This is a genomic window from Serratia sp. TSO36, from assembly GCF_057808395.1.
In genome coordinates this window covers 112090-169760 of record NZ_JBJZOU010000005.1, presented here as the reverse complement: position 1 = coordinate 169760, position 57671 = coordinate 112090, and the positions used below count along the sequence as shown (strand labels likewise).

Sequence of the window (57671 nt, the reverse complement as noted above, 5' to 3'; positions counted from 1 at the left end):
GGCATAGGGGGTTAATCCGGAGGTCGCGGGGAGCAAACAACCATGCTGGGCCATAATCGCCAGTGGAAAGAGTTCAGGCTGAGATGACAGCGGGGATAATGCGGTATTCATGTTCGGTATCCCTCAGTCGATTAGATGCATAATGGCGCTGCACTCTGGATGGTTCAACGCGAAGTCTCGTAAGCGATAATAGTGCTCAGTCATCGCGTCACATTCGGTACGGCAGGCGTGATGGCTGTATGCCATCAGGCAGGCGACTATACCTGCCGCTTCTCCAGTAAGTTCCGCGCCATTGCCATTCATGCTGTTGAACAATGCCCATTTCTCATCGTGCTCTGACTCAGGAGCCATAAAAGCGCCGCCGTTACTGAGCGTCGAAAAGTTCCAGATGCCGCCGTGATAATCGGTACACAACCGGTCCATCCAGGCAAAGATTTGAGGCTCAAGCGTTATCCATTGCGGGATGGAGCCAAAGTGCTGTGGCCAGAAGCCTATGCGTAACTCGTCAGGGACCACTGAGGCAGTAATTGCGGTAAGCTCCGCGAACTGATGATTTTGTGTATTCATTAAACTATCTCCTTATGCCGGAACGGTTGTTTAACGCCCGAAAAAATCGAGCATGTTTTCTGCCATAACCCACAGGGCGCGATTGAGCTTCACATCGCCATCAATACCGGTAACAGCACGGGTGCGGCTGCTTTTCCCCTGAGCGGTTCGCCCTGACAATCCACCTTTCATCAGGTTCTCCTGCACGCGCTGGTATACGGTCCACAGGTCATCGCTGTAGTCCTCCCGGCGACGTGGGGTCAGCAACTGCGATACCGTGACCGGCTGGTGGTCTTCACCAAAGCGATACTTCAGCGCGGCATTCGCCAGGGCGTTACGGGCGGATTCTGGCAGTGCCAGTGACTGCATTACATCGCGCTTCTCCTCCACCCGGTCAAATACACCGAGCACTTCGTAAGCCCCTTCAATCACCTTCTCAACAACATTCCCTTTATGCGGTACCCGCACTTCGCCGAATGACTGGCCGCAGACCAGGCCGTTGGTACAGACGCCGCGAAATAGTCCCGGCAGCATCTGGTAGCTCGAGGAGCCGTCATGGCTGTTGAGCAGGATGATTTCCGGTACCTGATGCCCGGTAAGTTGCCCGGCTCGACGCAGACGCAGCATATGCTTGGTGTGCTCCCGCTTGCTCTGGTCCCGGACCTTCGTCTGGCAGGCAAAGAACGGCTCAAAGCCTTCACGCTGCAGGCTTTCGAGGATGGTGATGGTCGGGATGTAGGTATAACGGTCTGAACGAGATTCATGTTTGTCACTCCCGAACACGCTGGGAACATAACTCATCAGCTCTTCGTGGGTCAGAGGCCGGTCACGGCGTATCTGGTTTATACGGCCAAAGCGGCTGGCTAATCGCATAGGTAACTCCTTATGCAGTGGGTAAAAAGACAAAAGGCCACACTTCCCGAAGGAGGTGTGGCCTGACTTTGTTTATATCGGTGATGTGCTGGTGGTGGTTATGCAGGAAATTTGCGGATGCCATAACGAGTGATATACCGGTTCAGCCAGTAACCGGCATCCGGCTCAAAGTCCCAGGCTCGCCAGACCATGCAACGCTCATGACGGATAACCAGACGGAAATGCGTACCTTGGTCGTCCTCTATAGCTATGTTGGAATATTGAGCCGCAACCGCCTCTGCCTGCTGGCGCGAAAACGGTCCCTCAGGTAGTTCAGTGAGTTCAGGCATACAGGCTCCTTAAAACAAAAAGCCCCTGTGGCATAAGCGACAGGGGCTGAATCAAACGGGTAAAGAATTGGCTAAGACGCCTTACCTCCGACAACCGTGACTTGCAGCGGTTGGTAATACTGCGGGTCGAAAACAGACAGTGGCAGGTCAATCTGGTAACCATTGCGCTCTTCCGTTGCCTTCATGATTTCGACAGAGCTGACGTTTTCCACGCATTCGTTCTCCAGCGAGGCTTCCTGAGAGCGAGTCGCATCGCTCTCACCAAATGCAGCCACCGCCATATTCCCCATAACCAGCGTGTTTCCGCCTTTGTCTTTCAGACGCAGGGAGAGCGTCAGAGGCCCGAACCCCTCACCACTTCCTCCGTTATCCAGACGAAACTGCCAGACGCAGACATCGCCTGGCACCCAGACCATGTCTGTGTTGCGGATACTGATGTAACGCTGTTCTTCGGCCTGAGCCGGTGACAGCAGACACAGGCTCAGAGCGAAAACTGAGATAACGCCTTTCAGCTTCTTCATGGATTTTTCTCCTGATTCTCCGGCAGATAGAGTTTTCCCATTTCCTTGCCATCGTGCGAATACACCACCGATTTTTCACCCGTATAGCTGTCGGTTTCAATTCTGAAGCTCAGAGTGATATTGTCCGCAAGGCACAGGGCTGCAATCAGTGGCTGCACCGTTTTCTGCTGCATATCCGCAATGTAGTAATAATTGCCTGACTCACAGCCTTCCGGCGACTGGTTGGTTTTCATCACCGTATATTGCGGTGTGCCGAAAGCATCCTTCTTTACCCATTCCTGGGCAATATCGGATTTATGCGAGACAACCTTGCTGAACGGTGGCGGAGTCAGGTCCTTAAAACTGGCTATCGTTTTCACACCCGCATCTTCCTTGCGGTCGCAGCCAGAAACCCCCATGGCACCGATAACCAACAAAGCGGTGAGAACAGGTCGATACAATTTCTTCATGGTGCAGATTCCTTATTAATCGTCCGTTCCTTTGCTTTAGCAATTGCCGGTGCGTCGGCACAACTCTGCCAGACTCTGTTGGGCTACCCACTGCTGCAGTTTCTGCTCTGAGGCAGAACGCTTCGCCGCCAGGGCAGCCTGCTGCTGTTTGTTGACACAGTTTTCCGGGAATGCAGCAAGTACCTGGTTGCTGTGAGGTTCGTCAGCCAGCTCCAGCTGATACTGGGTGTCGATGATAGTGAAGTAACACCCTTTCCCCTGGTCTTCGCCCTGATAGACCGATGTCAGGTCGGAGTAATAACCGCTGGCAGGTTTCAAATTCAGCTTGCGCACAGTATGCGTTTTCTTATCGGCGAGAAAATAAGCACCACCACCCCGCTGACGCAGCAGGAATTGCCTGGTCCAGGGATAATTGCCAATCACACTGGCCTGATAGAGCGTATTGTTTAGCGTGTCGTTATCCATGCCATCGGCCGATTTCCAGCCATCCGCCTGCATGTACTGCCAGAATTTGACGGTACCCACGACAGTTTCGGCAGACGTCGGAAAGGTAGCGCCAGCGCAGAGACTGACGGCCAGTGCCGTTGTAATCAGTAATTTCTTCATCATGATTCCTTATGAGGTAAAAGACCGTCGCCGGTTCTGGCGAGCAGTGAGTGAAAAACGTGAAAATGGGGAAGGGCTCTGAGTAATTCCGGTTCGGCGAGAACGTTACGAATCTGAAGGTCGGGCACGAACAGTTCCGGGTGCAAGGTAACCGCATGGATATCGTTCAGCGGAAACACTGCCACGCGATGATGATGCTCGCCAGTCAGATACCAATGCCCGCCGCAGAGTACGAGGCGGTATGGTGCAAGCCCTGAGCAACGACAACCTTCAGCCAGCAGCGTCACGCGACGATGCTCTGATATAGCCCTGACAAGGCGTGTAAATATGCCTGGCCTGGGCGGCGACAATGACTCCGATTCTGCCCATATGAGGCACGGAGACTCACCGGGCCCACTCAGTAGTGAGCTGACCATGTGGTTATCCATGTCAGGAAACAAGGCCTCCACACCTGACTGACGAGCAAAAGTCAGCACCGCCAGTTCGCGCTGATGGCTACCTGAAAGCAGACGACAGGTGCCGTCGCGATATTCCAGGTCCAGGTACATCAGTCGCTCACGAAAATCCCGGCGGAGGGTACGGAGCGATACACCAAACTCTGCGGCAAGAAGGCCCATATCCAGTGTTTCGCCAGCAACAAGGCGGCTGATAATGAGGGACAGCCGAACCGCCAGCCGCTCATGGCGACGCTCAGTCTGGGACATTAGATTTTCTCCATCCCGTTAACAGGCTGAAAATTAAGTGATTAGTGTAACGAAGGGGTCGGACAGGGTATGGACATGGGAAGGCGTATTTTTTCAGTGCGAGGATTACAGCTGTAATGCGCCTTTGCGCGTTGAAGGTGCATTAATCGCTCATTAATTGAGCACGAAAAGGACAGGAAGTGTCCGCTATACGCGGTTTTTCAGAAGAAAATCCAGTCCCAGACGGCACGGGCAACGGTCACCACGGCTTCCCGCACGGTTCGAATCACAGCCCTTACAGGCGCTGGCAGAAAAGATGATGACTCCACATTGCCAATCATTTCATCAACTGCATGACCAAAGCGCTCACGTGCCTGCTTTTTTACCGGCTCGGTGCAGAGCCTTCCATGCAGTTGTGTTGTCAGTGGACTGGTGGCCCGGTCAGGCAGGCTATGCATCATAGTATCGACAAGGGTTTCCACGCCCCACCCTGTGCGGGCTGACACCACACAGACAGGATGGTGCGGCAGGAACAACTGCTGCATCGCGATTCTCTTAGTCTCAATTGTTAACTGCTGAGCAGGTGAAGGCGTGCTATCGGTGGTACACCATTCATGACAGGGTTCGGCCTTGTCGGCCTGATTAACCACGAACAAAACCCGGTACTGATACGTCAGCATCACCTTGCGATAGAAGTGTTCATCCACTGACAGTGCCCGATCATCAGCCTTGATGACCCATAACACTAAATCCAGTTCGGGTAGGATGCGGCGATACAGTGCAGTGTATTCTTCATCGCGTTGCTCGCTTTCACCCACACCTGGTAAATCAACAATCATCAGGCTGTGATTGCCATTGCGGAGCCTGAAGCGCAGCACATCGCGGGTGCAGGCCTCCACATCGCTGACCGACGTGACTTCTCCCTGGAACAGGGCATTGCAGAGAGACGATTTGCCTGCCCCACTTTTGCCCATAATCCCAATAACCGGCTCGTACTGTGTGAGACTACGAAGGCGTTTAAGAATTAGACTGCGAAGAGTATGGGGTAGTGAAGCCAGAGGCTTCTCAATGGCCAGAAGGCCGTCAGATTTTTGCATAAGGAGATCTCAGCGCGAAAAATAAAAAGACCCGCGATCCGGTAAAGGATGCGGGGGATTCACGAGGATAATATCTATCTGAAATTATTTGGAGTGAATGCTATTTATCTTCTGCATATCTGGCATGGTGCCAGGCATTCATAATGATAACTTCCAGCTCTTCGTTAATTTTTCGACCATTTTTCTTTGCCAGCATATCGAGCTTTTCTTTAATGTCCTTCTGGACATAAGTGTTAATCACTTTTTTGTCAGCAATGTTTTCCCGGAACAAATTCTGGTTGTATGTTTTTTTCATCCGTTGAATCATCAGACGCCGAGTGTCAGGGTGAGCAGGCCAGGAATACAATACTGCCGTGAGAAAAGTAATCACTTGTTGTTGTCTGATTTCAGTCATAAATGAAGGCATGTAATCGGGTTTGATATGCTCCATAACATATTTAAATGCCCATGCACATTGTTTATGGTTTTTAAGGTCAATCCATTTAAATGGTTCTGGTAACTCTCGATTTCGCTGAATCCAGATATTTTTTAATGATGAGAGTGTTTTGATCTTAAAGAATAAATCGACATCCCAGCTATCAAAACAGATGTAGAGTACTGAAAGGGCATCCTTATACGTTTCCGGAATAACAGGCAATAAGTTATGCTGAATGACCGGAGGCCGTTCACGGTAAAAATCAACCTCTAGTGGATTAATTTCCTTAGGGCCCATGGTTGAAAGTATATTCCATGAAAAATAAGCGGAGCTATAGTCCTTTATCCATTCAAAATTTGTCTCCGGGATGATACTGGAAAATAATCCATTTTTCATTTCCCGTACGAACTTATTGTACTCATGAGTGTTTTTAAATTCATTATTAAGGTCTCTCAGGATCATATCCATAATCTCCTGATTTTTATAATCAGTTATGAGGATTAGCGGAGTACGCTCCCGGTATCCTTCGATGTTTTTCTTCATGTATTCGATATAAAACCGGCACGCTCTTTCTGTTCTGTCCGTCAGCTGTTCTTTCATAATTACATTTTCATTGATTTAAAAGTGGGTATCACTACGTAGGTTAATGCGTGTGTAATGCGTAGTCAAATGCGTTGCTTTCTGCGTCAATATCTGCGTAATAAAAAGTGTAGTGAAAGTTATGTTTTATGTAATGTGTAGTGATGCGGGATTAGCTGGTTTTCAATGTAAAACAACAGGATAAGCTGCTCACTGACCTTCGGGAAAGTAAGAAGGGCTTTTCAAAGGACAGGTAGTCCGGTGACTATAAGCCCATGAAGACAAAAGAGGAAGGATGACGGTTACCTGAGCGATTGATGTCTGCAACAGATGAGGTAACAGAATAATGTAAGACAGTCATGCACATGAGCGCGTCGAAATACATCTCAGAACCGGTTGACTCCTAGAGGTCAACATAACCCGCTTTTTTTACGTATCTCCCCATGGGTATGCCCCGGAGCAGTGACCACAATTAAATACCACTCATCCGGGTTACCTTTCTTAACCGGAGATACCAAATCATGACCACGCATCCCTTACTTACCGAAGACCAGTTGATTGACATGGCATTTATTACCAGCCTGCTGCAGATGACAGACAAGTGGATTTACAAGCTTATTAAGGACGGTTCCTTCCCCAAACCTATCAAGCTAGGGCGAAGCTCCCGATGGCGGAAGAGCGAGGTGGAGTTCTGGCTTCAGGAACGTGTCGACCAGTCCCGTAAATAACCTCCGGCCAGACTAAACCCTCAGCAGAATAATAACTATCCGGTTGCTCCGGAGGTTTTCTGCTGTCTGTGATTTAAGCCTTAAGGAATATAAACCATGAAAGACTATAAACCTCGTTACGAAGAACTCTATAAATGCTACCAAACCTGGTTGACTGATTTTACGAAGCTGACGGTCAGATCGGGTATGTGTCACCAGAATATCTACCACCATCATACCCTGACGGTTGGCAGCCTTAAGTTTCCGGGAGAGGAAGAGGTTATTGCTATTGTCCCCCAGTGCCTGCACCGGATTATTTATGGTAGAGCAGCAGCCCCACTGACTGTTAATGAAGACCTGAGCGTCAGTTTATTTACCCAGGAGCATCTGCTGGCTCACCATCCCATGCTGGAGGGGATTTTGCTGTCTGAGTGCGTGCGTTTAAAACAACGCCCACTGGCAAATAAGCTCATCAGTTTGTTCCGCCAGTTCAGCGGTAGTGAGCTGCGTCTGAAGCTGGTCTGGCTGTGCTGGTACGATTTGATGCTGGGGAATTGCCTTGATGACTGGACCGACAACCTCAGGTTCAAAAAAGACAAAGAAATGGATATCTGGATCAATGACCGGCAGGCTGAAAACCCTGCGCTGACCAGTCTGATGGACGAGTATGTCTGCTTTGCATGGCGGACGACAGCTGAACCACTGAGTTAGGCTTCATCCATAGTCCTGCAAGGGATTTGAGGGTTATTGGGGAGTGAAAATTAATTTAGGTTAATTAATATAATTAATAGGCACTCCCTTTTTACAACCATCCCTCTAATCCATACAACTCCCTCAGCCATGACCCTTCCTGAAGGCCTGGTGTATTCCACTGGCTGGCCCTCGCCAGCACTAAAGAAACTCATCCTATGCAAAATAATCAACGATGGGAGCCAGACTGGTTTCTACAGTCACTCCTGAACAACCATATCGACAAAATGGTAGAGCGCTATTCCTGCCTGCGGGCATTCCGAACAGATCTGTTTTACCAGGATCATACCGCTAAGTATTTCCTGCGGGATCACCAGCAGCTCGAATGGGATATCCGAAAGCTGATGAACCGTATGATGCAACTCGAAGCGGTGGTCGGTTTCTTCTGGGTTATCGAATGGACAGAAGACCATCACTATCATGCCCACGTCGTGTTCTGGCTGGATGGTAGTAAAACTCAGAATACCTATCCCTGGGCGCAGCAAGCCGGTTTGTACTGGAGTGATATCACTAACAGGGAAGGCTGGTATCACCGATGTGAGTTTAAAGAGCATTACGAGGCCAATATCAACATTCCGGTACGTTACAGCGATCCGGTCAGTATCACCAACATCCGACAGGTACTGGCGTATATGACCAAAATTCAACAAAAAGAGGGGATACCGTTGTTTGGTTGCAACGAAGTTCCACCCCGCCCACCGACAGGTCGACCACGACGCAATCTCTGAGAGTTTTTTACGTCACAACGCCTTAGTGTGACAACCACCGGACAGTAACGACTGCTAACGCAGAGTTACTCCCCTTCTGATACTTCTTAACTGACCCGCCATTCACACCCTGACCACGATGCCCGGACCGGGACGACTGACGCCTGTGTGTTGTCTGGCGGTAAGGAACAATACTATGTACGCAAAATCCTTCATGGCTCTTGACGGTAATGGTCGTCTGACCGGTGCCCGTACTGCGCAGACCGCCCCTTACGATCGTTATACCTGCCACCTCTGCGATAGCGTGCTGCAATACCGTCCTGAATACGAAACTGAGCGTCCGTGGTTCGGGCACACTGACGGCGGCCTGACGGAGAATGGCAGGCAGCATTGCCCTTATGTGAATCCGGAAAGCAGTGAAACCCGGCTGATAAACCGGCTGCAACGGTTTGTGCCTGACGCCCGTCCAAAGGTCAGGAAAGCTGACTGGCACTGTTCGCAATGTTCTGGTGATTACCATGGGGAACGTTATTGCCTGAACTGCCAAACCGGAAAGTTCAGCATCGTGGCCACTTCCATAGCAAGTATGGGAGAGGTGATATTAGAATGCTGAAATGCCATCTCGCTATTACGCCCCTGGGCCATCACATCACCGCTGAGGATGCTGTCAACACCAGCCCCAGAGTCTGGAGCTGCATTCACTGCGGTTGTGGACTCATCCTTCATGCAGGCTCACAACAGGAGGCAGCCTGGTTTGAACATAACCAGCTCAATGTCGCCAACAAGTTGCTGATGGGATGCTCATATCTCGACCCAGAGGTGAAAGAAGACGCTCGACAAAGAAAGCCGAAGTTGATGCTGGCAGCCGTGGAGCCTGCACCAATGGTTTTGTCGTGGCACTGCGTTTTGTGCAAAAGAGATTATGATGGAGAAAGACACTGTCGAACCTTTGGCACTGGCATTTACAGCACAGAACTGAATCTAAAGACAGCCTCGCCACCCTAAGCATCAACATCAACATCAACATCAACATCAACATCAACATCAACATCAACATCAACATCAACATCATTTTCGCACTTCCCCTTTCAGATAGAATGACCCTATCCGAAATGAATGAACCACGGACGTACCCTTCTAGATACCGATAGAAACGTAAAAGGTCAGGCGGTAGCTGCTGATCCAGATCGCGGACGGCAAGCCCGTGAACAATACGATACCAGCATAGTTCTTTGCGTTATGGAGGCTCGGGACAGACTTACAATAACGTCAGGCTACTGACAACCCCGTGTCACCGAGATTACTTCGTGCGGTAGCAGAAAGCTCGGTGACACGGGTTTAGATTGCTGAGTATTTCCGAGGAAAGGGTTCCCTCAATTTGATAAATCAGCTATGCAAGTACTTCTTAAAATTCTCCGCCTGCTCCAGCACGCTCTTGTAGACCTCATCATTGGCTACCGGGGGGAAGCCATAGCGGTGCAGGAGAAGGATAAGGTCTACTTTCAGCTTGGCCTTAATGTCATCGCGGTTGCTCCAATCGGGGTACTGGGCACTGTCATCGACAATCACCTTCATCTCTTTGGCCAATTCCAACATCTTATCGTCGTCATAGGTGAAATCGTACTTCTCGCACATATGCGCTAGGATATCGAGAAAGGCTTTCTCTTCCATGTCGATGCCAATATCGGCGAACGACATCATCTCGGTCTTAATGTCGTAGATCATGTCGGCCATTTGCTTGGTGAATGTATCGAACTCTTCACCGTTGAGCACGTCGTTCTCCTTACGCTGGTTGTACTGTTCAACCAGAGCTTGGAAACGTTTGGAGAAGTTGATCCCCTGAAGTTGGTTCACCTTTTGAAAATCGCTGATGGCTTTTGCCAACATTTTTTGCAGTAGTTGCATCCGGGTGTTGGGCAACTTGATCTTGCCAATGCGAGCCATGTACTCATCATCAAATATGTCGATGGTCTCAGCTTTATCTTCGCCTAAAGTAAATATCTCCTCTACTCCCTCAGCCTTAAGTGCCTCGGCAATCATCTCACGCACTTTCTGGTTCATCTGCGCGGTGTCTGGCGCATCGCCCTTAGTCAGCTTGAAGACGATAGAACGCACGGCCAAATGGAAATGAATTCGCTCTCGCTCATCCTGAGTAATCTCTTCACTACCAACGCAAACGTCATAGGCGGCTTTCAGGCGTTTCACCAATCCCATAAAGCGAAGCTCAATCTTCTTAGTCTGCAGGGCAAACTCGGCGGCCCGGTTGAGGCATTCCAGTTGTAGGGTCGGTGCACCAGAGAAGTAATCGCGGCTGTCGAACGTATGGAAAACCTGAGCAAGCAGATGCAGGTGGTTACGCACTTCAATCAGTGACTGCTGGACATCTTCAAAGTTAGATTTATCAGCCTTTGAGTACATAGCCAATGCCATGTTCATCCGGCTTTTAATGCCGATGTAGTCGACTACCAACCCCTTTTCCTTACCCTCAAAGCGTCGGTTTACCCGCGAAATAGTTTGGATCAGATTGTGCTTTTGCAGCGGCTTATCGATGTAAATAGTATCAAGTTCGGGCACATCAAAACCAGTCAACCACATGTCCACCACAATGGCAATTTTGAAGTTGGACTTAGGGTTCTTGAACTGCTTGTCCAGCTCCCGGCGGTACTCCTTAGTACCAAGCAAATTATACATGGCCTCTTCATCATCCTGGCCTCGGGTCATTACCATGTTGACCAGAGGAAGGCTCATCAATTCTTTTTTCTCTTGCTCGGTAAGGGCGACACCATCGATAGCCTGTTTCGCCTCGAACCAATCGGGGCGCTGTAGCTTCAAACTCTTGTAGAAATCGTAGGCAATCTCGCGGCTGGCACAGACAAACATCGCTTTGCCTTTGATAGTCGAACCTTCCGTCACCCGTTTTTCGTAATGCTGGGCGAAATCCTTGGCCAATGCCTCGATGCGATCCGGATCGCCCAGGATGGAATTCATATTGGCCGCGGTTTTCTTGCTCTCTTCAATCTGGTGTTCACTGGCACCCAGTTTTTCACATTCTTGATAATACTGCTCAATCTCTTCCAGCTTACTGTTATCAAGCACCACTTTGGCAGCTCGCCCTTCGTAGACAATCCGCACCGTGATTTCATCGTTAACCGACTCGGTCATAGTGTAGCTATCGATGGTGGGGCCAAATACATCCAGAGTGGCGTCGATAGGGGTGCCGGTAAAGCCAACATAGGTAGCGTTAGGCAGCGAGTCGTGTAGATATTTAGCAAAGCCGTAGGTCTTTTTCACCGTTCCGGTTTCAGCATCGATGCTGATCTTCAGGTCGAGGTTGATCTGGCTTCGGTGGGCTTCGTCAGAAATACAGATGATATTGCTGCGATTGGAGAGCAGTTGGATATCTTCAGTAAACTTGTGGATGGTGGTCAGGAATACCCCGCCGCTAGCGCATCCGGCCAGCTTGTCTCGCAAATCCTGACGGCTGGTGACCGGTTCAATAACTGCATCGCCGATAAAAGCGGTGGCATTGCAGAATTGCTTCGAGAGCTGTTCATCAAGATCGGTGCGGTCGGTAATGAGAACAATGGTCGGACTGGCAAAATCGACGCTCTTCATCAACAACCGGGCAAGGAACTGCATGGTATAGCTCTTGCCACAGCCAGTAGCACCAAAGTAGGTTCCCCCTTTACCGGAGCCACCGATATTCTCGCCGTTAGCCGTTATCTGCTTGCGCTCTTTATTAATGTTGTAGTAAAGCTTGCGGGCGGCGTAATACTGCGGGTAGCGACAGCAGATTTTCACTTCCTGTTTGCTGGTGTCTGGGAAGAAAACGAAGTTCTTCAACACGTCCAGCAAACGGACAGGATGAAAAAGCCCTTGGATCAGAGTGTAAAGACCATTGATGCCATCTTGCTCGGCGGACTCGTTACCATTCACCTTGCGCCAGGCGTAGTAGAACTCGTAAGGGGCAAACAGGTTTCCCAGCTTATTGTTCACCCCATCACTGAGAATACACAGCGCGTTATAGACAAACAGCTTAGGTATATCGCGCTTGTAGCGTACACAAAGTTGGCGCCAGGCGTCGTAGGTGGTGGCCTCTTCTTCACGTACCGCCGATTTAAACTCGAAGACTACCAGCGGCAGGCCGTTCACATACAAGATACCATCGGGGATACGCAGTTGCAGTCCGCCGTCCCGGGCCTGGCCTTCTATCTCCAGTTGATTAACCAACCGGTAGATATTATTGCCCACCTCGGCAATCTCTTCGCCATGCCCTGTGAATAAGCTAGCTAACTGCTCTGATAAGGTGCTGGTATCCATCAGCTCGATATAGAGGTCTTTCTTATTACGATCTTCACGTTTAAGTAAAAAGCCGTTGCTGAGCCAGTGGCAGAAGGTTTTATTGCTCTGGTAGAGATCGCTGGCAGGGAGAGCCTGCAACTGATGGAGGATGTGAGAAATCTCCCCTTTAGTGATCCCCTCAGTCTGATACTGGTTGGCCAGATACTGGCGCAGGTCATCCGTAATCAGCACCTCACTTTTCTCTTTTCGCGGCACATTGCTACCGACAAAATGAGGGTAACAGGGTTGGCCTTCCGCATTCGAGTGCTGTCCCAGTAGGGAGATAATGGCCTGTTCCAGCTTCGCTTCCGTGAAAATATGGCTCATGGCAATGGCTTATTGTTCGGTTGTTAATGGTTATAGGGCTACGTAACCCATCGCTACATCGCCCCACAGGATCGGCCCGCGTACTTAACTGACGAGTTCGGTCTCAATTTCATCGAGGCGAAGCTCACCAGAAATCAGTTTGGGTAGAAGAGTATCTCGTACTTTTAAAAGACTTTGAGACTGCTCATTACTCGAGTTGCCCCATTCAATAAATGATTTGACCCGCTGATGAAACAAATGTTGTACTTCTTTTGTAGGCAAAACTATAGGTTTTCGGTCTAGCGAACCTTTCCACTTAGCATATGGGATGGTTGATCCTTCACAATGAAGGGTTGCATATTCCACAGTTGATTCCTGATATGCTTGGAAAAAAGAGAAATATAGGGATTCCGAATCTTTAGCTGTGAGAGTAAAAACTGTTGAGCGAGTAACTCCATTAAATGGAGCAATGCATACCTTATGGAAATATGGACGCATTGCTCCAAATAGAATATCCCCTTCCTTAAACAAAATCAGACTACTGTTAGCTTCTTCACCAGATTTTGATTTTGAAAGGAGTGGTTCCTTTGTACCAATGCATTCAATTGGTACATATGGAATACGTTTAGTTTCACTCGATGGTTTTATCCGTTCATTTCTTAGTAAAAGAACATCACCTAGTTCTCCAGCCTGCCAACCTTTAGGTATCCATCCTTCCAAACCCAATGAAGGCTCGACGCACTCTTCAAAAGCGGCAGGGAATTGCTGACGAATATCGTTCGATAATGGTTTGAAATCGCTGCTTTCACGCGCAGCTTTACGGAACTCAGCACGGCGCAGTAACTCATCAGAAAACTCTAAATCCTGCTCGAAAAAACCTGCATCCAAGGCGTTATCGACCACGGGGTCAAAATCTACAAACCAGGACTTAAATAGTGCCTGCGCCATCTGCTCCAGGGTTTGGTTTATTTGGCGGTTTAGAGTGATTTTGTCATCGAGGTTTTTTAATACTCTTGCAATTTCAATCTGTTCCTCTTCAGGAGGATAAGATATTTCTAGCCTGCCAATCATTTCGTTGTTAAGACTTGCTCGTGTCGACATCGTTGAAAAAGCGAGCATGGATTGTCGAAATTTAGTACTCCTCAGATAATACCCTACATATTCAGGCACTAACTCGCTGTTCTGATGGGGGCGAAGGCGTTTGCAAAAACCATTAAAGGTCGCGTTTTCATAATCCTGGAGAGCAACACAGCTCATGCCCAGTTCATGCATTGTCTCGCTAGTACGCGTTAGGAATACATCACCACGTTTAACAGAGCAGTTTTCTCGTTCTTTGTCATTGGACTGTACTAAATCACCCAGTTCGTCCGGAGTAAAGTAGTTGTAAAAAACATCCTTAAATGTCAGAAATGGATGCCCACTACCAAAGTCCTTTGCTGGTTTTGATAACCCAGAACGAATATCGTAATGGTCAAGCAGCTTTGTCGTTTTCCAATTACTCCCCATACCCCAGCGCCTCCATATTGGAACGGATAGTCTGATCCAGATTTATCGCTTCATCCAACTGGCGATAGAGGGTCTTAGTCAACTCGTGCATTTTGGTTTCAAAAGCGATGCCATCATCCTCAATATCAACTGCCCCCACATAGCGGCCCGGAGTCAGAACAAAGTCGTTATCCTTGATTTCATCAAGTGTGGCGACTTTACAGAAACCAGCTTGATCCTGATATTGCTCGACACTGATTTCATTGGCCTCGATACGACGCTTGAGTTCGCTCTCGCTACTGCGCCAGGCGTGGAAGGTATCGGCTATGGTAGCGATATCCTCTTTAGTCAGCTCTTTTTGGGTACGGCTCACCATCGTGCCAAGATTGCGAGCATCAATAAACAGGGTCTCGCCGCGACGATCGCGGTAGCCATATTGAGGATTGGCTTTTTTGCTTTTGCTGATAAACCACATGCAGACCGGAATTTGGGTGGTGAAGAACAGCTGTCCTGGCAGGGCAATCATGCATTCGATACGATCATCTTCAATCAACTTTTGGCGAATCTCTCCCTCACCGCTGGTATTTGAACTCATGGAGCCATTGGCCAGCACAAAGCCCGCAGTGCCGTCTTCACTCAGCTTGGAAAGCATGTGCAGGATCCAAGCATAGTTAGCGTTGCCGGTAGGAGGAGTGCGAAAACCTGCAAAGCGCGGATCGTTGGTGAGCTCCGCCTCGTTGCGCCAGTCCTTCAGGTTAAAAGGTGGATTAGCCATGATGAAATCAGCCTTGAGATCTGGGTGCTGATCGGCAAAAAAGGTATCAGCCGGGCGCTCTCCCAGATTGCCGGAAAGTCCGCGCACAGCCAGGTTCATTTTGGCCAGCTTATAAGTGGTGCTGGTCAACTCCTGGCCGTAAATAGCGATGTCTTTACTCTTACCTTGATGGCTTTCAACAAATTTTAGGGACTGCACAAACATACCGCCTGAGCCACAGCAGGGATCATAGATCTTACCTTGATAGGGTTCGAGCATTTCAGCAAGCAAAGTCACCACTGCTTTAGGGGTATAGAATTCACCACCACCTTTACCTTCGCTGGCAGCAAACTTGCCAAGGAAATACTCGTAGACCCTGCCCACCAAGTCCTCTTCGGTCAGTTCGCATTCGTTGGCGAGCGTATCGATGTTCTCAATGCTATCAATGAGAGAAGCGAGCCTTTTCACCTCTAATCCCTGGCGTGAGAAGTAGTTATCCGGCAGAGCACCGGTTAGCGACGCATTGCGTTTCTCTATAGTAGAAAGGGCCGTGTCGATGATCACCGCAATATCATCTTGCTTTGCGCGGGCTTTAACATAAGACCAGCGGGCATCTGGTGGCAGGAAGAAGACATTATCCTGTTGATAGAAAACATCCATATCGACAAAGGCTTCTTGGCCGTTGTCGATTAACTGCTTGCGCTTGGCTTCGAACTTGTCGCTGATAAATTTCAGGAATACCAAGCTCAACACTACGTGCTTGTATTCGGAGGATTCCACGCTGCCACGCAGCTGGTTGGCGGTATCCCAAAGTGTTTCTTCGAAGCCTTTGCCAGCTTTCTTGGTTGGTGATTTAGCCATGTAAATGTGTTCTCTTTTTCTAATGAAAAGCAACCGGATTCCCGCGATTTTGGGCTAAGCCCTGATGAGCAGAAACCTCATTATGGGTTAATCCCTGTGCGAGTGGTCGCTAATGTATACAAAGTGATATTGGCTGGGATTATCCCATAAATGCATCCGGATTTAATTGCCGTAGGCCAAAATGGGTACAAATTCTCTGAAGCTCAAATTTCAACCAAGAATGTAGAAAACTTCATGAGGACGCTTGCTTGATGCCAAATAGCTGAAAAGGCTCTAATGAGCTTACAACTCCTACTAGAGTCTTGGGATAAAATGAGCATTAAATGATCCTATACGCTGCACACACTTAATGCATGTCTCCCGCGCTAACTGGGTGTAATCTCTCCAAATTAACGAAAGGATAAATAAAAACGCCATGACAGCACCTTCCCAAATTGACACAACCAGCTTACTCACAATACTGGGCGTCATCGCCGCTGTATGGGCGTTGATATCTCCTACTAGCAGACTACGACTTCGATTCTGCATGGCTTGGTGGGATTGGTGTATCGGTGGCGTGGTCTTTCTCTTCATTCACTATTTAGTATTTGCTCCTGTTTTAGAGAAGCTTGGGCTGTACTACAGCCTAGGGCCATGGAAATGGGGGCTCAATAGCTCAAGTGCGGTTTACCTACTTCTTCTCTCTGTCGCCTTATACTACTTTTGGCGCACAAGGTCTCCTAAACTGGCCAGAGGAAGAGTTCGCATCTTCCGCGAGCTAATTGAAAATTTGCATCTTACAAAGCGTTACGACGAGCTGGTGTTGCTAGTTGAACCCCAATTGTCGAAACTTATTTCCTTAACTAAGCAGCAATCTTGGCTTGTTCGCATAATTAATCATCTAGACAAACCCAACATTGACATGTCTGCTCTATTTGACGGGATTAAACCTCAAGCAAGACCAGCTTGGCGCGTGTACATAAGCCCTTTACTCCAGTATTTGAAGTCGTGCCGTTTGGCTCGCACAGAGGCCAATATACAAGCCCGTGAAATCCTCTTAAATCTAGTCACCTCTCCTGAGCTGACAATTCACCTGGCTCTTAGCCACCCACATTTTTGTCTTAAGCTCCTTCAAGCCGACGAAGTGATACGCTCCGACTTCATTGAAAACTACATGGATGCGTTACTCGATGCACCGGGAAGCCGCCTCTACGTGGAGTTAAAGAATAACCAAAATCTGCTTCGTGGAAATCGTCTGCTGCTACCGGAGAACAACCGATTACTTCGATTCTTCTTCGCCGATGCAGCTTTGGCGATGAATAACGGTCTGGATAATGCCATTGGCACTGCGGTGTGTCGGCGACTGGATGAAGATAATAAACTAGCCGAGAGGTTGAACAAATCATTGGGATCCTACTATGACTCAGGAAGATTTCGTTGCCCGATCAATTCGGGCTTAACGCTCTTTGAGATCATGGTCCATGAGGGTATTCATCAGGGCCTGCAAGACCATATGTGGTTGCATTACTTTGGGCACTTCGCGGAAAAAATTTTGAAGCAAATGGATACGTCACCCGATGAAGAAATCTATCAGGAATGGCCTACACCTTTTCATTATCTTCTTTACCGCTTAATTAGTATCGCTACCGATTGGGCCGAACAGTGCGCGCTCATTGATGATTCAGAGATTCCGGAGGCGACACGCTCCGCTGATAAATTTGACCAACACTATATTTCTAAAGAAGCGACCAAAGTCCTTGGGGTGATGCTCGAATACATCATCCCAAGCGAGAAATTATCTCCTGCATTCAAGAGATATCTGCTGGAAGTGGTCGTACGTTGTTACATCAAACTTGAGAACAATCCCAGGTTATCTGATGTCGCATTGGCACTCTTGACTAACGTAATTATGGGTAAGGATCTTCCGACAAAAATCTCTTATCGTTTAAAACTTCGGGATGAATTTAGGAGTATTGACCACATAATGAGGAAGGATGCTTTGAAGTTTGAACAAACCTTAGATGAATCACTTGCGTGATGTCCAAAACGGATTAGGGTGAAAAGTTAGCGTAAGCTATTAATCCTCTGAAAGCGCATGACTTACTTAAGCCTGCGTTGCTGACGTTCTCGTGAGCTCATGGAAAAAATTTGCCTATAAAAAACCTGCTTGTAAGCTGGCTCTTTTGACTTATGTCACCGTTGCTTGAGACGCATAACCAAAAAACCTAACCAATTGAATAAAAAGGAATTTATTTAAAATACGTTGTGATTTTCACCAATATTTTGGCGTATGAAGCAACCATTGGGTTAACGTGATCGTAGCTTTAAAATTTGGTTGAGCCTAGCTATGGTATCTGTTCTATGGACGAGTAATCTATTGGAGGTTGCATTGATCGTTCCACTTCAAAAAAAAACTGAGGCTGGAAAGCCTTACACACGTATACCTGAAAATGAAATCAGGTTGGTGGAACTTAGCTCTGTTTCAGATGAAGATCTGGTAGAGCTGTGTCGGCAGAGTAGGACACATCCGCAATACGTTCCCATCGAATGTCTTCTTTACTACGTCCGACGCTGCGCATCAACTAACCCATCCCTTTTTGAACAGCTCTTCAAGGTTCTTTCAGAACGAATACTTAGGAAGCTTCCGAGATCCGAAAGCCAAGGCGGAATTACTGTATCAATGACAAATAGCGACATCCGAGAAGATGTGTATGACCGCTTCATTGAGATGCTTATGATCGACAAAGCAGGCTACGAAGAACGATTGGACATGTTCGAAGTGCGTTTTGATCTGGCTTTATCGAGATTAAAAAAAGACGCTCAAAGGAAATTTTATCGGGCTGAGAATAGAAATACCGATTTGGGATTTAATGATGATTCGGCCGACCTTAATCCAGAAGTTGAGACTGCATCTGAGGGGTATGATCCTTTTGAGGCAACAGATATCGATAATTATCGTTACCGTTGTAGGCTTGATGCGGCGATTGAGACTCTACCTGAACTACAGCAGAGAATCATTGAAATGACCCGATTAGATATTCCAATAGACTCGATTGACCCAAATGAGATGACTATTTCCAGGGCACTCGATAAGGTTGAAAAGACCATTCGTAATCAAAAAAAGAAGGCACTCGCAAGTCTTCGTATACTGCTTCAAGGGGACCTATGATGACAGGACTTTCACCTCAAGCATCCCTGGAAGAGGTACTAGAGTCATTCTCTATAGAGCATGATGTAGGTACAGCAACCTTGCAAAAATATCTTGCTGCATATCCACATTTTTCAAATGAAATCATAGATCTATCTCGTGAAATGGCAAGAACATTAGCAGAGGATGAGGAACCGCTATCTGAATATGATCGCTGCTTGATCAGTTCGGCCGTCACACGCATCCAAAATGCTCCAGGAAAAACGATGATAGATCCATTCGCTGATCTCTCAGTTCAAAAAATGCGTGATATCTCCAAAACACTAAACTTACCTCGACAGGTAGTCATGGCATTTAGGGAGCGAACCGTAGCTCCAGGATCTATTCCTCAGCGATTTTTAAGCAGATTCGCTGAACTGCTGCAAAGCAGTGTACAACATCTCACAACCGCACTTGAAAAGCCCCCCATGGCGGTTGCAGGAAGTTATAAGTCCGACGGGAAACCGTGCAATGTGCAGAAGATTACTTTCGAACAACTCCTTCGAGATGCTGATTTGTCTGAAGAAGATATCGCTACCTTAATGGAAGAGGACATTTAACGTGCAAGCCGTGGAATTGGCCCGCGAGGCCGCTGCTGTTCTACATGATCAAGCTGTAGCTTCCGGACATGACCCATGGAGACCATACGAGTTTGCTGTTGCAGAGGCTGACAGAAGAGGCTTTGACGTAGAGGGCACAAAGAAAGGCTCACCTAGCCTCAGAGGGGCGCGAGCACGTTTCTTCCCAATGGAGAAGTTCATCCTCCACGAAAAATGCACAACCCTTTTTGAACAAGCGTTCCTAGTTGCCCATGAAATAGGTCACGCTGAACTTGGCGACGACATTGAAGAGGATGACCAAGGTTATACTATAGACCCAACAAGAACCTCCGAAGCTTCTCCGATGGGGGCTGAGCGGGTTGTTGACTATAGTCGCAGGCAGCGTCGAGAGGTCCAAATGGATCTATTCGCGCGTGAGTTTCTGCTCCCCCGGCATGTAGTAAAAGCGCTTTATCTGGAAGGGATGAGTGCGTTAAGTATTGCAGAGAAGCTTGGTGCTCCCTTCGATGTGGTTGCGCAACAGATATTTGATGCATTGTTACTACCCTCACCTTTACCTGAAGATACAGAGCCCGCGATTGAATACCCATTGAACGCAGAGCAGGATAAAGCCGCCGCCCATCGAGGCCCGGCCTTTCTGCTTGAGGCCGGGCCTGGTACGGGCAAGACTCAGACTCTAGTGGGACGGGTAAAAGGATTGCTTTCCGATGGCGTAGATCCAAGAAAAATTCTTTTGCTGACGTTCTCTAACAAAGCTGCGGGGGAAATGGCTGAAAGGATAGCTCGCGTTGACACGGAAGCTGCAGCTGCAATGTGGATTGGCACTTTCCACTCATTCGGCCTCGATCTGATTCGTCGATTTCATGACGAACTGAATTTGCCGCTCGACCCTCGACTGCTGGACCGGACGGAAGCAGTAGAACTGCTGGAACATGAGTTTCCTGTATTAGATCTGGTTCATTATCGCAATCTTTACGATCCAACCCGGATGATTGCTGACATCCTCACCGGCATCTCTCGTGCCAAGGACGAGGTAGTCGATGCAAAAATCTACCTCGCGTTGGCACAGGCCATGCGCGATAGAGCTGTTGGTATTGAAGATATAGCAACGGCAGAAAAAGCCATTGAAGTCGCCAAAGTATACGCCACTTACGAAACCCTCAAAAAGCAGGCTCGATGCATTGACTTTGGGGACTTGGTTTCATTGCCAGTGACGCTTCTTGAAGAAAATGAAGCCATTCGATCTCACATCCAATCCACTTATGAGCACGTTCTAGTCGATGAATATCAGGATGTGAACCATAGTAGCGTACGACTGCTAAAAGCCCTTTGTGGCGATGGCGAAAACTTGTGGGTGGTTGGAGATGCTAAGCAGTCAATCTATCGCTTCAGAGGCGCTTCGTCATTCAACATGACTCGTTTTGGGAATGAGGATTTCCCAGGCGGGTTGCGATATCGTTTAAAAACGAACTACCGGTCTGTACCCGAAATAGTGTCGGCATTTTCAAATTTTGCGCTGAATATGGCTGTAGGGGATGCTGACAGTGATTTAAACGCAGAACGGAAAAGTGATGCCCAGAAACCTGAGCTGCGTTGCGTAGATCAAGGATTTCTTCAAGCGCCCTCAATTGCGGACGCGATAAAGGAGATGCAGAACTCCGGTTACAAATACAGTGATCAGGCAATCCTGTGCACGGGCAATGAGAAGCTTTCAGAAATCGGGCAACAACTTGAGCTCTTAGGCATCCCTGTACTTTACTTGGGTAGTGTATTTGAACGCCCCGAGATAAAGGATTGGCTGACACTGCTCTCCCTCTTAGTAGATCGTCGTGCAATGGGCTTGGTGCGAATAGCTTGCCTGCCTGAGTTTACGATGTCACTGGATGATGTTGGCAGTATCCTTACACATCTGCGTGAAGATGAAACCGGAAGTGATTGGAAAACCAAAATCGATGACTTTCAGATCTCAGACGATGGGCGCACAGCCTTAAATCGGCTTGTCAAAACACTTAGCGGTTTTAGTGCAAATGACTCCCCTTGGAGCGTGCTGGCAACTGTACTTTTAGACAGGACGCGAATCGCGGCCCGTATGGCAACATCAACAGACTCCAGTGTCCGCTCCCAATGTATCGCAACTTGGCAGTTGCTCAATTTTTTACGAGCACAACCCCTTAGCGGGGAAGGGGTATTTATCACTCGCACATTAGATCGCATCCGTCGTTTGGTTCGGCTAGGGGATGATCGCGATCTTCGGCAGCTTCCGACGGCAGCACAAAGCATTGATGCAGTGCGTCTCATGACCATTCATGGAGCAAAGGGACTCGAATTCCCTGTGATTCACTTACCCGGTATGAACGCAGATACTTTACCAGGTAATCCGCAGAAGCAGGTTTGCCCACCACCCAATGGCATGATTGCAGGGGGTGGGTCCAATGCCAAGGAACAATTTAATCTGGAGTATAAGGCGGAGAGAGAATGCTTATTCTACGTTGCGTTGTCCAGAGCTGAAGATCGGCTATTTCTCTATGCTACTACGCGGAATGCTGCTGGCAGCACTCGAAAGTTATCTGACTTTTTAAACCGTATAGGGCCCAGCTTAGTTCAAAATAACGTAAAGCCTCTACATGCGGTAATCGAAAAGCCCGAGTCATTACCTGTGGATTGGGTTATCAGCGGAGACCTAGTTCTAAGTGGTGCTCAGATTTCCCTGTATGAGTCCTGCCCTCGCCGTTTCTTCTATACGCACATTCTCCAAATTGGAGGACGGCGTACTCCAACGCCATTCCTAAAGATGCATGATGCTGTTCGCAATGTATTCCAGGAATTGGCCAACACTGCGCCCGTAAAAATAACGGACATAGAAGATAGGGTCACGCAGGCATTTACTATCGAAGGCCTAGCTGAACACGGTTACGCTCCTGAATTTAAGTCACTAGCAATTGGCATGGTTAACTATTTCGCTTCGATTAGGGAAAGCCACAACTCTGAAGCAACCTGTGTCTTCACAATAAAGCTTGGGGAAACCTTTATCACCATACAACCTGACGATGTATTGGTTCATCCAGATGGACGTAAAACATTTCGCCGGGTGAGAACAGGACATAAAAGAGATAAAGAAGAATCGGACTTAGGCGCGGCTGCCTTTGTACTCGCAGCACGGCAGGCTTTTCCAGATGCAATGATGGAGTTAGTACACCTTTCTGACCAAACAGTGACACCAATCAATCTGACCGCTAAGCAGTTGGATAACAGGTATAAAAAAATTCTTACTACCCTTGACTCAATAGTTAAAGGAGTCTTTCCAGCAGAGCCATCATCTCGAGTATGCCCCTCCTGCCCGGCATTTTTCGTCTGCGGATTGACGCCTGCAGGCGTGCTTCAAAAAAAATCTAAAAAAAATTTACCGGTCTGATTGACCTGCATCGATTGAGTAGTAGAGCCAGACACCGTCTGGCCAAACTCAAAAGGTGATGCAAAATGAATACTGAAAATATAAACGATATTGACGATGTCGGAGAAGCAATTCGCGAAGGCCGTGCTCTGCGTTCAGCACGCGCATACCGCATCTTGTTTGCCCAAGAAAACCTGGCTTTTCGCGCAATCGAAGTCAATGATCCTGTGCCACTTGGTCGTCAAATCCTGATTGCTGCTGGCCTACGTGCAAATGATGATTATAGCCTGTTTGCCATTCTGGAAACGGGGGATTTCGAAGACTTGCGCCTTGATGAACCCTTCGATTTACGCGGTCGAGGCGCAGAGCGATTTGTGGCCTTCCAGACCGATCGCGATTTCAAACTGACGATTAATGAGAGTCAAGTATCATGGGGCAAGCCCGCAATTTCAGGCTCCGCGTTATACGACCTGGCGAAACCCAGCGACGGAGATGCCGTTTTCATGGTTATTCGTGGTGGAAACGATCGTCAGATTGAACCGAACGAGGCCGTAGATCTTACCGCCCCGGGGGTTGAACACTTCATCACTGCACCAAAGCGCAAACCGAAGATTGACATCGTAGTCAATGGTCGCGAAGTCCAGGTATGTGATAGTCACCAAACTTTCGAGCAGTTAGTTGCTATCGCTTACCCTGGTGAAGCTCCAGCACCTGAGATTGTGTACTCAATTACATATCGCGGCGTGGCCTCAAAGCCACATAGTGGTGAATTGGCCGCTGGTGGCTTTGTTGAGGTAAAAAATGGGAGCGTGATCAATGTCAGCCGCACCATTCAATCTTAATAGCGACCTTAAGCGCTTGCGTGAGGAAGGATACTACGTACAAATCGTGGGTGGCTTCTTGGTGATGCGTGAAGTGCCGTATGTTAACGCGCAGTTGGAAGTTAAGACCGGCACGCTCATCTCAAGTCTTTGCATGTCTGGAAACGTTACTCAAAAGCCAGAGCCGCACACGATTCACTTTGATGGAGACTATCCGTGCAATTCCCAGGGGGCGCCCATCCAAGCTATTGCACATCAGAGCGTTGCGGTGGATCTGGGACATGGGTTGAGTGCTCAGCACATGTTCTCCAGTAAACCCGGGCCAGAGGGTTACAGCGATTATCATCAGAAGATGACGACGTACGCGACAATCATTTCTGGCCACGCAGCGATCCTCAGACCTGACGCTACTCCACGTGTGTTTAAAAATCCCGACGAGGAGGATGGCTGTGTATTTAACTATCTGGAAACTGCTTCAGACCGAGTGGGAATAGGGGCGTTGACCGCACGACTTGAAGGTCAACGTATCGCTATCCTTGGCACTGGTGGAACAGGATCCTATGTGCTGGACCAGTTGGCGAAAACTCCAGTGAGTGAGATACGCCTCATCGACGGTGATGATTTTCTTCAACACAACGCTTTTCGTGCCCCAGGCGCGCCGTCGATAGACACTCTCCGTGAGGTGCCAAAGAAAGTGGATTACCTAGCGGGTATCTACAGTAATATGCACCGCCATATCGTGCCACATGCAGTGCAAATGGACATAGATAATCTCAACCTTCTGGACGGAATCAACTTCGCCTTCCTTTGCATGGACGCTGGCGAGCCGAAGCGCTTGGCGGTGCAGAGGCTAGAGGATATGGGAGTATCCTTCGTAGACGTGGGAATGGGCCTCGAGCTAGTAAACGGCTCGCTTGGTGGTATCCTCCGTGTGACGGCAAGTACCCCCAATAAGCGCGATCACTTTGGCAAGCGCGTGTCTTTCGAAGGTGGGGGAGTTGAAAATCTTTACGCGTCAAATATCCAAGTCGCAGAACTAAATATGATGAACGCGGCACTTGCCGTAATTAAATGGAAGAAACTCCTCGGCTTTTATCGTGACCTAGAAAACGAACATCACTGTTCCTATACAACCGACGGAAATATACTGCTGAATGGTGACTCGCTATGATTCGTCATAACCAGCTTACCCCCTGCTTTGTAAAGGGGGTACCGCGTATACTTGAACCTGGCATTTTGTACGTTTCAATGGAATACGGTACCGTGGTCCACAGTTGCTGTTGTGGCTGTGGCCTTGAAGTAGTGACACCTCTGACTCCAACAGACTGGCGTCTAACCTTTGATGGGGAAGCAATTTCGCTTTGGCCATCGGTAGGCAACTGGAATTTACCCTGTCGATCGCACTATGTGATTCAAGGTAATCGAGTGGTAGAGGCTGGGCATTGGGACAAAGCTCAGATTGATGCAGAGAGGCGTCGCGACAAAGCGGCTAAGGCGCGCTACTACTCACAAATTGTATCTCCTGGGGCTCAGAAAGAGTTGAAACCGAAGCCTACCAATGGGCCTGCTGGGACGATGGCTAACCGAGAGAGCATTTGGGCCAAGCTACTGCGATGGTTAAGTTAGGGTGAGGGCTTCAAAAGCCTTTCATTTTGCTTCGGTTGCTTACTGGGCACGGATCAATTAATGCATTTTTTATAAGGAGATAACTGCAACCGTCAACAGTATTTATCGGAAATTATCAAAACCAGATGTGTTTTAGTACTTAAATATTCGGGGCAGATGATACACCCAGAATTTAAACATCGACAATTAGCACGTTAAGGAAAACCCAAAAGGCAGCTTATTCAACATGCCGTCTTTCTGAGCAAAATGTGGGTATGTCTAATCATTTTAACTTTGGATCCATTTAATGTGTTGCGTGATGCCTTGCTCTAAGTTGAAAAGTACAAGCTGAAGTTTAGATCCAGAAATTGACATTGCTCAAAAAAATATTTTTATCATTGTGCAGTTCGTCATGATCGTCACAAACCTACAGAAACAAATTAAGGAGGTAATGAGCTGTTTCTCTTAGGGTATATTTTAGTTAGCCTCATGTTCATATGATAGTCAAACAAAATTAGATTAAAAGTTTAGTTAATACTGTTTTATTTAAAATGATATAGAGGAGTAATGTAAATGATTAAATGGATGCGGAAAGTTTTATTGTCAGATTGCACCCCCTCAGTTATATGCTTTTTTTTACTATTAAAAATGGATTATTCAATATTATCTAGTTGGCCGCAGAATCAATCAATTGATAATAGAGTTAAGCTAGCTTTGTTATTTATACACTTGATTATGATATTTGCAATTCTTTCCCCACTTATAAGTCGGTTATTATCACGTGTAGGTAATGAAAGGTTAAATAAATTTATCGCTCTACCAAAATCGGATAAAAACATCACGTATATTGATTTATATGACTTTTTAAGCGGCCTTGCTTTATCTGCGTTTTACTTGTCCATCCTACTTTTTACAATGAAGGAAGTTTACGAGGTAACTGGATGGGTTATTTCCGGCATATATGTTTTTTTAATGTTTATTTCTGCCATTTCAATTGCCTCACTTTCATTAATGAGATTTATATGGCTGTTTGTTAAATATAATAAATATACCTATTCAGTTGTTGCTTTACTTGCGAGTAGTATGTGTATGGCAGTTCTAGGTGTAGCCATGAGAATGGCCTCATAATGCTCAACTCGCACTTATTGTAGAAAAATCACAATAGCAAATAGGAAAAAATAGTTTTACGACAGGGTACTTTATTAGTTTTCATTCCTGTCTTTATAGATAATAGGGTTAAAAATAGTACTTATTAATTGTCAAATAAACAGTCTAGGCGCAACGACGACTTTGTGTTGAGATTTTACCTTCGCTATAAAGTCGAAAATTACATGGGCGTAAAGTCCGTTTCACGCCCTAAAATGTTCAACGAGATCCAGTAAAGACGAGTTTTGCAATTCTAGTACCAGAATTATTTCGTTTCTTCATGGCGAATTCTGATCCGCCCGCATTGTTAAATGATCCACATCTATTTAACAATTATTTTTATCTTAGAAACTGTTTCCCGAAGTCAAACGGACTAACCCCCCTCTCCCGATTGGCATCCAGATAATCCGCCCACCACTGTAGCATCAGCCTCCTCTCTCCCAAATGCTCCGCCTTATGAATGTAAGCTGCCCGAACAGAGCTACGCTCCTGATGGCTCATCTGCCTCTCCACCGCATCCCTCGACCACAATCCTGATTCAATAAGTGAACTACACGCCATAGTCCTGAATCCATGCCCACAAATTTCCGTTTTCGTGTCATAGCCCATCACTCGTAGAGCCTTGTTCACCGTGTTCTCACTCATGGGTTTACGCGGATCGTGATCTCCTACGAAGATCAGGTCACGGTTCCCACTCATACTTCTGATCTTTTCCAGAATGGCCAGCGCCTGGCGCGACAAGGGAACAAGATGTGGAGTACGCATCTTCGAACCGCGCTGAGAATGCTTGACTCCTTCCAGTGGCTCACGCTCACCGGGGATCGTCCACATGGCCGTTTCAAAGTCTACTTCTGACCAACGGGCAAAACGCAGCTCACTTGAACGGATGAAGACCAACAAAGTGAGTTCAGCAGCCAATCGAGTTAAGGGTCTGCCAGAATAGTGATCTATGCGGTGAAGTAATTCGGGAATACGTTCAAGATCCAGAGCCGCACGGTGCTTTCTTTTAATCGTAGCAACCGCACCAGCAATCTCTTGCGCGGGGTTGTAGTCGATTAAGCCGCTCTGAACGGCAAACCGCATAATCGCAGTAGTTCGCTGTTGCAAACGAGCCGCAACTTCGAGTCGTCCGGATGACTCCACCGCTTTGATGGGTACAAGCAGATCCCGAGTCTTCAGTTCCGCAATATTCCGCTTACCAATGGCAGCAAAGAGATTATCCTCTAGGCTCTTCAATACACGAGCGCTATGCGATGCCGACCATTTCTGGTTGCTGGCATGCCAGTCTCTGGCGACCACTTCAAACGTTATCGCCTCTTGCTCCTGCTCTACCTTAACGGCTTTCTTGTTCTCACTGGGATCAACACCATTAGCTAATAGCTTACGGGCCTCATCCCGGCGTGCCCTAGCATCCGCAAGCGAAACTTCAGGATATTTTCCCAATGCCAGCATTTTCTCTTTGCCGCCGAAGCGATAGCGAAGCCGCCAGTATTTGGAGCCGTTCGGGTGAACCAGCAATATCATGCCGTCGCCGTCAGTTAGCTTATAGGCTTTTACTTCAGGCTTAGCCGAACGAACCTTCACATCACTCAGAGCCATGATGAGTATCCTTTCAAGGGTTCTGTGTGGGTACAAGCATAATCGAACCGGTATATACCCGCAGTTGTACCCGCATCAGTAAGTTGATGTAGATTGAATCAGGTTGACTTAGGTTGAGTGAAAAAGCGAGGAAAGCCTTGCGGATACAGGATTTCAGGCACAAAAAAAGACGTCCGTTGACGTCTATTGATGTTCCGATGGTGCCGAAGGCCGGACTCGAACCGGCACGTATCTCTACGGTTGATTTTGAATCAACTGCGTCTACCGATTTCGCCACTTCGGCACTGAAGTAGTATGCGGAAAACGGGTGCATTATACCTTCCCGCGATCGTCACGCAACACTTATCCGTTGTTCAATGAGTTAAGTGTCGAAAAAAGCGCCGCAGCGCACGTTTGCCTGCCCTTCCTCGCCGCTTTCCCGCCCCGCCCGCTTCACAAAACTTGTGGCCCGTCACATTAATTATCACAACATGGTGTTGCGCGACAAAACGTCGATAAAACCCAATAACAAACAATTAATCATAAAGTTAAATAACAAAACCGCCCCAACCCCCACGCCGGCATTTGTGATAACTGTCGCTTACTTGTTAATCGCGATGGTTGAAGATGTTCCTCCATAACAAAAAATAACAGCTTCGCGGCGCCCCTGCCGCCGCCGGGGCCACAGGAGCGAACATGATCCCGTCTGAACGCCGCGATTACATCTATCGCTATGTGCATGAATACCAGCTGGCGAGCATCAGCGCGCTGTCGGAGCTGATGAGCGTCTCCCACATGACGGTGCGGCGCGATATCCGCGTGCTGGAAGAGCAAGGCAAGGTGGTCAGCGTCAGCGGCGGCGTGCGCCTGAGCGAGGCGCTGCGCCAGGAGCTGGCCTATTGCGAGAAGGCGCAGCTGCACCATCGCCACAAGCGCGAGATCGGCAAATACGCCGCCAGCTTGGTGGAAGACGGTCAGGTGGTCTATCTGGACGCCGGCACCACCACCTTCGAGATCGCCCGCAGCCTGGCGGAGCGTTTCAATCTGACGGTAGTCACCAACGATTTCTCCATCATCCAGCACCTGATGAATCGCCCGCAGCTCAGCCTGTTCCACACCGGCGGCCAGGTGGATCAGCGCAACTACTCCTGCGTCGGTAACAGCGCCGCCATGCTGTTGCGCAGCCTGAATATCGACGTGGCCTTCATCAGCACCAGCTCGTGGGATCTGGAGCACGGCCTCTCCACGCCGCACGAGGAGAAGGTGCTGGTCAAGCAGGCGCTGCTGGAGGTCGCCCGCCGCCGGGTGCTGGTCTCCGACAGCAGCAAGTACGGCAAATACGGCATGTTCCGCGTCTGTCCGCTGGAGGCGCTGAGCGACATCATCTGCGACGCCGCGCTGCCGCCGGAGGCGCAGCAGCTGCTGCGCGAGCGCGGTCTGCAACTGCACAACGTCCAACTCTGATAACAACAACGCTAGGGAAAGGAGCACCATATGAACATCGTCATCACCGGCGGCGCCGGTTTTCTCGGCCAGCGGCTGGCGAAAGCGCTGCTGCACAGCAGTTGCCCGCTGGCCTTCGACACGCTAATTCTGGCGGACATCACCCCGCCGCCCGCCCCGCTGCCGGATGCGCGCCTGCAGTGTCTGGCACTCGATCTGTCGCAGCCCGGCGCGGCGGAGCGGCTGATCGACGCCGACTGCGGCGTGCTGTTCCACCTGGCGGCCATCGTCAGCAGCCATGCGGAGAGCGATTTCGATCTCGGCATGCAGGTCAATTTCGATGCCACCCGCCAACAGCTGGAAGCGGCGCGCCACCGGGCGCCGGGCATGAAATTTATCTTCACCAGTTCGCTGGCGGTGTTCGGCGGTGAGCTGCCGCCGGTGATCGACGATCGCTGCGCGGTCACCCCGCAATCCTCCTACGGCGCGCAGAAGGCGATGTGCGAGCTGCTGATCAACGACTATGCGCGCAAAGGCTTCGTCGATGGCCGCGTGCTGCGCCTGCCCACCATCAGCGTGCGGCCGGGCAAGCCGAACAAGGCGGCCTCGTCGTTCGCCAGCGGCATCATCCGCGAGCCGCTGCACGGCGAGCCGGCGGTGTGCCCGGTAGACGCCGAGCTGGCGCTGTGGCTCTCCAGCCCGGCCGCGGTGGTGAGTAACTTCATCCACGCCGCCACGCTGCCCGCTTCGGCGTTCGGCGCGCTGCGCACGCTCAACCTGCCCGGCATCAGCGTGCGCGTGCGGGAGATGCTGGAGGCGCTGTGCGCGGTGGCCGGTGACGCCGTCGCCGCACGGGTGCGATTCGAGCCGGACGCCGCCATCAACCGCATCGTCGCCGGCTGGCCGGGCGAGTTCGACACCCGGCGGGCACAGCAGCTGGGCTTTATCGCCGATGAAAGCTTCGAGCAGGCGATCCGCGCCTTTATCCGCGACGACATGCCGCAAGGCGGAGGCTGATCATGGCGATGTATACCCCAATCATCGGGCTGGCGGTGGCGGTGTTTGCGCTGATTTTCCTGGTGCTGCGCACCCGCGTGCATGCGCTGATCGCCATGCTGATCGCCGCCTCCATCGCCGGCATAACCGGCGGCATGGGCGCCACGCAAACCGTCGACGCCATCACCAAGGGCTTCGGCTCCACGCTCGGCAGCATCGGCATCGTCATCGGGCTGGGGGTGATGATGGGCCGGGTGCTGGAGGTCTCCGGCGCCGCCGAGCAGATCGCCTACAGCTTTATCAAGTGGCTGGGCAAAAGGCGCGAGGAGTGGGCGCTGGCCATCACCGGCTATATCGTCAGCATCCCGATCTTCGTCGATTCGGCGTTCGTCATCCTTTATCCGCTGGTCAAGGCGCTGGCGAAAAAGGGCAAGCGCAACCTGCTGACGCTCGGCGTCGCGCTGGCCGGCGGGCTGATCCTCACCCACCACGCGGTGCCGCCGACGCCGGGGCCGCTGGGCGTGGCGGGCATCTTCGGCGTGGATATCGGCGCCATGATGCTGGCCGGGCTGGTGCTGGCCATCCCCTGCGTGATCGGCATCGTGCTGTATGCGCGCTGGCTGGGCGCGCGCTACCCGGACTTTATGCCGCAGGAAGAGGAAGCGCCGCAGGATCTGCGCGCCGCGCATCAGCAGTATCTGGCGGAGAAAGAGGGCAAGGCGCTGCCGAGCCTGATGTTGTCGCTGCTGCCGATCCTGACGCCGATCGGGCTGATCTTCGTCAACGCGGTCAACAATATGCTGGCCAAGCGCGAGGGCATGGGCTGGCTGGCGGAGAGCCTATGGGGCCAAAGCTTCGCGTTTCTCGGCTCGCCGATGATCGCGCTGGCGATCAGCGTGCTGCTGGCGGTGTACACCCTGATGCCGCACGCCAACAAGCACGACACGCTGGAGCGGCTGGAAGAAGGCCTGCAGACCGCCGGCATCATCCTGCTGGTTACCGGCGCCGGCGGCGCGCTGGGGGCGGTGCTGCGCGAGAGCGGCGCCGGCACGCAGCTGGCGGAACAGGTCGCCGGGCTGCCGATCTCGCCGGTGCTGATCCCGTTCGTCATCGCCACGCTGGTGCGGGTGATACAGGGCTCCGGCACGGTGGCGATGATCACCGCCGCCTCTATCTCGGCGCCGATCGTCAGCCTGCTGCCCGGCGTCAATATGCTGGCGGCGGCGCAGGCGGCCACCCTGGGTGCGCTGTTCTTCAGTTACTTCAACGACAGCATGTTCTGGGTGGTCAACCGCATGATGGGCATTAAGGACGTGCGCCAACAGATGATGGTGTGGTCGGTGCCCACCACTATCGCCTGGGCCATCAGCCTGTGCGGCGTGGTGTTGCTAGACTGGCTGCTGTAACGCTTCCTCCCCAACGTCAACCCCAAGGCGCGATCTGTTAGATCGCGCCCTTTTTTCTTCTCCCTTTCACGCCCCTCACCACAAAACCGCAGAACCGATCACAATTTCACCAAATGCTGATTTTAAAGCCATATGAAAGAGAATAAGGTGAATAAATAAAATCAAATGAAAATAAAAGAAGGATAAACGCAATGAATGAAACAACCAGACGCATGGCCAGGTTGATCGACCTGAGCGCGGTGCAGGCCACCAATACCGAGGAAGATGTGCGCCACTGCGCCGCGTTGGCCAGCCGCTATCGCATCATCTCGGTACACGTGCTGCCGTGCTGGACGCGTTTCCTCAGCACCCTGCTGCCGGAGCGCGGCCAGGCGGACGTGATGATTGGCGGGCCGGTCGGCTTTCCCGGCGGCGGGCAGACCACCGATCTCAAGGTGCAGGAGGTGCGCCAGCTGATCGCCGAGGGCGCGCGCGAGGTCGATATGGTGGTGAACATCGGCAAGGTGCTGTCGGGGGATTACGACTATGTGCGCGAAGATCTGCGCCGGGTAGTCGAGGCCGCCGCGCCGGTGCCGGCCAAAGTCATTCTGGAGACGCACTATCTGAACGAGCAGCAGATCCGTCGGGTGTGCGATATCGCCGTCGAGGTCGGCATGGCCTGGGTGAAAACCTCCACCGGCTGGGCACCGACCGGTGCCACGGTAGAGAAAGTGGCGATCATCGCCGATCAGTTGCGTGGCCGCATCCCGATCAAAGGAGCCGGCGGCATTCGCGATCTGGACACGGTGCGCGCGTTGTATCGGCTGGGCGTACGTCGCTTTGGCATGAGCGCGGCGGCCACCCAGCGCGTGCTGGAGCAGCTCGAACAGGATCCAGGCCTGTTCCCGGAACTGAACGATAACTAAATCCTGCGCGATCCCAGCGCACGCTTCTGCGGGTGGCCCGCGCCATCTGCCACGGGAGTGATAACAATGAAAGATTTACTTCTTACCCTTGATATCGGCACCGGCAGCACCCGCGCCGGGCTGGTCACCAACACCGGGGAAATCCTTGGCTTCGCGCAGCGCGAGTACGAGCAGATCACGCCGCAGGCCGGTTGGTCGGAACAAGCGCCTTCACTGTGGTGGCAGAGTGTCTGCCAGTGTACGCAGGAGCTGTACGCGCGCTACGCCGAATACTGGCCGCGGATCGCCGCCGTCGGCGCCTGCGGGCAAATGCACGGCACGGTCTTGCTCGATGCCGACGGCGAACTGGTCGTCGATCGCGCCATGCTGTGGAACGACAAACGCGCGCAGCCGCAGGTGGCGCGCTTTAGCCACCAACAGCCGCCGCAGCCCTGGCTTGAACTGTTGAACAATCCCCCCACCGCCGCCTGGCCGGCGTTCAAGCTGGCCTGGCTGCGCGAGCATCATCCATCGCAGTGGGAGCGCATCGCTACGGTGTTGATGCCGAAGGATTACGTCAATTTCCGGCTCTGCGGCGTACGCGCCACCGATTACAGCGAAGCCTCCTGCTATTACCTGATGGACAGCGCCACGCTGCAGTGGTCGCCAGAGGCGCTGCGGCAGTTCGGGCTGCGCGCCGATCAGCTGCCCACCATCCATCTCTCCAGCGAGGTGATTGGCCACATTACGCCCGCAGCGGCAAGCGTTACCGGTCTGCCGCTGGGGGTGCCGGTGGTGGCGGGCACGGCGGATATGGCCGCTACCCTGCTCGGCTCCGGCGTCTATCAGGCCGGCATCGCCTCCGACAGCACCGGCACCTCCACGCTGCTCACCGTGGTCTCGGAACACCCGCTGCTCTCCGCCGGCGTCAACAACCTGCACCTGGCTAACTCGGCCTGGGGTGGTTTTACCCTGCTTGATGCCGGTGGCGACGCCATGCGCTGGGCGCGTTCGGCGCTGAGCGCCGGCCAACTCAGCCATCAACAGATGCTTGATATGGCGGCCGAGGTGCCGCCGGGCGCCGAAGGGCTGCTGTTCCTGCCCTACCTGACCGGCGAGCGGCTGGCGGAACACACCAACTCGCGCGCGCAGTTCTTCGGCCTGCAACGCAAGCATAGGCAGCCGCATCTCTACCGCGCGGTGCTGGAAGGCGTAGCGCTGGCCTCCCTGCGTAATCTGCAGCAGCTCAGGCGCCACGCACAGGAGCCGGAGGCAATGATCGCCTCCGGCGGCGGCGCACGCAGCCCGCTTTGGCTGCAGATCAAAGCCTCGGTCTATAACCTGCCGCTGCTGCAGACGCGCAATCAGGAGAACGGCACCACCGGCTGCGCGATCGTCGCCGGGGTCGGCGTCGGGCTGTTCAGCAGTTTTGCCCAGGGAGTGAGCCGCACCGTCAGCATCGAGCGCGAATTTACCCCCGATCCGCGCCAGCACGAGCACTACCTGCGCTGCTTCGAGCTGTTCGAACAGCTCTACCGCCAGGCGCAGCCCCTCTACGAACAGCTTGACGTTATTAGCTCGTTCTCTTTTTCTCCGGATGAAGGAACACCGCAATGAGCGACTCTCTGATTAACAAGGGCGACATCGCGCAGCACGCCGCGGCCGAAAGTATCGACCGCAGCGCTTATCTGCCCGCCACGCCCTGGCTGCAGCTGATGCTGGTCTGCTGCCTGTTCGCCCTGTGGGGCATGGCCGGCAACCTGAACGATATTCTGATCGCCCAGTTCAAGAAGGGGTTCGATCTGTCGGATACCCAGACCGCGCTGGTGCAGTCGATCTTCTTCCTCGGCTACTTTGTGATGGCGCTGCCCGCCGCAGCGGTGATCAAACGCTACTCGTACAAGGTGGCGATCGTGATCGGCCTGTGCCTGTACGCACTCGGCTGCTTCCTGTTTATTCCTGCGGCGCAGATCATGACCTACGGCGCTTTCCTGGCCTGCCTGGGGGTGATCGCTACCGGGCTGTCGTTCCTCGAAACCTCCGCCAATACCTACTCCAGCCTGCTGGGGCCGCTGGAAACCTCCACCCAGCGCATCAACTTCTCGCAGATCTTCAACTCGCTGGGGATCATTTTTGGCGTCTTGATCGGCCAGCAGCTGGTGTTCGGCAAAAACGATCCCAGCCACGCCGAGCTGCTGCAAATGCCACCGGCTGTGGCCGAAGCGGCGCGCACCCAGATGGTGTCGCAGGTGGTCACGCCTTATCTGATCATCGGCAGCGTACTGATCGTGTTGGCACTGATCTTCGTGGCGGTGAAATTCCCCGCCTGCAAAACCCAACGTTCGCACCAGGGAGCGGGCAAGCCGCTGATGCAATCGCTGAAGATCCTGCTGGCGCTGCCGCGCTTCCGATTGGGGGTGCTGTCGCAGTTCCTGTATGTCGGCGCGCAGGTAGGGCTGTGGAGTTTCACCATTCGTTTTGTGCAAATGATTGAACAGGGCGCAACCGAGCATTCGGCCACCTACTGGCTGCTGGCCACGCTGGTCTGTTACTCGGCCGGCAAGGTGGTCACCACCGCGCTGATGAAAAAGTTCAGCCCGGCGCGGTTGCTCGGCGTGTTCTGTTCGGTATGCGTGCTGCTGTTGCTGCTGGCCGTCAACATCCAAAGCCTGCTGGCGGTGGTGGCGATCATGGGCGTTAACTTCTGCATGGCGCTGTGCTGGCCAACCAACTTTGGCCTGACGATCAAAGGGCTGGGCGAAGAAACTCAGGTGGCCGGTTCGATCGTGGTGATGTCGATCATCGGCGGCGCGGTGGTGCCGTTACTCATGGGCATCATCTCCGATCTCAACGGCGGCGATATGCAGATCGCCTTCGCAGTACCGCTGGTCTGCTTCGCCTACGTCGCCTTCTATGGCTTCTACTGCGCGCGCAAGGGGATTTGATATGGCACACCGGATTAACGGATTGATGCACGTCGGTCTGCGCTGCGCCGATATCGAACGAGCCGCCGGCTTCTATCGCTCGCTCGGTTTCGAACCCCGGCAAACGTTGGCGCTCGGCGGCCCCGTCGCCGTACAGTTTTTGCAGTTGGGTGAGCTAACGCTGGAGTTATACCAGTTACCTGACGAAGGGCTGACTCGCTCCCCTAGCGCCTATGGTATCGACCATATCGCTTTGCGGGTCATCGATCTGGCGGCCACGCAGCGTTGGCTGGCGGAGCTGGGGTATCCGGTGATTGAAGGGCCGACGCTGCAGCCCAGCGGTGCCAACGGCGTGCGTTATCTGATGATCGCCGGGCCGGACGGCGAGCGGGTGGAGTTCAGCCAGCCGCTGTAATGTTTCTTCCCCCATAGCACAAGGCCCGATGGCTGTGATAAGCCATCGGGCCTCATTCGATTTTTTGTCAGCACACGAGCCTTTACCGCCATAGCCATGCGCCTTATCGGCCATCGCCCACATTCCCTCAAGCGCCCTACCAGGCTGCGCCAAATAATCCCCAACCGCAATGGCAACACTGCAAATAATTGCATATCCATGTGTCAGCCAATAAAGAATAAGTTTACTTAACATTGCAGGAACAATATTTTTTCATTTATGGTAGTCATGACTGGAATAAGCCAATGGGAACGGGGTTGTCAGGGGATAGATGTTATTTCTTTAGATGGGATTTTATCTGTAACCAACAGAAAATAGCGTGCATACGTAACAAAACAGCAACCCAAAGCTAAAAACCAGCAGAGAACACTTGCCTCTGCTGAGTTGATAGCTTTAAGATGGTGTAAGAAAATTTTCCCTGGTGTTGGCCGATCTTGGCAGCCTGACCCTACGAGGTCAGGTTTTTTTTATGTTTTTTTCGTCGAAAATTGACTAGAAAAGTGTATCGCCTTAGGGAGTTAGAAGCTAGTTAGACTAAAGTATAGTACCCAACTAGACCTTCATCAGTTCAGTTGGGTTATTATTTCACATAGCAGAAATCGGGTGCCAGCACTATTTTTCGCTCTGTATCTCAGCAGCCACGGCGTTCTACCATGGCCACCATACACCGCTCATTTTACTCAGCAACCCAACATACCCGCAGAGCCGTCGAGAAATAGCACCGGTCCTGTCATTAAAATAATGTGATCTCTGTCAGATATTTTTTAATATCGCATTTTACCACTGCATGAAGACAGGTCCGAGGACGTACTGTAGAAATCACACCAGCCGCTCTTTTCACTCCTATTCCTCTGCCGGACGGCAAATCCATGCCCTATCGACACCCCCCAGTAACAAATAGTAAGAATTAATTTATTAAAATAATAAAATCCACCTAAATTATAACATCAATAATTAATATTTCACCATGGCAGATACGGCTCGGCAGTCATTGATAGTCAATCCTCTCCAGCCTTTAATCGGCCAAGCCGTTCAATCTCGTCGACCTGCTTTGTTCACCGTTCAATTGCCCTGAAGCTGCCTCGCCGCACGGCATAATAAGGTTAGCGCCGATCGCTTAAAAAGCCTTATCATTCTCATGCACCGGCATGCTCGTAGTGAAACTTCTCTGATGTTACTGGATAAAGTTATTTCTCTTAATTTATTCAAAGGTAACATTATGTTTAATATTTACAGCACCAACTACGCATCAATGAGCACCGAAAAATCAGCAGAACTTTATGTTTTAAGGAAAAACGTCTTTAAAGACAGGCTGCAATGGGCCGTGAACTGTTCAGACGGCAAGGAGCTGGATGAGTTTGATAATGATAAGACAAACTATATATTTGGCGTAAAGGACAACATGATAATTTGTGGTACGAGGATGATTGATATGAAACACAAGAATATGCTGAACAGCGCATTTTCCTCTTTCTTTCATGACGTCGTCATTCCAGAGGGGAATTTCATCGAGTCCACACGCTTTTTCGTCGATAAGGAAAGGACCCAGTCTCTGCTGGGCCGCCGGTTCCCTGTGACCCTGGCGCTGTTCTTGTCGCTAATCAACTATGCGCGGCAACACGGTTATGACGGCATATTGGCAGTCTCCAGCCACCCGATGTTGCATATCATCAAAAGCTCCGGCTGGAACGTCACGCAGTTGAAGACAGGCATGTCGGAAAAGAACGAGCCCGTTCATTTGCTGTTGGGCCACGTTGACCGTCAGAGCCAGGAGGCATTAAAAAACAGAATATTCAAAAAGTTGAATACGCAAGACGAGCACATGCTAAACGCCTGGCCGTTGAGCGACGAACCTGCGTTCTAATCACCCCACCGGTTTAATCAGCTGAAGTTCCATCCCTAAACGGATAGCATGCCGGGCATTCGCCACCCCCAGTTTTTTGACAATGTTCCCCATATGAAACTTGATGGTGCAGGTTTTGATCCCCAGGATCATGCCCATTTCCTGGTAGGTTTTCCCCACGCTGGCCCAATAGAGGATCTCGTTTTCTCTCTCTGTAAAACGGGCGTTTTTTTCCTGGCGCGCGGTGTTTTTTTCCGACAGTGAAGTCAGCGTTAAATACATCTCATGGGTCGATGCCAGCAGCAACGAAATATCGCCTTTATGCTGATTCAGCATCTGCATGGTTTCCGCCTTGCGCTCGGCAGCGAGGGTAAAGGAAAGGGTCACCAGATTATTATTAAAGTCATGCAACACGAAGGTATAGCCATCGGCTACGCCGAATTCGCGTGCTTGCTCGAACAACTCAGAAAAACGGAAGCCGGCGCCAGCCATGAGATTCTCATCCCAGGCGAAAGGTGTCAGGCGATTGAGCGCCGTAATAACCACCGGATCGGTATATTGCAGCCCTTGCTCTTTATATTGCTTTACCCATTCACCGGGGTAATTGGTGACGCCAAAGATACATGACATATCTTTCTTGGATAACACCACGTAGGCCCAGATAAGCTCGCCGAAATCGCCTAATGCTGCTTCCAGATGCTTGCTGATAATGTGACTGATATTTTCTTCATATTCCATTAACTGCCTGCCCCGCTACCCAATACACCGCAGGGTAGACTATACCAAAAAGGATCGGTGCGCCGTAACCTTCGCATCTCGCACGGATAATGCCCGCTGGAATATTGCCAGCGGCGGCCGGCAAGCGCTTTGCCTGCCGCCGATGCGCGGGGTATATTAGCCGCACGTCCATTGTGCCTGTCAGGAGTGAATGAGTGAGCATGTTCGCAGAAGAGCGCCAGGAAAAACTCCTCGCCATTCTCAAGGAGAAGCGCAAGCTCTCCGTGGGGGAAATGAGCTCGCGCTTTAACGTCTCCGGCGCCACCATCCGCACCGATCTGCGCATTCTGGAAGACGCCGGCATGCTGACGCGCACCCACGGCGGCGCCATTCTGCGCACCCGCGCCAGCTTCGAGGTCGGTTCCGATCAGCGTGAAGAGGTGAACCTCAGCGCCAAGGAGCAAATCGGTCAATTGGCCGCCGGCCTGGTGGAAGACGGCGACATCATCGTATTGGACACCGGCACCACCACCCTGCAGATCGCCCGCCATCTACGCCAGCGCCGCAACCTGACCGTAGTCACCAACGATTTCATGATCGCCAAGAGTCTGGAAGACGTCGAATCTATCCAGATCATCCTGCTGGGCGGCATCGTCAAAAAGGGTTATCACTGCGCGGTCGCCATCAACGGCCGTTCACTGCTGGATACGCTGAACATCGACAAGGCGTTTATGGGCGCCAACGCGCTATCGCTGAAACAGGGTGCCTGCGTGGCCGACATCATGCTGGCCGAAACCAAGCGCGCGATGGTGGAGCATGCCAATCAGGTGATCGTGGTGTGCGATCACTCCAAGCTGAGCAACACCTCGCTGGCGCAGTTCGCCTCCCCTGCCCAGATCGACACCCTGGTGCTGGATCGCCTGCCGGAAGACGCGCAGGCCTATCAGGATGCCGGCATTGCGCTGCTGAGCGTCAGCTAACCCCCCCCAACAAAAAAGGCGCGGCCCCACGGCCACGCCTTTCTTCACTACCGCTCGCCCCGCTACTTGCGTTTGAGCAGCATATACACGCTGATCAGCAGGAACAGCATGCTCGGCAGCAGCGCGCCCAGCACCGGCGGCATGCTATACACCAGGCTCAGCGGGCCGAAGATCTGATCCAGCACGTAGAACAGGAAGCCGAAGCTGATGCCGGTCACCACGCGGATGCCCATCGGCACGCTGCGCAGCGGGCCGAAGATGAACGACAGCGCCATCAGCATCATCACCGCCACCGACAGCGGCGAGAAGATTTTGCTCCACATGTTGAGCTGGTAACGGTTGGATTCCTGGCCGCTCTGCTTCAGGTACTTCACGTAGTTGTGCAGCCCGCTGATGGAGAGCGAATCCGGATCCAGCGCCACCACGCCCAGCTTGTCCGGGGTCAGGTTGGTTTTCCATTCGCCGGTCAGCGTCTGGGTGCCGGTCACCTGTTTCGGATCGGTCAGATCCGAGGTATCCACCTGCGAAAGCTGCCACACCCCGTTCTCGAAGCTGGCGGTGGCGGCATAGCGCACCGTCTCCAGGCGACGCTGATCGTTGAAGTGGTAGATGTTCACGCCGGAGAGTTCTTTATCGCCGGAGACGCGCTCGATGTAGATGAAGTCGTTGCCGTCCTTCGCCCACAGCCCGCTCTTGGTGGAGAGCAGCGAGCCGCCGTACATCTGCTGGGCGCGGTAGTTGCGCGCCATCTGCTCGCCCTGCGGCGCCACCCACTCGCCGATCGCCATGGTCAGCAGCACCAGCGGAATGGCGGTTTTCATCACCGAGCCGGCGATCTGCAGGCGGGTGAAGCCGGAAGCCTGCATGACGACCAGTTCGCTGCGCGTCGCCAGTTGGCCCAGGCCGAGCAGCGCGCCGAGCAGCGCTGCCATCGGGAAGAAGATCTCGATGTCTTTCGGCACGCTCAGCAGGGTGTACATGCCGGCGCTCAACGCGGTGTATTCGCCCTGGCCGACCTTGCGCAGCTGATCGACGAACTTGATGATGCCGGACAGCGACACCAGCATGAACAGCGTCATGATGATGGTGTTGAAAATCGTTTTACCGATATACCGGTCTAATACGCCAAACATCAGGCCGCTCCTCTCAGGCGTGCGCGCAGCTTGCGCATCGGCACGGTATCCCACAGGTTCAGCGCCAGCGCGATCGCGAAGTAAACGCCGTTAACCAGCCACAGCCACAGCATCGGATCCAGCTTGCCCTTGCCGGCGTTGGAGCGCAGCGAGGTCTGCAGCAGGAAGAAGATCAGATACAGCAGGATGGCCGGCAGCATGCTCAGCACGCGGCCCTGGCGCGGGTTCACCACGCTGAGCGGCACCACCAGCAGCGCCATCAGCGCCACCGACACCACCAGCGTCAGGCGCCAGTGGAACTCGGCGCGCGCATCCGGATCGTCGGACTCCCACAGCGTCTGCATCGACATCTGTTCGGATTCGGTGTTGTCCGCCGCCACGGTGCGGTGGCCAATCACCGCCTTGTAGTCGTTGAAGTCGGTAATGCGGAAGTCGCGCAGCAGCGCGGTGCCTTCAAAGCGGGTGCCCTTGTCGAGCGTCACCACCTGCGAGCCGTCTTTCTGCTGCACAATGTTGCCGTGCTCGGCCACCACCACCGACGGGCGTTGGTTGCCGTTCGGCCGCAGCTGCGCCAGGAACACGTCGTTGAAGGTGCTGCCCTTCACGTTGCCGATAAACAGCACCGCGTTGCCGTCCTGCGAGGGTTTGAACTGCCCTTCCGCCAGCCCGGCGATGCTCGGGTTGGCCTTGGCTTCGTTCACCACCACGTCCTGATAGCGCGAGGCCCAGGGGCCGGCCCAAAACACGTTCACCGCCGCGATCGCAGAGGTGAACAGCGCCAGGATCATGGCGGCGATAATCAGGGTGCGTTTGCCCAGCCCGCAGGCGTGCATAACGGTGATTTCGCTCTCGGTATACAACCGCCCAAGCGTCATCAGCAAGCCGAGAAACAGGCTCAAAGGCAGGATGAGCTGCGCCATTTTCGGCACGCCCAGCGCCAGCAGGGAGAGGACTAAGTTTGTCGGGATATTGCCGTCCACCGCATCGCCCAACACCCTGACCAGGTTCTGACAAAAGAAGATCAGAAGCAGGATGAACAGGATGGCGATTTGGCTCTTGAGCGTTTCCCGTACCAGATATCTTATGATGATCACGCTTATTACGCCTGTGAAAACTTGTCTTTTTGCAGGAAAATCGATAATTTCATCGCTAATCCGCCATTTATTCTCATCATATGGCAACCTTCACAGCTAAAATAGTATTACAACATCAAGCCGTTTGGGTGTCCTATAGGAACTTGCTTATAGTCGCCAAAACAGAGCAATTTACGCCGTTCAGGTTAACATAATCCGTTAACTCAAATGGCGGGAGATCGTTACGGAGTCGGTTATTCTAGCCGTAGCGTCCGCCTTTGTCTTTAAGATTCAGGAGAGTGCATGGAGTTCAGTGTAAAAAGCGGTAGCCCGGAAAAACAGCGCAGTGCCTGTATTGTAGTCGGCGTTTTCGAACCGCGCCGCCTGTCCCCTATCGCAGAACAACTCGACAAAATCAGTGATGGTTATATCAGCGCATTGCTGCGCCGTGGCGAACTGGAAGGCAAGGTCGGGCAGACGCTGCTACTGCACCATGTGCCCAACATTCTCTCCGAGCGCATCCTGCTGATCGGCTGCGGCAAAGAGCGCGAGCTCGATGAGCGCCAATACAAGCAGGTGATCCAGAAAACCATCAATACCCTCAACGACACCGGCTCGATGGAAGCGGTCTGCTTCCTGACCGAGCTGCATGTAAAAGGCCGCAATACCTATTGGAAAGTGCGTCAGGCGGTGGAAACCGCCAAAGAGACGCTCTACACCTTCGATCAGTTGAAAAGCAACAAGGTGGAGCCGCGTCGTCCGCTGCGCAAAATGGTGTTCAACGTGCCGACCCGCCGTGAGCTCACCAGCGGCGAACGCGCTATCCAGCACGGCCTGGCGGTGGCTTCCGGCATCAAGGCGGCCAAAGATCTCGGCAACATGCCGCCGAACATCTGTAACGCCGGCTACCTGGCCTCGCAGGCCCGCCAGCTGGCGGACGCCTTCAGCACCCACATCACCACCCGCGTCATCGGCGAACAGCAGATGAAAGAGCTGGGCATGAACGCCTATCTGGCGGTCGGCGCCGGTTCGCAGAACGAATCATTGATGTCGGTGATGGAATATAAGGGCAACCCAAATCCGGACGCTAAGCCGATCGTGCTGGTAGGCAAAGGGCTGACCTTCGACTCCGGCGGCATCTCGATCAAACCGGCCGACGGCATGGACGAGATGAAATACGACATGTGCGGCGCGGCGACCGTGTACGGCGTGATGCGCGTGGTGGCGGAGCTGAACCTGCCGCTGAACGTGATCGGCGTGCTGGCCGGCTGTGAAAACATGCCGGGCGGCCGGGCGTATCGTCCGGGCGATGTGCTGACCACCATGTCCGGCCAGACCGTCGAGGTGCTGAACACCGACGCCGAAGGCCGTCTGGTGCTGTGCGACACCCTGACCTACGTCGAGCGCTTCGAGCCGGAGCTGGTGATCGACATCGCCACCCTGACCGGCGCCTGCGTGATCGCCTTGGGCCACCACATCACCGGCCTGATGTCGAACCACAACCCGCTGGCGCACGAGCTGCTGGGCGCTTCCGAGCAGGCCGGCGACCGCGCCTGGCGCCTGCCGATGGCCGACGAGTACTACGAGCAGCTGGACTCCAACTTCGCCGACATGGCGAACATCGGTGGCCGCCCAGGCGGTGCCATCACCGCTGCCTGCTTCCTGTCGCGCTTCACCCGCAAGTACACCTGGGCGCACCTGGATATCGCCGGCACCGCCTGGCGTTCCGGTAAAGCCAAGGGCGCGACCGGCCGCCCGGTGGCGCTGCTGTCGCAGTTCTTGCTCAACCGTGCAGGCCTGAACGGCGACGATTAAATCTGAGCGGTAATTCAGGTATAATCCCAAGGGGCACAGCATGCTGTGCCCCTACATTTTTTTATCGGCAGCGGTGGATCCTTAATGAAACAGGCGACGTTTTATTTGCTCGACAACGCGGAACCGTCTGGTGCGCTCAGCGCCCATGAGGCCGTGGCCTGCGCCGTTGCCGCCAACGGCTTCCGTTCCGGCAAACGGGTGCTGATCGCCTGCGAGAGCCAGGAGCAGGCCCAGCGGCTGGACGAAGCGCTGTGGCAGCGCGAGCCGCATGAGTTCGTGCCGCACAACCTGGCCGGCGAAGGGCCGCACTACGGCGCGCCGGTGGAACTGTGCTGGCCCGGCAAGCGCGGCAACGCCCCGCGCGATCTGCTGATCGCCCTGCTGCCGCAGTTTGCCGATTTTGCTACCGCTTTCCATGAAGTGGTAGACTTCGTTCCTTACGAAGACACTCTGAAACAGTTGGCGCGCGACCGTTACAAGGCCTATCGCAGCGTCGGCTTCCATTTGACCACGGCTACGCCGCCAACTCACTGAATACGATAAAGAATGGAAAAGACAAACAGTCAGCTCGACACCGCATACGACCCAAAACAGATCGAACAGAAGCTGTACGATCACTGGGAGAATCAGGGTTACTTCAAGCCGAACGGCGACACCAGCCAGGAAAGCTTCTGCATCATGATCCCGCCGCCGAACGTCACCGGCAGCCTGCACATGGGCCACGCGTTCCAGCAGACCATCATGGACACCATGATTCGCTATCAGCGCATGCAGGGTAAAAACACCCTGTGGCAGGCGGGTACCGACCACGCCGGCATCGCCACCCAGATGGTGGTGGAGCGCAAGATCGCCGCGGAAGAAGGCAAAACCCGCCACGACTACGGCCGTGACGCGTTTATCGACAAAATCTGGCAGTGGAAGGCGGAGTCCGGCGGCACCATCACCCGCCAGATGCGCCGTCTGGGCAACTCCGTGGACTGGGAGCGCGAGCGCTTCACCATGGACGAAGGCCTGTCGAACGCGGTGCGCGAAGTGTTTGTCCGTCTGCACAAAGAAGACCTGATCTACCGCGGCAAGCGCCTGGTGAACTGGGATCCGAAGCTGCGCACCGCCATCTCCGATCTGGAAGTGGAAAACCGCGAATCCAAAGGTTCCATGTGGCACCTGCGCTACCCGCTGGCCGACGGCGCGAAAACCGCCGAGGGCAAAGACTACCTGGTGGTCGCCACCACCCGTCCGGAAACCGTGCTGGGCGATACCGGCGTGGCGGTCAACCCGGAAGATCCGCGCTATAAAGACCTGATCGGCAAAGAGATCATTCTGCCGCTGGTCGGCCGCCGCATCCGCATCGTCGGCGACGAACACGCCGATATGGAAAAAGGCACCGGCTGCGTGAAGATCACCCCGGCGCACGATTTCAACGACTACGAAGTCGGCAAACGCCACGGCCTGCCGATGATCAACATTCTGACCTTCGACGGCGACATCCGTCAGGAAGCGGAAGTGTTCAACACCCTGGGCGAAGTCTGCACCGACTACTGCAACGAGATCCCGGCCGAGTTCCGCGGCCTGGAGCGCTTCGCGGCGCGTAAAGCGGTGGTTGCCGCCTTCGAAAATCTGGGCCTGCTGGACGAGATCAAACCGCACGACCTGACGGTGCCTTACGGCGACCGCGGCGGCGTGGTGATCGAGCCGATGCTGACCGACCAATGGTACGTGCGCACCGCGCCGCTGGCCAAAGTGGCGGTGGAAGCGGTCGAACAGGGCGACATCCAGTTTGTGCCGAAGCAGTACGAAAACATGTACTTCAGCTGGATGCGTGACATTCAGGACTGGTGCATCTCGCGTCAGCTGTGGTGGGGCCACCGCATCCCGGCCTGGTATGACGTGAACGGCAAAGTCTACGTGGGCCGCAGCGAAGAAGAAGTGCGCAGCGAGAACAACCTGGGCGCCGACGTGGTGCTGACCCAGGACGAAGACGTGCTGGACACCTGGTTCTCGTCCGGCCTGTGGACCTTCTCTACCCTGGGCTGGCCGGAGCAGACCGAGGCGCTGAAAACCTTCCACCCGACCAGCGTGATGGTCAGCGGCTTCGACATCATCTTCTTCTGGATCGCGCGCATGATCATGCTGACCATGCACTTCATCAAGGATGAAAACGGCAAGCCGCAGGTGCCGTTCAAGACCGTCTACATGACCGGCCTTATCCGCGACGACGAAGGCCAGAAGATGTCCAAGTCCAAAGGCAACGTGATCGATCCGCTGGACATGGTCGACGGCATCTCGCTGGAAGATCTGCTGGAAAAACGCACCGGCAACATGATGCAGCCGCAGCTGGCGGAGAAAATCCGCAAGCGCACCGAGAAGCAGTTCCCGAACGGCATCGAGCCGCACGGCACCGACGCCCTGCGCTTCACCCTGGCGGCGCTGGCCTCGACCGGCCGCGACATCAACTGGGACATGAAGCGCCTGGAAGGCTACCGCAACTTCTGTAACAAGCTGTGGAACGCCAGCCGCTTCGTGCTGATGAACACCGAAGCGCACGACTGCGGCTTCAACGGCGGCGAGAAAGTGCTGTCGCTGGCGGATCGCTGGATCCTGGCCGAATTCAACCGCACGGTGAAAGCCTACCGCGAAGCGCTGGATACCTACCGCTTCGATCTGGCGGCCAACATCCTGTACGAATTCACCTGGAACCAGTTCTGCGACTGGTATCTGGAGCTGACCAAGCCGGTGGTGAGCAACGGCAGCGAAGCGGAACAGCGCGGCACCCGCCACACGCTGATCACCGTGCTGGAAGCGCTGCTGCGCCTGGCGCACCCGATCATTCCGTTCATCACCGAAACCATCTGGCAGCGCGTGAAGCCGCTGACCGGCACGACCGCAGACACCATCATGCTGCAGCCGTTCCCGGCCTACGACGCCGCGCTGGAAGACGAGCAGGCGCTGAACGATCTGGAGTGGATCAAGCAAACCATCATCGCCGTGCGCAACATCCGCGCCGAGATGAACATCGCGCCAAGCAAAGCGCTCGACGTGCTGCTGCGCAACTGCAGCGCCGACGCCCAGCGCCGTGTGCAGGAGAACCAAAGCTTTATCGCCCGTCTGGCGCGCCTGGAATCCATCGCGCTGCTGCCGGCCGGTGAGAAAGGCCCGGTCTCCGTCACCAAACTGGTGGACGGTGCCGAGCTGCTGATCCCGATGGCCGGTTTCATCGACAAGGACGCCGAGATCGCGCGTCTGGCGAAAGAGATGGGCAAGCTGGATGCGGAAATCGCCGCGATCGAAGGCAAGCTGGCGAACGAAGGCTTCGTGGCGCGCGCGCCGGAAGCGGTGGTCGCCAAAGAACGCGATCGTCTGGCGGCTTGCAAAGAAGGCAAAGTGAAGCTGCAGGAACAGCAGGCGACCATCGCCGCGCTGTAATCCACCGGCTCACGCCAACGCCTGAAAAACAGCGGGGTCTTCCCCGCTGTTTTTTTATCGCCGTTGCATCCGGGCCGGGTTAGGTGTTATTACAAGATATTACTGCTGCAGGGACGCCGCCGGGAAATAATCCCCGGCGCGTTTCGTGCTGCGATAAAAACGAAAAACGAACGTGGTCTCTTTCAATGGCGAGTGTAAACATGACAACAGCAACCCCGGCGCGCCTGCTGGTGCGCCCCATCACGGCGGAAGACAATGCCGCCATTGCTCACGTCATTCGCGAAGTCTCCGCCGAGCACGGCCTGACGGCGGATAAAGGCTATACCGTCTCCGATCCCAATCTGGACGCCCTGTATCAGCTCTATAGCCTGCCGCGTAGCGCTTACTGGGTGATCGAGGTAGACGGCCAGGTCGCCGGCGGCGGCGGCATCGCGCCGCTGCAGGGCGGCGCAGACGATATATGCGAATTGCAGAAGATGTATTTCCTGCCGGTGTTGCGCGGCAAGGGATTGGCGAAACGCCTGGCGCTGCAGGCGCTGGATTTCGCCCGCCGGCACGGCTTCCGCTGTTGTTACCTCGAAACCACCGCCAGCCTGACGCAGGCCGTTGCGCTGTACGAACATCTGGGCTTCGAACACATCGACCACGCGATGGGCGCTACCGGCCACGTCGATTGCGAAGTCACCATGCTGAAAACGCTGTAATCGCCCCCGCCTTCCCATCAGGGCGCAGCTTGCTGCGTCTTTTTTATTAATATCACAATCAATCAGTAAAACTCGCTATAACGCCGTATTTCAAGCAGATAAACTGACGTTAAAAACCACGATGTAAATTTAATGTGAAGTTCGTTAATAAATTAACGATCGCAAATTGACCGCTTTTCCCCCCGCGTTACTCTGCCAGTATCCCAATCGCGCACGGAGAGCTGTCATGTCGGAAAATACCTTTGATTACATCATCGTCGGCGCCGGTTCCGCCGGCTGCGTGCTGGCGGCACAGCTGATCCGCCGCACCCAGGCGCGGGTGCTGCTGCTGGAAGCCGGCGGCGACGACAATAACCTGTTCATCAAGATGCCGGCCGGCGTGGCCAAGATCATCGCCAAAAAGAGCTGGCCCTACGAGACGGAGCCGGAACCGCACGCCAACAACCGCCGCATGCAGATCGCGCAGGGCAAGGTGCTGGGCGGCAGCAGTTCGGTCAACGGCATGATCTACCTGCGCGGCCAGCCGCAGGACTACGACGACTGGGCCGAGCGCTATGGCTGCGCCGGCTGGAGCTACCGCGAGGTGCTGCCCTACTTCAAACGCGCCGAGGCCAATGAAAGCCTGTCGGACGACTACCACGGCGCCGACGGGCTGCTGCCGGTCAGCGAAAACCGCTACCGCCACCCGCTCAGCATGGCGTTTATCCGCGCCGGCCAGGAGCTGAACCTGCCCTACCGCAACGACTTCAACGGCGACAGCCAGCACGGCGTCGGTTTCTACCAAACCACCACCCACAACGGCGAACGCGCCAGCACCGCCCGCACCTACCTGAAGGCGGTGCGCGACGAACGGCGGCTGGTGGTGAAACTGAACGCGCTGGCGCACCGGCTGACCTTCGAGGGCAACGTCGCCACCGGCGTGGTCTACAGCCAGAACGGCGGCGCAGAAGTCACCGCGCGCGCCACCAAAGAGGTGATCGTCAGCGCCGGCGCGGTCGGTTCGCCGAAGCTGCTGATGCTGTCCGGCATCGGCCCGCGCGACCACCTGCAGCAGCTGGGCATCGAGGTGCGGGCGGATCTGCCGGTGGGCAAAAACTTCCACGACCATCTGCACATGTCGATCAACGTCAGCACCCGCGAGCCGATCAGCCTGTTCGGCGCCGATCGCGGCCTGCAGGCGCTGAGCCACGGCGCGCAGTGGCTGGCGTTTCGCAGCGGCGTGCTCTCGTCCAACGTGCTGGAAGGCGCCGCCTTCACCGACAGCCAGGGCGACGGCCGGCCGGACGTGCAGATCCACTTCCTGCCGCTGCTGGACAGCTGGGACGACGTGCCCGGCGAGCCGCTGCCGAACATTCACGGCTTCACGCTCAAGGTCGGCTACCTGCAGCCGAAGGCACGCGGCGAAGTGCTGCTGCGCAGCAGCAACCCGCGCGATCCGGTCAAGCTGTACGCCAACTACCTCGGCCACCCGGACGATTTGGCCGGCAGCGTGCGCGCGGTGAAGTTCGGCCTGGGCTTCCTGCAAACCGCGGCGCTGAAGCCGCTGATCAAGGATCTGCTGATGCCGCAGCCGGAGTGGACGCGCGACGAGGCGCAGCTGGAAGAGTTCGTGCGCAACTTCTGCAAGACGGTGTATCACCCGGTGGGCAGCTGCCGCATGGGGCCGTCGCCGCAGGACGCGGTGACCGATCCGCAGCTGCGGGTGCACGGATTTGAGCAGCTGCGGGTGATCGACTGCTCGGTGATGCCGCAGCTCACCAGCGGCAACACCAATGCGCCGACCATCATGCTGGCGGAAAAGGCGGTGGATCTGTTGCTGGGCGCGCCGCAGTAAGGGCGCGCCTCAACGTCAGGCGGCGGCGGGCACGCCGCTGTGGAAACGCAGCTCGCTGTCCGGCGACAGGATCAGTTCAGCTTCGAGACGGCCGAAATGCGCCACCCGTTCGCTGATGTCGCCGCCGGCGATCTGTTCCGCCAGCGTCAGGTAGTCCTGATAATGGCGCGCTTCGGAGCGCAGCAGCGAGACGTAAAAGCGGTTCAGCTCGTCGTCCAGATGCGGGGCCAGTTTGGCGAAGCGTTCGCAGGATCGCGCTTCGATGTAGGCGCCGCAGATCAGCTTGTCGATCAGCGTCGCCGGATCGTGAGTGCGGATCTCGCGGATCATCCCCTTGGCGTAGCGGCTGGCGGTGATCTTGCGATACGGGATCCCGCGCGCCTGCATGATCTCCAGCACCTGCGAGAAGTGATGCAGCTCTTCCTTGATCAACAGCACCATGCGATCCGCCAGATCCTGGCCATAGGCCGAGCCGTTTTTCGGCAAGATCTTGCGGGTGAACTGGCCCTGGCGAAACAGCGTGTCCGGCGCGCCCTGCGCTTCGTGCAGAAACGCCTCGTAAGGGCGCAGCAGCGCCAACAGCGCGTCGCCGCTCTCTTTGTCCGCCACGTAGCGGCGGATCAGCCACATGCCGGTCTGCGCGGCTTTCAGCTCGCATACCAGGTGGTCAGTCAGCAACAGCTGCAGGTTTTCCGGACGGCGCGCGGCGTCGATCCAGGCGTCAGGAGTTTCGCAGTGCAGGAAGCTTAAAATCGGGGCTAACAGGGATTGGTATGTCATGGCGTCATTGCCCTATGTATTTCAAGTTGCAGCTAGGCGGCCAGCTCACTCATCCCCAGGAGCTTACTCAGGTAAGTGACTGGGGTGAGAGAGTGCAGCCAACAACGCTGCAGCTTGAAAGACGACGGGGATATCAGGGGCCGGCGAAAGCCAGCCCACAGGCATTAATCGGAAAGGGATTAGTGGCGTTTGCCGTCGTCGTCTTCGTCGATGTAGTCGCCGTCTTCGTCATCCTCACCGTCTTCACCGTTCGGATCTTCGAAGTAGGTGCCCCAGCCGTCGTAGTTGACGCCGCAGCGTTCCGCCAGCGCCACCAACTGCTCGACCTGAGCGTCGATCAGCTCGGCGTTCAGGCCGACTTCGCTGATCACGTCGCAGCACATCACCAGCGAGCCGTCTTCCACTTCCAGCTCTTCGGCGTCGGTCACTTCGTAGCCCAGCTTGAAGGCTTCAACGGCGGCCTGCTCCAGAACCTCAAATTTCTCGGCGGACAGATGGTGCTCGATGGTGTAGAGCGCGTCCGGATCGCTGCCGTCTTCCAGCAGTTCTTCGATGATCAGGCGGGTCTCTTCACGTTGTTCTTCCAGCAATTCGCGGTTTGCCATGCCTATATCCTCAAGTCAAATGGCCTTCATTCCTTCTATTTTCACACACCGCCGACGTTGCTTCCACGATAAACGTGAAAGATTTCCTCGCCGGGGTTGAAATTGAATATTCATACATATAAAGTGAATTTTAATTCAATTAAACAATCAGGGAATCGGACTATGAGCACCGGCAATGCGTTCTACCAACGTCACTTTCTGAGGTTAATGGATTTCACCCCCACCGAGCTGCAGGCGCTGCTGAAACTGGCGGCCGATCTGAAGCAGGCCAAGAAGCAGGGGCAGGAACAGCGCCAGCTGCAGGGCAAAAACATTGCGCTCATCTTCGAAAAAGACTCGACCCGCACGCGATGCTCTTTCGAAGTTGCCGCATTCGATCAGGGCGCGCAGGTCACTTACCTCGGCCCGAGCGGCAGCCAGATCGGCCATAAGGAGTCGATGAAAGACACCGCCCGGGTGCTGGGCCGCCTGTACGACGGTATTCAGTATCGCGGCTACGGCCAGGCGCTGGTGGAAACCCTGGCGCAGCACGCCGGCGTGCCAGTGTGGAACGGCCTGACCGACGAGTTCCACCCCACCCAACTGCTGGCGGATCTGCTCACCGTGCAGGAGCACCTGCCGGGCAAGGCGCTGAGTGAAGTGAAGCTGGCGTACGTCGGCGACGCCCGCAACAACATGGGCAACACGCTGCTGGAAGCCGCCGCGCTGGCGGGCATGGATCTGCGGCTGGTGGCGCCGAAGGCCTGCTGGCCGCTGCCGGAGCTGGTGGCCGAGTGCCAGGCGTTGGCGCAGCAAACCGGGGCGAAACTCACCCTGACCGAAGACATCGCCGAAGGGGTGCAAGACGCCGACTTCCTCTACACCGACGTGTGGGTGTCGATGGGCGAACCGAAAGAGACCTGGCAGGAGCGTATCGCGCTGCTGCGGCCGTATCAGGTCAACATGGCGATGCTGAAGCTGACCGGCAACCCGAACGTGAAGTTCCTGCACTGCCTGCCAGCGTTCCACGACGATCAAACCACGCTCGGCAAGCAGATGGCGCAGCAGTACGATCTGCACGGCGGCATGGAAGTGACCGACGAAGTGTTCGAGTCGGCGCACAGCGTGGTGTTCGATCAGGCGGAAAACCGGCTGCACACCATCAAGGCGGTGCTGGTCGCCACGCTGAGCGAAACCCTCTGACCGCCCTCCCCTCCGCCCCGGCGCCCCCGGCCAGGGCGGCTAATATATTCCAGGAATATCAAATAGCGGATTGACCTTTGCTCACCGCCGGCAAAGGTTCTACCGTGACAGGCCGACGGCGCCCGCGCCGTAAAAACCAACGATAACAAACCGTTCTCAGCGCCGCCTGGCGGCGCCTTCAGGGGATACACACCGATGAAAGCCAAACTCTTGCCGCTGTTCCTGCTCGCTGCCCTGCCCGCCGCCGCGTTAGCCGCCACGCCGCCGAATACGCTGGTGGTGGTGCAATCGCTGGATGACATCGTCAGCCTCGATCCGGCGGAAGCCAACGAACTCTCCAGCATCCAGACGGTGCCCAGCCTGTATCAGCGGCTGGTGCAGGCGGATCGCGACGATCCGGCCAAGGTGGCGCCGGTGCTGGCGGAAAGCTGGCAGGGCGATGCGGCGGCCAAAACGCTGACGGTGAAACTGCGGCCGCAGGCGGCGTTCGCCTCCGGCAACCCGCTGACCGCCGACGACGTGATCTTTTCCTACAGCCGCGCGGTCAAGATGAACAAGTCGCCGGCGTTCATCCTCAACGTGCTCGGCTGGCAGCCGGACAACATCGACGCGCAGCTGAAGAAGATCGACGAACATACGGTGCAGCTGCGCTGGACGGCGGACGTCAGCCCGGCGGTGGCGCTGAATATTCTTTCGACGCCGATCGCCTCGATCGTCGACAGCAAGGCGGCGCTGGCCAACATCAAAGACGGCGACTTCGGCAACGCCTGGCTGAAAATGCACTCCGCCGGCAGCGGCCCGTTCAAGATGCGCGTCTATCAGCCGCATCAGGCGATCGTGCTGGACGCCAACCCCACCACGCCGGGCGACAAGCCGCAGCTGAAAAACATCATCATTAAAAACGTGCCGGATCCGGCCACCCGCCGCCTGCTGATCCAGCAGGGCGACGCCGATATCGCCCGCGAACTGGGCGCCGATCAGACCGACACGCTGAAAAACCAACCGGGCGTCAAGGTGCTGGAGATCCCGTCCGCCGAACAAAACTACCTGGTGTTCAACACCGGCAACGGCGCCAATCCGCTGCTGAACAACCCGGCCTTCTGGGAAGCGGCGCGCTATCTGGTGGATTATCAGGGCATCACGAAGGATCTACTGAAGGGCCAATACTTCGTGCACCAGAGTTTCCTGCCGGTCGGGCTGCCGGGCGCGCTGGAGACCAACCCGTTCAGCTACGATCCGGCCAAGGCGAAAGCCATCCTGGCCAAGGCGGGCATCACCCACGCCGCCTTTACGCTGGACGTAGAGAACAAGCCGCCGTTCATCACCATCGCGCAGGCGCTGCAGGGCAGCTTCGCCGCCGCCGGCGTGAAGGTCGAGCTGCTGCCGGCCGCGGGCAGCCAGGTTTACTCCCGCGTGCGCGCCAGGCAGCATCAGGCGGCGATCCGCCTGTGGATCCCGGATTACTTCGACGCCCACTCCAACGCCAGCGCCTTCGCCTACAACGACGGCAAAAGCAGCACGGTGGCCGGGCTGAACGGCTGGCAGATCCCGCAGTTGAACCAGCAGACGCTGGCGGCGCTGGCCGAAGCCGATCCGGCCAAGCGCCGCGCGCTGTACACCGCCATGCAGCAGGAACTGCAGCGCAGTTCGCCGTACGTGTTTATCGATCAGGCCAAAACCGAAGTGGTGCTGCGCGACAACGTCAAAGGCTACCAACAGGGGCTGAACGCCGACATGGTCTACTACGATCGCGTCAGCAAATAGCCGGCGGGCGGCCATCGCCGGCCAATCGATTGCGGGGCGGCAAAAAACGGCGTTTTAGCGCTTGCAGTGGCGAAAAGCGCGAGTATAATGCGCCACAATTTGCCAGGAGAAAGCATGAAAAACGACGTTTGTTTTGTTAGCCACAATCGACAAAACCGACTGCCTATCGGCGGCCAGCTGCCGTTGTTTCTCCTGTTGCTAAACCGATCGTTTCAAGCCCCTCATTGAGGGGCTTTTTTTTGCCTTGAAAATATCGAAAAGTCCCGCGCCACGGGCACGCGTCGAGGAGGAGTGAAAAATGGCCAACCCGCTGTATCACAAACACATCATCTCTATTAACGATCTCAGCCGCGAGGATCTGGAGCTGGTGCTGCGCACCGCCGCCGGTCTGAAAGCCAATCCGCAGCCAGAACTGTTGAAACACAAGGTGATCGCCAGCTGCTTCTTCGAAGCCTCGACCCGTACCCGCCTGTCGTTCGAAACCTCGATGCACCGCCTCGGCGCCTCGGTGGTCGGTTTCGCCGACGGCAGCAACACCTCGCTCGGCAAGAAAGGCGAAACCCTGGCCGACACCATCTCGGTGATCAGCACCTACGTGGACGCCATCGTGATGCGTCACCCGCAGGAAGGCGCGGCGCGCATGGCCGCTGAATTCTCCGGCAATGTGCCGGTGCTCAACGCCGGCGACGGTGCCAACCAGCATCCGACCCAGACCCTGCTGGATCTGTTCACCATCCAGGAAACCCAGGGCCGCCTGAGCAACCTCAGCATCGCCATGGTCGGCGACCTAAAGTACGGCCGCACCGTGCACTCGCTCACCCAGGCGCTGGCCAAATTCGAAGGCAACCGCTTCTACTTCATCGCCCCGGACGCGCTGGCGATGCCGGCCTACATCCTGAAAATGCTGGAAGAGAAAGGCATCGAGTACAGCCTGCACAGCAGCATTGAAGAAGTGGTGCCGGAACTGGATATTCTCTACATGACCCGGGTACAGAAAGAGCGCCTCGATCCTTCCGAGTACGCCAACGTGAAAGCGCAGTTCGTCCTGCGCGCTGCGGATCTGGCCGGCGCACGCGCCAACCTCAAGGTGCTACATCCGCTGCCGCGCATCGACGAGATCGCCACCGACGTGGATAAAACGCCGCATGCCTACTACTTCCAGCAGGCGGGCAACGGCATCTTCGCCCGCCAGGCGCTGCTGGCGCTGGTACTCAACGCCGATTTGGCTCTTTAAGGGGGAACCGCCATGACTCACGACAACAAACTGCAGGTCGAAGCGATCAAATGCGGCACGGTGATCGACCACATTCCGGCGCAGATCGGTTTCAAACTGCTGACGCTGTTCAAGCTGACCGCCACCGACCAGCGCATCACCATCGGCCTGAACCTGCCCTCCAACGCGCTGGGCCGCAAGGATCTGATCAAGATCGAGAACACCTTCCTGACCGAGCAGCAGGCCAACCAGCTGGCGATGTACGCGCCGAAGGCCACGGTAAACCGCATCGATAACTACGAAGTGGTGCGCAAGCTGACCCTCAGCCTGCCTGACCACATCGACGGTGTGCTGACCTGCCCGAACAGCAACTGCATCAGCCGCAGCGAGCCGGTGGCGTCGAGCTTCAGCGTGAAGCCGCGCGACGGCGAAGTGCACCTGAAGTGCCGCTATTGCGAGAAAGAGTTCGAGCATCAGGTAGTGTTGCAGGCCGACTGAATTCTGCCCTTTTAACGGGAGCGGCGCTGTTAATCTGCGCGTCACTCCCTATAATGGATGCCTGAAAATAACTCTACCCACGTTGCTACCCACCGAATTTCAAGCTGCGGCCGACCGCGCGGCGGCGTGAAAGACAACGGGTCTATCAGGAGAAAACATGTCACGTAATATCAGCACTGAACTCGCCCCGGCAGCCATTGGTCCTTACGTGCAGGGCGTTGATCTGGGCAGCATGATCATCACTTCCGGCCAGATCCCGGTCGATCCGAAAACCGGCGCCGTCGCCGACGACGTGGCCGCTCAGGCGCGCCAATCGCTGGAAAACGTCAAAGCGATCGTCGAAGCCGCCGGCCTGATCGTTGCCGACATCGTGAAAACCACCGTGTTCGTGAAAGATCTGAACGACTTCGCCACCGTTAACGCCGCGTACGAAACCTTCTTCACCGAGCACAGCGCGCCGTTCCCGGCCCGCTCCTGTGTAGAAGTGGCGCGTCTGCCGAAAGACGTGAAGATCGAAATCGAAGCCATCGCCGTGCGTCGTTAATCGACGGTCACGCGCATCACGGCCAGTACAGACTGGCCGTTTTTATTTCTGCTCTGTCCCGACAGCCTGCCGTCCCTGCGCCTTTAGCGCTCACCGCCGCCGCCTTTTCGCCCTATATTAAGGCGTCGTCACGCCAAACCTGCACCGCGAATGGGCGTTTTTCGCCGCGGCAGCCTCGCTCTGCGCCATTTTCGCCCGTTATCGCCTTGGCACGTTTTATGCTCGATTGATTGACAGCCTGCAATGTCGACGAGGTGACGATGCTGAATATCAATCTTTCCGCTTCACCGTTTTTTGATGAGATGCTTCTGGCTGAGGGAAAACACCGTGGCCACTACGACGCCTACTGGCAATGGCTGCAGCAGGCCGATCACCAGGCCGTGCAACGCAAGCGGGAAGAGGCTGCGCTGCTGTTTCACCGGGTGGGCATCACCTTCAACGTCTACGGCGACGATGACGGCGCTGAGCGGTTGATCCCGTTCGACAGCGTGCCGCGCATTATTCCGGCCGTCGAATGGGCGATGCTCGATCGCGGCATTCGCCAGCGCGTACAGGCGCTCAATGCCTTCCTGCATGACATTTACCACCAGCAGCATATTCTGAAGGCCGGCCTCATTCCGGCGGAGCAGGTGCTGGCCAACGATCAGTATCAACCCTGTATGCAAGGCGTTGATCTGCATCGCGATATCTATGCGCATATCGTCGGCGTGGACATGGTCCGCAACAGCGACGGCCAATACTACGTGCTGGAAGATAACTTGCGCACCCCGTCCGGCGTCTCTTACATGCTGGAAAACCGCAAAATGATGATGCGTCTCTATCCGGAACTGTTCGCCCGGCAACGCATCGCGCCGGTGGAGCGCTACCCGTCGCACCTGCTGCAAACGCTGCGCGAAAGCTCGCCCATCAACGATCCCACCGTGGTGGTGCTGACGCCGGGCCGCTTCAACAGCGCCTATTTTGAGCACAGTTTCCTGGCGCAGCAGATGGGGGTGGAGCTGGTCGAAAGCGCCGATCTGTTCGTCAAGGACGGCGCGGTCTTCATGCGCACCACCGCCGGGCCGTGCAAAGTGGACGTGATCTATCGTCGGGTGGACGACGCCTTCCTCGATCCGCTGGCGTTTCGGCCGGACTCGATGCTCGGCGTACCGGGGCTGCTGTCGGTGTATCGCGCCGGCAA

53 protein-coding genes and 1 tRNA gene (2 of these 54 only partly in view) are annotated in these 57671 nt (G+C 54.2%); 34 read left to right on the top strand and 20 right to left on the bottom strand.

Annotated elements, in window-relative coordinates; all coding sequences use genetic code 11:
• The 10 genes from radC to ACK3CV_RS02955 form a co-directional block, all read right to left on the bottom strand.
• On the bottom strand, window positions 1-111 hold the start of the coding sequence (radC, locus tag ACK3CV_RS03000; RefSeq protein WP_489009800.1) for a RadC family protein. 432 nt of this gene lie to the left of the window's left edge; 111 of the gene's 543 nt are visible here — the first part of the coding sequence; the start codon lies at window positions 109-111; its stop codon lies off the left edge, out of view.
• A gap of 12 nt (window positions 112-123) precedes the next feature.
• Entirely contained in the window at window positions 124-567 is a 444-nt protein-coding gene (locus ACK3CV_RS02995; protein WP_234721824.1) for an antirestriction protein, read from the bottom strand.
• Between the two features lie 30 nt (window positions 568-597).
• Window positions 598-1419 carry a DUF932 domain-containing protein gene (locus ACK3CV_RS02990; protein WP_335271441.1) on the bottom strand — a complete coding sequence of 274 codons (822 nt, stop codon included), beginning with the start codon at window positions 1417-1419 and terminating at the stop codon, window positions 598-600.
• A 98-nt stretch (window positions 1420-1517) separates the two neighbouring features.
• Window positions 1518-1748, bottom strand: a complete 231-nt coding sequence (locus tag ACK3CV_RS02985; protein WP_217295359.1) for a DUF905 domain-containing protein — start codon at window positions 1746-1748, stop codon at window positions 1518-1520.
• 71 nt (window positions 1749-1819) lie between these two features.
• Window positions 1820-2269, bottom strand: a complete 450-nt coding sequence (locus ACK3CV_RS02980) for an IrmA family protein (RefSeq protein ID WP_217295358.1) — start codon at window positions 2267-2269, stop codon at window positions 1820-1822.
• Window positions 2266-2718, bottom strand: coding sequence for a YfjS/YafY family lipoprotein (locus tag ACK3CV_RS02975; protein ID WP_048236233.1), 453 nt, complete (start codon window positions 2716-2718; stop codon window positions 2266-2268). Before ACK3CV_RS02975 ends, ACK3CV_RS02980 begins: the two co-directional genes overlap by 4 nt.
• Before the next feature lie 36 nt (window positions 2719-2754).
• On the bottom strand, window positions 2755-3324 hold the full coding sequence (locus ACK3CV_RS02970; RefSeq protein ID WP_004929046.1) for a hypothetical protein: 570 nt from the start codon (window positions 3322-3324) through the stop codon (window positions 2755-2757).
• Window positions 3324-4028: a helix-turn-helix transcriptional regulator gene (locus ACK3CV_RS02965; RefSeq protein WP_014226755.1), complete on the bottom strand. Its 705-nt coding sequence runs from the start codon at window positions 4026-4028 to the stop codon at window positions 3324-3326. The genes ACK3CV_RS02970 and ACK3CV_RS02965 overlap by 1 nt, the downstream gene beginning before the upstream one ends.
• Before the next feature lie 200 nt (window positions 4029-4228).
• Window positions 4229-5104 (bottom strand): GTPase family protein, encoded by an 876-nt coding sequence (locus ACK3CV_RS02960; protein WP_181500146.1) that lies wholly within the window; start codon window positions 5102-5104, stop codon window positions 4229-4231.
• Between the two features lie 100 nt (window positions 5105-5204).
• A complete protein-coding gene (locus tag ACK3CV_RS02955; RefSeq protein WP_489009799.1) occupies window positions 5205-6119 on the bottom strand; it encodes a hypothetical protein in 915 nt (304 codons plus the stop codon).
• A gap of 500 nt (window positions 6120-6619) precedes the next feature.
• Here ACK3CV_RS02955 and ACK3CV_RS02950 point away from each other — a divergent pair, with 500 nt between their 5' ends.
• The 5 genes from ACK3CV_RS02950 (at window position 6620) to ACK3CV_RS02930 (ending at window position 9267) form a co-directional block, all read left to right on the top strand.
• A complete protein-coding gene (locus tag ACK3CV_RS02950; RefSeq protein WP_047667336.1) occupies window positions 6620-6826 on the top strand; it encodes a helix-turn-helix transcriptional regulator in 207 nt (68 codons plus the stop codon).
• Window positions 6827-6922: 96 nt separating this feature from the next.
• On the top strand, window positions 6923-7516 hold the full coding sequence (locus ACK3CV_RS02945) for a hypothetical protein (protein ID WP_096111257.1): 594 nt from the start codon (window positions 6923-6925) through the stop codon (window positions 7514-7516).
• Window positions 7517-7713: 197 nt separating this feature from the next.
• Window positions 7714-8283, top strand: coding sequence for a YagK/YfjJ domain-containing protein (locus ACK3CV_RS02940; RefSeq protein ID WP_096111256.1), 570 nt, complete (start codon window positions 7714-7716; stop codon window positions 8281-8283).
• A 175-nt stretch (window positions 8284-8458) separates the two neighbouring features.
• Window positions 8459-8875, top strand: coding sequence for a putative zinc ribbon protein (locus ACK3CV_RS02935; RefSeq protein ID WP_096111255.1), 417 nt, complete (start codon window positions 8459-8461; stop codon window positions 8873-8875).
• Window positions 8869-9267, top strand: a complete 399-nt coding sequence (locus ACK3CV_RS02930; protein ID WP_489009798.1) for a putative zinc ribbon protein — start codon at window positions 8869-8871, stop codon at window positions 9265-9267. Before ACK3CV_RS02935 ends, ACK3CV_RS02930 begins: the two co-directional genes overlap by 7 nt.
• Window positions 9268-9648: 381 nt before the next feature.
• Here the strand turns inward: ACK3CV_RS02930 and ACK3CV_RS02925 are convergent, their stop codons facing one another.
• The 3 genes from ACK3CV_RS02925 to ACK3CV_RS02915 form a co-directional block, all read right to left on the bottom strand.
• A complete protein-coding gene (locus ACK3CV_RS02925; protein WP_489009797.1) occupies window positions 9649-12930 on the bottom strand; it encodes a type I restriction endonuclease subunit R in 3282 nt (1093 codons plus the stop codon).
• 84 nt (window positions 12931-13014) lie between these two features.
• Window positions 13015-14415 (bottom strand): restriction endonuclease subunit S, encoded by a 1401-nt coding sequence (locus tag ACK3CV_RS02920; protein ID WP_151887281.1) that lies wholly within the window; start codon window positions 14413-14415, stop codon window positions 13015-13017.
• Complete coding sequence (locus tag ACK3CV_RS02915) at window positions 14405-16009, bottom strand: class I SAM-dependent DNA methyltransferase (RefSeq protein WP_096111252.1); 1605 nt, start codon at window positions 16007-16009, stop codon at window positions 14405-14407. Before ACK3CV_RS02915 ends, ACK3CV_RS02920 begins: the two co-directional genes overlap by 11 nt.
• A gap of 415 nt (window positions 16010-16424) precedes the next feature.
• Between ACK3CV_RS02915 and ACK3CV_RS02910 the strand changes: the two genes are divergently transcribed.
• From ACK3CV_RS02910 to ACK3CV_RS02875, 8 genes are all read left to right on the top strand, one after another.
• Window positions 16425-18026 (top strand): hypothetical protein, encoded by a 1602-nt coding sequence (locus ACK3CV_RS02910; protein WP_000126516.1) that lies wholly within the window; start codon window positions 16425-16427, stop codon window positions 18024-18026.
• 351 nt (window positions 18027-18377) lie between these two features.
• Entirely contained in the window at window positions 18378-19157 is a 780-nt protein-coding gene (locus ACK3CV_RS02905; RefSeq protein ID WP_489009796.1) for an RNA polymerase sigma factor, read from the top strand.
• Window positions 19154-19735: a hypothetical protein gene (locus ACK3CV_RS02900; RefSeq protein WP_002431130.1), complete on the top strand. Its 582-nt coding sequence runs from the start codon at window positions 19154-19156 to the stop codon at window positions 19733-19735. The genes ACK3CV_RS02905 and ACK3CV_RS02900 overlap by 4 nt, the downstream gene beginning before the upstream one ends.
• A 1-nt stretch (window position 19736) precedes the next feature.
• Window positions 19737-23147, top strand: coding sequence for a UvrD-helicase domain-containing protein (locus tag ACK3CV_RS02895; RefSeq protein ID WP_489009795.1), 3411 nt, complete (start codon window positions 19737-19739; stop codon window positions 23145-23147).
• 65 nt (window positions 23148-23212) lie between these two features.
• The gene (locus tag ACK3CV_RS02890; protein WP_001091050.1) at window positions 23213-23968 is read left to right on the top strand and encodes a multiubiquitin domain-containing protein; all 756 of its coding nucleotides are present in this window, start codon (window positions 23213-23215) and stop codon (window positions 23966-23968) included.
• Window positions 23943-25118, top strand: a complete 1176-nt coding sequence (locus tag ACK3CV_RS02885) for a ThiF family adenylyltransferase (RefSeq protein ID WP_489009794.1) — start codon at window positions 23943-23945, stop codon at window positions 25116-25118. The genes ACK3CV_RS02890 and ACK3CV_RS02885 overlap by 26 nt, the downstream gene beginning before the upstream one ends.
• Complete coding sequence (locus tag ACK3CV_RS02880; RefSeq protein WP_489009793.1) at window positions 25115-25573, top strand: ubiquitination-like system serine protease family protein; 459 nt, start codon at window positions 25115-25117, stop codon at window positions 25571-25573. Before ACK3CV_RS02885 ends, ACK3CV_RS02880 begins: the two co-directional genes overlap by 4 nt.
• Window positions 25574-26125: 552 nt before the next feature.
• Entirely contained in the window at window positions 26126-26680 is a 555-nt protein-coding gene (locus ACK3CV_RS02875) for a hypothetical protein (protein ID WP_217295351.1), read from the top strand.
• Window positions 26681-27037: 357 nt separating this feature from the next.
• Here ACK3CV_RS02875 and ACK3CV_RS02870 read toward each other — a convergent pair whose 3' ends face one another.
• Window positions 27038-28297 carry a tyrosine-type recombinase/integrase gene (locus ACK3CV_RS02870; RefSeq protein WP_489009792.1) on the bottom strand — a complete coding sequence of 420 codons (1260 nt, stop codon included), beginning with the start codon at window positions 28295-28297 and terminating at the stop codon, window positions 27038-27040.
• 198 nt (window positions 28298-28495) lie between these two features.
• Window positions 28496-28580, bottom strand: a tRNA-Leu gene (locus tag ACK3CV_RS02865).
• An 82-nt stretch (window positions 28581-28662) separates the two neighbouring features.
• Here ACK3CV_RS02865 and ACK3CV_RS02860 point away from each other — a divergent pair.
• The 9 genes from ACK3CV_RS02860 (at window position 28663) to ACK3CV_RS02820 (ending at window position 38247) form a co-directional block, all read left to right on the top strand.
• Entirely contained in the window at window positions 28663-28917 is a 255-nt protein-coding gene (locus ACK3CV_RS02860) for a hypothetical protein (protein WP_164141556.1), read from the top strand.
• 55 nt (window positions 28918-28972) lie between these two features.
• A complete protein-coding gene (locus ACK3CV_RS02855; RefSeq protein ID WP_033652797.1) occupies window positions 28973-29740 on the top strand; it encodes a DeoR/GlpR family DNA-binding transcription regulator in 768 nt (255 codons plus the stop codon).
• Window positions 29741-29770: 30 nt separating this feature from the next.
• Window positions 29771-30736, top strand: a complete 966-nt coding sequence (denD, locus tag ACK3CV_RS02850) for a D-erythronate dehydrogenase (protein ID WP_164141555.1) — start codon at window positions 29771-29773, stop codon at window positions 30734-30736.
• Window positions 30736-32121 (top strand): GntP family permease, encoded by a 1386-nt coding sequence (locus ACK3CV_RS02845; RefSeq protein WP_074027173.1) that lies wholly within the window; start codon window positions 30736-30738, stop codon window positions 32119-32121. The genes denD and ACK3CV_RS02845 overlap by 1 nt, the downstream gene beginning before the upstream one ends.
• A gap of 191 nt (window positions 32122-32312) precedes the next feature.
• Window positions 32313-33026, top strand: coding sequence for a deoxyribose-phosphate aldolase (deoC, locus tag ACK3CV_RS02840; RefSeq protein WP_202637347.1), 714 nt, complete (start codon window positions 32313-32315; stop codon window positions 33024-33026).
• Window positions 33027-33092: 66 nt separating this feature from the next.
• Complete coding sequence (locus ACK3CV_RS02835; RefSeq protein WP_164141553.1) at window positions 33093-34622, top strand: xylulokinase; 1530 nt, start codon at window positions 33093-33095, stop codon at window positions 34620-34622.
• On the top strand, window positions 34619-35950 hold the full coding sequence (gene fucP, locus ACK3CV_RS02830; RefSeq protein WP_033648624.1) for an L-fucose:H+ symporter permease: 1332 nt from the start codon (window positions 34619-34621) through the stop codon (window positions 35948-35950). The genes ACK3CV_RS02835 and fucP overlap by 4 nt, the downstream gene beginning before the upstream one ends.
• A 1-nt stretch (window position 35951) precedes the next feature.
• Complete coding sequence (locus ACK3CV_RS02825; protein ID WP_033652793.1) at window positions 35952-36344, top strand: VOC family protein; 393 nt, start codon at window positions 35952-35954, stop codon at window positions 36342-36344.
• Between the two features lie 1210 nt (window positions 36345-37554).
• Window positions 37555-38247 (top strand): acyl-homoserine-lactone synthase, encoded by a 693-nt coding sequence (locus ACK3CV_RS02820; RefSeq protein ID WP_164141551.1) that lies wholly within the window; start codon window positions 37555-37557, stop codon window positions 38245-38247.
• Here the strand turns inward: ACK3CV_RS02820 and ACK3CV_RS02815 are convergent, their stop codons facing one another.
• The gene (locus ACK3CV_RS02815) at window positions 38248-38964 is read right to left on the bottom strand and encodes a helix-turn-helix transcriptional regulator (RefSeq protein WP_033636878.1); all 717 of its coding nucleotides are present in this window, start codon (window positions 38962-38964) and stop codon (window positions 38248-38250) included. It abuts the gene before it with no gap.
• 200 nt (window positions 38965-39164) lie between these two features.
• Between ACK3CV_RS02815 and ACK3CV_RS02810 the strand changes: the two genes are divergently transcribed.
• The gene (locus ACK3CV_RS02810; RefSeq protein ID WP_033636877.1) at window positions 39165-39923 is read left to right on the top strand and encodes a DeoR/GlpR family DNA-binding transcription regulator; all 759 of its coding nucleotides are present in this window, start codon (window positions 39165-39167) and stop codon (window positions 39921-39923) included.
• A 62-nt stretch (window positions 39924-39985) separates the two neighbouring features.
• On the opposite strand, the gene lptG is transcribed toward ACK3CV_RS02810, so the two are convergent.
• Window positions 39986-41056 carry an LPS export ABC transporter permease LptG gene (lptG, locus tag ACK3CV_RS02805; protein ID WP_094859872.1) on the bottom strand — a complete coding sequence of 357 codons (1071 nt, stop codon included), beginning with the start codon at window positions 41054-41056 and terminating at the stop codon, window positions 39986-39988.
• Complete coding sequence (gene lptF, locus ACK3CV_RS02800) at window positions 41056-42150, bottom strand: LPS export ABC transporter permease LptF (RefSeq protein WP_033636875.1); 1095 nt, start codon at window positions 42148-42150, stop codon at window positions 41056-41058. Before lptF ends, lptG begins: the two co-directional genes overlap by 1 nt.
• A 282-nt stretch (window positions 42151-42432) precedes the next feature.
• On the opposite strand from lptF, the gene pepA reads away from it, so the two are divergent.
• The 5 genes from pepA (at window position 42433) to ACK3CV_RS02775 (ending at window position 49905) form a co-directional block, all read left to right on the top strand.
• Window positions 42433-43944, top strand: a complete 1512-nt coding sequence (gene pepA / locus ACK3CV_RS02795) for a leucyl aminopeptidase (protein ID WP_033636874.1) — start codon at window positions 42433-42435, stop codon at window positions 43942-43944.
• 84 nt (window positions 43945-44028) lie between these two features.
• Entirely contained in the window at window positions 44029-44478 is a 450-nt protein-coding gene (locus ACK3CV_RS02790; protein WP_033631663.1) for a DNA polymerase III subunit chi, read from the top strand.
• Between the two features lie 12 nt (window positions 44479-44490).
• Entirely contained in the window at window positions 44491-47367 is a 2877-nt protein-coding gene (locus ACK3CV_RS02785) for a valine--tRNA ligase (protein ID WP_033636873.1), read from the top strand.
• A 200-nt stretch (window positions 47368-47567) separates the two neighbouring features.
• Complete coding sequence (locus ACK3CV_RS02780) at window positions 47568-48071, top strand: GNAT family N-acetyltransferase (RefSeq protein WP_033636872.1); 504 nt, start codon at window positions 47568-47570, stop codon at window positions 48069-48071.
• 226 nt (window positions 48072-48297) lie between these two features.
• Window positions 48298-49905 (top strand): GMC family oxidoreductase, encoded by a 1608-nt coding sequence (locus tag ACK3CV_RS02775; RefSeq protein WP_164038609.1) that lies wholly within the window; start codon window positions 48298-48300, stop codon window positions 49903-49905.
• Window positions 49906-49920: 15 nt separating this feature from the next.
• On the opposite strand, the gene miaE is transcribed toward ACK3CV_RS02775, so the two are convergent.
• Complete coding sequence (miaE, locus tag ACK3CV_RS02770; protein WP_015376459.1) at window positions 49921-50685, bottom strand: tRNA isopentenyl-2-thiomethyl-A-37 hydroxylase MiaE; 765 nt, start codon at window positions 50683-50685, stop codon at window positions 49921-49923.
• A 179-nt stretch (window positions 50686-50864) separates the two neighbouring features.
• Window positions 50865-51290 (bottom strand): ribonuclease E inhibitor RraB, encoded by a 426-nt coding sequence (rraB, locus tag ACK3CV_RS02765; RefSeq protein ID WP_004933365.1) that lies wholly within the window; start codon window positions 51288-51290, stop codon window positions 50865-50867.
• Between the two features lie 162 nt (window positions 51291-51452).
• On the opposite strand from rraB, the gene argF reads away from it, so the two are divergent.
• From argF to ACK3CV_RS02735, 6 genes are all read left to right on the top strand, one after another.
• Entirely contained in the window at window positions 51453-52472 is a 1020-nt protein-coding gene (gene argF / locus ACK3CV_RS02760; protein WP_164038611.1) for an ornithine carbamoyltransferase, read from the top strand.
• A gap of 195 nt (window positions 52473-52667) precedes the next feature.
• Complete coding sequence (locus ACK3CV_RS02755; protein ID WP_164141549.1) at window positions 52668-54236, top strand: ABC transporter substrate-binding protein; 1569 nt, start codon at window positions 52668-52670, stop codon at window positions 54234-54236.
• 298 nt (window positions 54237-54534) lie between these two features.
• Complete coding sequence (gene pyrB, locus ACK3CV_RS02750) at window positions 54535-55470, top strand: aspartate carbamoyltransferase (protein ID WP_033636864.1); 936 nt, start codon at window positions 54535-54537, stop codon at window positions 55468-55470.
• Window positions 55471-55482: 12 nt separating this feature from the next.
• Window positions 55483-55947, top strand: coding sequence for an aspartate carbamoyltransferase regulatory subunit (gene pyrI / locus ACK3CV_RS02745; RefSeq protein WP_033636863.1), 465 nt, complete (start codon window positions 55483-55485; stop codon window positions 55945-55947).
• A 157-nt stretch (window positions 55948-56104) separates the two neighbouring features.
• Complete coding sequence (gene ridA / locus ACK3CV_RS02740; RefSeq protein WP_033636862.1) at window positions 56105-56491, top strand: 2-iminobutanoate/2-iminopropanoate deaminase; 387 nt, start codon at window positions 56105-56107, stop codon at window positions 56489-56491.
• Window positions 56492-56751: 260 nt separating this feature from the next.
• Window positions 56752-57671, top strand: the 5' portion of a protein-coding gene (locus tag ACK3CV_RS02735; RefSeq protein WP_033636861.1) for a circularly permuted type 2 ATP-grasp protein. 517 nt of this gene lie beyond the right edge of the window; only the first 920 of its 1437 coding nucleotides appear in the window; its start codon is at window positions 56752-56754; the stop codon falls past the right edge of the window.

Bases quoted from the DNA above. Each gene is read 5' to 3' on its own strand.
- ACK3CV_RS02965 (WP_014226755.1), bottom strand. From the start codon at position 4,028: ATGTCCCAGACTGAGCGTCGCCATGAGCGGCTGGCGGTTCGGCTGTCC.
- ACK3CV_RS02990 (WP_335271441.1), bottom strand. From the start codon at position 1,419: ATGCGATTAGCCAGCCGCTTTGGCCGTATAAACCAGATACGCCGTGAC.
- ACK3CV_RS02995 (WP_234721824.1), bottom strand. From the start codon at position 567: ATGAATACACAAAATCATCAGTTCGCGGAGCTTACCGCAATTACTGCC.
- miaE (WP_015376459.1), bottom strand. From the start codon at position 50,685: ATGACATACCAATCCCTGTTAGCCCCGATTTTAAGCTTCCTGCACTGC.
- ACK3CV_RS02910 (WP_000126516.1), top strand. From the start codon at position 16,425: ATGACAGCACCTTCCCAAATTGACACAACCAGCTTACTCACAATACTG.
- denD (WP_164141555.1), top strand. From the start codon at position 29,771: ATGAACATCGTCATCACCGGCGGCGCCGGTTTTCTCGGCCAGCGGCTG.
- ACK3CV_RS02930 (WP_489009798.1), top strand. From the start codon at position 8,869: ATGCTGAAATGCCATCTCGCTATTACGCCCCTGGGCCATCACATCACC.
- ridA (WP_033636862.1), top strand. From the start codon at position 56,105: ATGTCACGTAATATCAGCACTGAACTCGCCCCGGCAGCCATTGGTCCT.
- ACK3CV_RS02980 (WP_217295358.1), bottom strand. From the start codon at position 2,269: ATGAAGAAGCTGAAAGGCGTTATCTCAGTTTTCGCTCTGAGCCTGTGT.
- ACK3CV_RS02755 (WP_164141549.1), top strand. From the start codon at position 52,668: ATGAAAGCCAAACTCTTGCCGCTGTTCCTGCTCGCTGCCCTGCCCGCC.
- ACK3CV_RS02775 (WP_164038609.1), top strand. From the start codon at position 48,298: ATGTCGGAAAATACCTTTGATTACATCATCGTCGGCGCCGGTTCCGCC.
- ACK3CV_RS02985 (WP_217295359.1), bottom strand. From the start codon at position 1,748: ATGCCTGAACTCACTGAACTACCTGAGGGACCGTTTTCGCGCCAGCAG.
- ACK3CV_RS02935 (WP_096111255.1), top strand. From the start codon at position 8,459: ATGTACGCAAAATCCTTCATGGCTCTTGACGGTAATGGTCGTCTGACC.
- ACK3CV_RS02955 (WP_489009799.1), bottom strand. From the start codon at position 6,119: ATGAAAGAACAGCTGACGGACAGAACAGAAAGAGCGTGCCGGTTTTAT.
- ACK3CV_RS02835 (WP_164141553.1), top strand. From the start codon at position 33,093: ATGAAAGATTTACTTCTTACCCTTGATATCGGCACCGGCAGCACCCGC.
- ACK3CV_RS02880 (WP_489009793.1), top strand. From the start codon at position 25,115: ATGATTCGTCATAACCAGCTTACCCCCTGCTTTGTAAAGGGGGTACCG.
- ACK3CV_RS02815 (WP_033636878.1), bottom strand. From the start codon at position 38,964: ATGGAATATGAAGAAAATATCAGTCACATTATCAGCAAGCATCTGGAA.
- ACK3CV_RS02920 (WP_151887281.1), bottom strand. From the start codon at position 14,415: ATGGGGAGTAATTGGAAAACGACAAAGCTGCTTGACCATTACGATATT.
- ACK3CV_RS02855 (WP_033652797.1), top strand. From the start codon at position 28,973: ATGATCCCGTCTGAACGCCGCGATTACATCTATCGCTATGTGCATGAA.
- ACK3CV_RS02970 (WP_004929046.1), bottom strand. From the start codon at position 3,324: ATGAAGAAATTACTGATTACAACGGCACTGGCCGTCAGTCTCTGCGCT.
- ACK3CV_RS02870 (WP_489009792.1), bottom strand. From the start codon at position 28,297: ATGGCTCTGAGTGATGTGAAGGTTCGTTCGGCTAAGCCTGAAGTAAAA.
- ACK3CV_RS02875 (WP_217295351.1), top strand. From the start codon at position 26,126: ATGATTAAATGGATGCGGAAAGTTTTATTGTCAGATTGCACCCCCTCA.
- ACK3CV_RS02890 (WP_001091050.1), top strand. From the start codon at position 23,213: ATGAATACTGAAAATATAAACGATATTGACGATGTCGGAGAAGCAATT.
- ACK3CV_RS02825 (WP_033652793.1), top strand. From the start codon at position 35,952: ATGGCACACCGGATTAACGGATTGATGCACGTCGGTCTGCGCTGCGCC.
- ACK3CV_RS02975 (WP_048236233.1), bottom strand. From the start codon at position 2,718: ATGAAGAAATTGTATCGACCTGTTCTCACCGCTTTGTTGGTTATCGGT.
- pepA (WP_033636874.1), top strand. From the start codon at position 42,433: ATGGAGTTCAGTGTAAAAAGCGGTAGCCCGGAAAAACAGCGCAGTGCC.
- ACK3CV_RS02915 (WP_096111252.1), bottom strand. From the start codon at position 16,009: ATGGCTAAATCACCAACCAAGAAAGCTGGCAAAGGCTTCGAAGAAACA.
- ACK3CV_RS02820 (WP_164141551.1), top strand. From the start codon at position 37,555: ATGTTACTGGATAAAGTTATTTCTCTTAATTTATTCAAAGGTAACATT.
- pyrI (WP_033636863.1), top strand. From the start codon at position 55,483: ATGACTCACGACAACAAACTGCAGGTCGAAGCGATCAAATGCGGCACG.
- ACK3CV_RS02785 (WP_033636873.1), top strand. From the start codon at position 44,491: ATGGAAAAGACAAACAGTCAGCTCGACACCGCATACGACCCAAAACAG.
- ACK3CV_RS02780 (WP_033636872.1), top strand. From the start codon at position 47,568: ATGACAACAGCAACCCCGGCGCGCCTGCTGGTGCGCCCCATCACGGCG.
- ACK3CV_RS02925 (WP_489009797.1), bottom strand. From the start codon at position 12,930: ATGAGCCATATTTTCACGGAAGCGAAGCTGGAACAGGCCATTATCTCC.
- ACK3CV_RS02940 (WP_096111256.1), top strand. From the start codon at position 7,714: ATGCAAAATAATCAACGATGGGAGCCAGACTGGTTTCTACAGTCACTC.
- argF (WP_164038611.1), top strand. From the start codon at position 51,453: ATGAGCACCGGCAATGCGTTCTACCAACGTCACTTTCTGAGGTTAATG.
- ACK3CV_RS02960 (WP_181500146.1), bottom strand. From the start codon at position 5,104: ATGCAAAAATCTGACGGCCTTCTGGCCATTGAGAAGCCTCTGGCTTCA.
- ACK3CV_RS02900 (WP_002431130.1), top strand. From the start codon at position 19,154: ATGATGACAGGACTTTCACCTCAAGCATCCCTGGAAGAGGTACTAGAG.
- lptG (WP_094859872.1), bottom strand. From the start codon at position 41,056: ATGTTTGGCGTATTAGACCGGTATATCGGTAAAACGATTTTCAACACC.
- rraB (WP_004933365.1), bottom strand. From the start codon at position 51,290: ATGGCAAACCGCGAATTGCTGGAAGAACAACGTGAAGAGACCCGCCTG.
- ACK3CV_RS02790 (WP_033631663.1), top strand. From the start codon at position 44,029: ATGAAACAGGCGACGTTTTATTTGCTCGACAACGCGGAACCGTCTGGT.
- ACK3CV_RS02945 (WP_096111257.1), top strand. From the start codon at position 6,923: ATGAAAGACTATAAACCTCGTTACGAAGAACTCTATAAATGCTACCAA.
- pyrB (WP_033636864.1), top strand. From the start codon at position 54,535: ATGGCCAACCCGCTGTATCACAAACACATCATCTCTATTAACGATCTC.
- deoC (WP_202637347.1), top strand. From the start codon at position 32,313: ATGAATGAAACAACCAGACGCATGGCCAGGTTGATCGACCTGAGCGCG.
- ACK3CV_RS02810 (WP_033636877.1), top strand. From the start codon at position 39,165: ATGTTCGCAGAAGAGCGCCAGGAAAAACTCCTCGCCATTCTCAAGGAG.
- ACK3CV_RS02950 (WP_047667336.1), top strand. From the start codon at position 6,620: ATGACCACGCATCCCTTACTTACCGAAGACCAGTTGATTGACATGGCA.
- fucP (WP_033648624.1), top strand. From the start codon at position 34,619: ATGAGCGACTCTCTGATTAACAAGGGCGACATCGCGCAGCACGCCGCG.
- ACK3CV_RS02885 (WP_489009794.1), top strand. From the start codon at position 23,943: ATGTCAGCCGCACCATTCAATCTTAATAGCGACCTTAAGCGCTTGCGT.